This window comes from Nocardia sp. NPDC049737, assembly GCF_040674755.1.
GTDB lineage: Bacteria > Actinomycetota > Actinomycetes > Mycobacteriales > Mycobacteriaceae > Nocardia.
Genome location: NZ_JBFANH010000019.1, coordinates 57,513 through 114,779, shown reverse-complemented (window position 1 = coordinate 114,779; position 57,267 = coordinate 57,513). Strand labels below are relative to the sequence as shown.

Annotated in this window: 53 protein-coding genes (2 of these 53 running past the window's edge); 24 read left to right on the top strand and 29 right to left on the bottom strand. The window is 65.6% G+C overall.

Going from position 1 to position 57,267, the window contains the following annotated elements; genetic code table 11:
* The 3 genes in view from AB0J47_RS24945 to AB0J47_RS24935 are tightly spaced (at most 7 nt apart) and all read right to left on the bottom strand, a layout consistent with a single transcriptional unit that may run on beyond the window.
* Positions 1-1,618 carry the 5' portion of a glycoside hydrolase family 15 protein gene (locus AB0J47_RS24945; RefSeq protein WP_364350456.1) on the bottom strand. Its footprint begins 143 nt before the window's first position, so the window shows 1,618 of its 1,761 coding nt (coding positions 1-1,618); the start codon lies at positions 1,616-1,618; the stop codon falls past the left edge of the window.
* Positions 1,615-2,241 (bottom strand): UdgX family uracil-DNA binding protein, encoded by a 627-nt coding sequence (locus AB0J47_RS24940; protein ID WP_364350453.1) that lies wholly within the window; start codon positions 2,239-2,241, stop codon positions 1,615-1,617. Before AB0J47_RS24940 ends, AB0J47_RS24945 begins: the two co-directional genes overlap by 4 nt.
* A gap of 7 nt (positions 2,242-2,248) precedes the next feature.
* Positions 2,249-2,578, bottom strand: a complete 330-nt coding sequence (locus tag AB0J47_RS24935; protein ID WP_364350450.1) for a plasmid stabilization protein — start codon at positions 2,576-2,578, stop codon at positions 2,249-2,251.
* 101 nt (positions 2,579-2,679) lie between these two features.
* Between AB0J47_RS24935 and AB0J47_RS24930 the strand changes: the two genes are divergently transcribed.
* Positions 2,680-3,936: a serine hydrolase domain-containing protein gene (locus AB0J47_RS24930; protein WP_364350447.1), complete on the top strand. Its 1,257-nt coding sequence runs from the start codon at positions 2,680-2,682 to the stop codon at positions 3,934-3,936.
* 1 nt (position 3,937) lies between these two features.
* Here AB0J47_RS24930 and AB0J47_RS24925 read toward each other — a convergent pair whose 3' ends face one another.
* On the bottom strand, positions 3,938-6,787 hold the full coding sequence (locus tag AB0J47_RS24925) for an FAD-binding and (Fe-S)-binding domain-containing protein (protein ID WP_364350444.1): 2,850 nt from the start codon (positions 6,785-6,787) through the stop codon (positions 3,938-3,940).
* Positions 6,788-6,910: 123 nt separating this feature from the next.
* On the opposite strand from AB0J47_RS24925, the gene AB0J47_RS24920 reads away from it, so the two are divergent.
* Genes AB0J47_RS24920 through AB0J47_RS24880 form a run of 9 tightly spaced genes read left to right on the top strand, consistent with a single transcriptional unit; the run spans position 6,911 to position 13,438 of the window.
* Positions 6,911-8,710 carry a thiamine pyrophosphate-requiring protein gene (locus tag AB0J47_RS24920; protein WP_364350441.1) on the top strand — a complete coding sequence of 600 codons (1,800 nt, stop codon included), beginning with the start codon at positions 6,911-6,913 and terminating at the stop codon, positions 8,708-8,710.
* Complete coding sequence (locus AB0J47_RS24915; protein ID WP_364350438.1) at positions 8,707-9,273, top strand: hemerythrin domain-containing protein; 567 nt, start codon at positions 8,707-8,709, stop codon at positions 9,271-9,273. The genes AB0J47_RS24920 and AB0J47_RS24915 overlap by 4 nt, the downstream gene beginning before the upstream one ends.
* A complete protein-coding gene (locus AB0J47_RS24910; protein ID WP_364350435.1) occupies positions 9,270-9,734 on the top strand; it encodes a Na+/H+ antiporter subunit E in 465 nt (154 codons plus the stop codon). Before AB0J47_RS24915 ends, AB0J47_RS24910 begins: the two co-directional genes overlap by 4 nt.
* A 5-nt stretch (positions 9,735-9,739) precedes the next feature.
* Positions 9,740-10,003 (top strand): monovalent cation/H+ antiporter complex subunit F, encoded by a 264-nt coding sequence (locus tag AB0J47_RS24905; RefSeq protein ID WP_364350432.1) that lies wholly within the window; start codon positions 9,740-9,742, stop codon positions 10,001-10,003.
* Positions 9,996-10,292: a monovalent cation/H(+) antiporter subunit G gene (locus AB0J47_RS24900; RefSeq protein WP_364350429.1), complete on the top strand. Its 297-nt coding sequence runs from the start codon at positions 9,996-9,998 to the stop codon at positions 10,290-10,292. The genes AB0J47_RS24905 and AB0J47_RS24900 overlap by 8 nt, the downstream gene beginning before the upstream one ends.
* Complete coding sequence (locus AB0J47_RS24895) at positions 10,289-10,531, top strand: hydrogenase subunit MbhD domain-containing protein (RefSeq protein ID WP_364350426.1); 243 nt, start codon at positions 10,289-10,291, stop codon at positions 10,529-10,531. Before AB0J47_RS24900 ends, AB0J47_RS24895 begins: the two co-directional genes overlap by 4 nt.
* A complete protein-coding gene (locus AB0J47_RS24890; protein ID WP_364350423.1) occupies positions 10,528-11,268 on the top strand; it encodes an MnhB domain-containing protein in 741 nt (246 codons plus the stop codon). The genes AB0J47_RS24895 and AB0J47_RS24890 overlap by 4 nt, the downstream gene beginning before the upstream one ends.
* Positions 11,265-11,612 (top strand): cation:proton antiporter subunit C, encoded by a 348-nt coding sequence (locus AB0J47_RS24885; RefSeq protein WP_364350420.1) that lies wholly within the window; start codon positions 11,265-11,267, stop codon positions 11,610-11,612. Before AB0J47_RS24890 ends, AB0J47_RS24885 begins: the two co-directional genes overlap by 4 nt.
* Positions 11,612-13,438, top strand: a complete 1,827-nt coding sequence (locus AB0J47_RS24880) for a complex I subunit 5 family protein (protein ID WP_364350417.1) — start codon at positions 11,612-11,614, stop codon at positions 13,436-13,438. Before AB0J47_RS24885 ends, AB0J47_RS24880 begins: the two co-directional genes overlap by 1 nt.
* 161 nt (positions 13,439-13,599) lie before the next feature.
* On the opposite strand, the gene AB0J47_RS24875 is transcribed toward AB0J47_RS24880, so the two are convergent.
* On the bottom strand, positions 13,600-18,375 hold the full coding sequence (locus AB0J47_RS24875; RefSeq protein WP_364350414.1) for an HAD-IC family P-type ATPase: 4,776 nt from the start codon (positions 18,373-18,375) through the stop codon (positions 13,600-13,602).
* A 268-nt stretch (positions 18,376-18,643) separates the two neighbouring features.
* Between AB0J47_RS24875 and AB0J47_RS24870 the strand changes: the two genes are divergently transcribed.
* From AB0J47_RS24870 to AB0J47_RS24860, 3 genes are all read left to right on the top strand, one after another.
* Positions 18,644-20,491: a hypothetical protein gene (locus AB0J47_RS24870; protein ID WP_364350412.1), complete on the top strand. Its 1,848-nt coding sequence runs from the start codon at positions 18,644-18,646 to the stop codon at positions 20,489-20,491.
* Between the two features lie 348 nt (positions 20,492-20,839).
* Positions 20,840-22,387 (top strand): AMP-binding protein, encoded by a 1,548-nt coding sequence (locus AB0J47_RS24865; protein WP_364350409.1) that lies wholly within the window; start codon positions 20,840-20,842, stop codon positions 22,385-22,387.
* Between the two features lie 49 nt (positions 22,388-22,436).
* A complete protein-coding gene (locus tag AB0J47_RS24860) occupies positions 22,437-24,053 on the top strand; it encodes an MFS transporter (RefSeq protein WP_364350406.1) in 1,617 nt (538 codons plus the stop codon).
* Between the two features lie 87 nt (positions 24,054-24,140).
* On the opposite strand, the gene AB0J47_RS24855 is transcribed toward AB0J47_RS24860, so the two are convergent.
* The 9 genes from AB0J47_RS24855 to AB0J47_RS24815 all read right to left on the bottom strand — a co-directional run bounded on the left by AB0J47_RS24855 (position 24,141) and on the right by AB0J47_RS24815 (position 34,084).
* Complete coding sequence (locus tag AB0J47_RS24855) at positions 24,141-25,178, bottom strand: phosphotransferase (protein WP_364350403.1); 1,038 nt, start codon at positions 25,176-25,178, stop codon at positions 24,141-24,143.
* Complete coding sequence (locus tag AB0J47_RS24850) at positions 25,175-26,245, bottom strand: phosphotransferase family protein (protein ID WP_364350400.1); 1,071 nt, start codon at positions 26,243-26,245, stop codon at positions 25,175-25,177. The genes AB0J47_RS24855 and AB0J47_RS24850 overlap by 4 nt, the downstream gene beginning before the upstream one ends.
* Positions 26,246-26,255: 10 nt before the next feature.
* Positions 26,256-26,867, bottom strand: coding sequence for a TetR/AcrR family transcriptional regulator (locus AB0J47_RS24845; RefSeq protein WP_364350397.1), 612 nt, complete (start codon positions 26,865-26,867; stop codon positions 26,256-26,258).
* A 255-nt stretch (positions 26,868-27,122) separates the two neighbouring features.
* The gene (locus AB0J47_RS24840; protein WP_364350394.1) at positions 27,123-28,361 is read right to left on the bottom strand and encodes an amidohydrolase family protein; all 1,239 of its coding nucleotides are present in this window, start codon (positions 28,359-28,361) and stop codon (positions 27,123-27,125) included.
* Complete coding sequence (locus tag AB0J47_RS24835) at positions 28,358-29,827, bottom strand: aldehyde dehydrogenase family protein (RefSeq protein ID WP_364350391.1); 1,470 nt, start codon at positions 29,825-29,827, stop codon at positions 28,358-28,360. Before AB0J47_RS24835 ends, AB0J47_RS24840 begins: the two co-directional genes overlap by 4 nt.
* A 31-nt stretch (positions 29,828-29,858) precedes the next feature.
* On the bottom strand, positions 29,859-31,058 hold the full coding sequence (locus AB0J47_RS24830) for a thiolase family protein (protein WP_364350388.1): 1,200 nt from the start codon (positions 31,056-31,058) through the stop codon (positions 29,859-29,861).
* A complete protein-coding gene (locus AB0J47_RS24825; RefSeq protein ID WP_364350385.1) occupies positions 31,055-31,501 on the bottom strand; it encodes an OB-fold domain-containing protein in 447 nt (148 codons plus the stop codon). The genes AB0J47_RS24830 and AB0J47_RS24825 overlap by 4 nt, the downstream gene beginning before the upstream one ends.
* Positions 31,498-32,709, bottom strand: a complete 1,212-nt coding sequence (locus AB0J47_RS24820; RefSeq protein ID WP_364350382.1) for a CoA transferase — start codon at positions 32,707-32,709, stop codon at positions 31,498-31,500. Before AB0J47_RS24820 ends, AB0J47_RS24825 begins: the two co-directional genes overlap by 4 nt.
* 100 nt (positions 32,710-32,809) lie before the next feature.
* Complete coding sequence (locus AB0J47_RS24815; protein WP_364350379.1) at positions 32,810-34,084, bottom strand: cytochrome P450; 1,275 nt, start codon at positions 34,082-34,084, stop codon at positions 32,810-32,812.
* A gap of 180 nt (positions 34,085-34,264) precedes the next feature.
* Between AB0J47_RS24815 and AB0J47_RS24810 the strand changes: the two genes are divergently transcribed.
* The 5 genes from AB0J47_RS24810 (at position 34,265) to AB0J47_RS24790 (ending at position 38,330) form a co-directional block, all read left to right on the top strand.
* Entirely contained in the window at positions 34,265-35,104 is an 840-nt protein-coding gene (locus AB0J47_RS24810; RefSeq protein WP_364350376.1) for a mycofactocin-coupled SDR family oxidoreductase, read from the top strand.
* Positions 35,105-35,116: 12 nt separating this feature from the next.
* Positions 35,117-36,712 carry an SMP-30/gluconolactonase/LRE family protein gene (locus tag AB0J47_RS24805; protein WP_364350373.1) on the top strand — a complete coding sequence of 532 codons (1,596 nt, stop codon included), beginning with the start codon at positions 35,117-35,119 and terminating at the stop codon, positions 36,710-36,712.
* 74 nt (positions 36,713-36,786) lie between these two features.
* Complete coding sequence (locus AB0J47_RS24800) at positions 36,787-37,062, top strand: DUF2277 domain-containing protein (RefSeq protein WP_364350370.1); 276 nt, start codon at positions 36,787-36,789, stop codon at positions 37,060-37,062.
* Positions 37,063-37,134: 72 nt separating this feature from the next.
* Positions 37,135-37,740, top strand: a complete 606-nt coding sequence (locus AB0J47_RS24795) for an ATP-dependent Clp protease proteolytic subunit (protein ID WP_364350367.1) — start codon at positions 37,135-37,137, stop codon at positions 37,738-37,740.
* Positions 37,737-38,330 carry an ATP-dependent Clp protease proteolytic subunit gene (locus AB0J47_RS24790; RefSeq protein WP_364350364.1) on the top strand — a complete coding sequence of 198 codons (594 nt, stop codon included), beginning with the start codon at positions 37,737-37,739 and terminating at the stop codon, positions 38,328-38,330. Before AB0J47_RS24795 ends, AB0J47_RS24790 begins: the two co-directional genes overlap by 4 nt.
* A gap of 189 nt (positions 38,331-38,519) precedes the next feature.
* Here the strand turns inward: AB0J47_RS24790 and AB0J47_RS24785 are convergent, their stop codons facing one another.
* Together AB0J47_RS24785 and AB0J47_RS24780 are read right to left on the bottom strand one after the other, a co-directional pair.
* Entirely contained in the window at positions 38,520-38,882 is a 363-nt protein-coding gene (locus AB0J47_RS24785) for a helix-turn-helix transcriptional regulator (RefSeq protein WP_364350361.1), read from the bottom strand.
* A 118-nt stretch (positions 38,883-39,000) separates the two neighbouring features.
* Entirely contained in the window at positions 39,001-39,240 is a 240-nt protein-coding gene (locus AB0J47_RS24780; protein WP_364350358.1) for a hypothetical protein, read from the bottom strand.
* A gap of 284 nt (positions 39,241-39,524) precedes the next feature.
* Here AB0J47_RS24780 and AB0J47_RS24775 point away from each other — a divergent pair, with 284 nt between their 5' ends.
* On the top strand, positions 39,525-40,373 hold the full coding sequence (locus AB0J47_RS24775) for a 3-hydroxyacyl-CoA dehydrogenase (protein ID WP_364350355.1): 849 nt from the start codon (positions 39,525-39,527) through the stop codon (positions 40,371-40,373).
* A gap of 5 nt (positions 40,374-40,378) precedes the next feature.
* On the opposite strand, the gene AB0J47_RS24770 is transcribed toward AB0J47_RS24775, so the two are convergent.
* From AB0J47_RS24770 to AB0J47_RS24735, 8 genes are all read right to left on the bottom strand, one after another.
* Entirely contained in the window at positions 40,379-41,167 is a 789-nt protein-coding gene (locus AB0J47_RS24770) for an Asp/Glu racemase (protein ID WP_364350352.1), read from the bottom strand.
* 150 nt (positions 41,168-41,317) lie between these two features.
* Positions 41,318-42,460, bottom strand: coding sequence for an AI-2E family transporter (locus tag AB0J47_RS24765; protein ID WP_364350349.1), 1,143 nt, complete (start codon positions 42,458-42,460; stop codon positions 41,318-41,320).
* 151 nt (positions 42,461-42,611) lie between these two features.
* Positions 42,612-43,952, bottom strand: coding sequence for a DUF5933 domain-containing protein (locus AB0J47_RS24760; protein WP_364350346.1), 1,341 nt, complete (start codon positions 43,950-43,952; stop codon positions 42,612-42,614).
* 129 nt (positions 43,953-44,081) lie between these two features.
* Positions 44,082-44,996, bottom strand: coding sequence for a universal stress protein (locus AB0J47_RS24755; protein WP_364350343.1), 915 nt, complete (start codon positions 44,994-44,996; stop codon positions 44,082-44,084).
* A gap of 139 nt (positions 44,997-45,135) precedes the next feature.
* Positions 45,136-46,872 carry a GAF domain-containing sensor histidine kinase gene (locus tag AB0J47_RS24750; RefSeq protein WP_364350340.1) on the bottom strand — a complete coding sequence of 579 codons (1,737 nt, stop codon included), beginning with the start codon at positions 46,870-46,872 and terminating at the stop codon, positions 45,136-45,138.
* Positions 46,873-46,940: 68 nt separating this feature from the next.
* Entirely contained in the window at positions 46,941-47,159 is a 219-nt protein-coding gene (locus AB0J47_RS24745; protein ID WP_364350337.1) for a hypothetical protein, read from the bottom strand.
* Positions 47,156-48,157 (bottom strand): hypothetical protein, encoded by a 1,002-nt coding sequence (locus AB0J47_RS24740; protein WP_364350334.1) that lies wholly within the window; start codon positions 48,155-48,157, stop codon positions 47,156-47,158. Before AB0J47_RS24740 ends, AB0J47_RS24745 begins: the two co-directional genes overlap by 4 nt.
* 131 nt (positions 48,158-48,288) lie before the next feature.
* The gene (locus AB0J47_RS24735) at positions 48,289-49,089 is read right to left on the bottom strand and encodes a DUF1460 domain-containing protein (RefSeq protein WP_364350331.1); all 801 of its coding nucleotides are present in this window, start codon (positions 49,087-49,089) and stop codon (positions 48,289-48,291) included.
* A 712-nt stretch (positions 49,090-49,801) separates the two neighbouring features.
* On the opposite strand from AB0J47_RS24735, the gene AB0J47_RS24730 reads away from it, so the two are divergent.
* Positions 49,802-50,431, top strand: a complete 630-nt coding sequence (locus AB0J47_RS24730; protein ID WP_364350328.1) for a hypothetical protein — start codon at positions 49,802-49,804, stop codon at positions 50,429-50,431.
* 6 nt (positions 50,432-50,437) lie between these two features.
* Entirely contained in the window at positions 50,438-50,674 is a 237-nt protein-coding gene (locus AB0J47_RS24725) for a hypothetical protein (RefSeq protein ID WP_364350325.1), read from the top strand.
* On the opposite strand, the gene AB0J47_RS24720 is transcribed toward AB0J47_RS24725, so the two are convergent.
* From AB0J47_RS24720 to AB0J47_RS24705, 4 genes are read right to left on the bottom strand one after another with little or no spacing between them, the layout of a single operon-like run.
* Complete coding sequence (locus AB0J47_RS24720; RefSeq protein ID WP_364350322.1) at positions 50,666-51,757, bottom strand: ABC transporter ATP-binding protein; 1,092 nt, start codon at positions 51,755-51,757, stop codon at positions 50,666-50,668. The two genes, AB0J47_RS24725 and AB0J47_RS24720, sit on opposite strands and share 9 nt — an antisense overlap.
* Before the next feature lie 46 nt (positions 51,758-51,803).
* On the bottom strand, positions 51,804-52,658 hold the full coding sequence (locus tag AB0J47_RS24715) for a carbohydrate ABC transporter permease (protein WP_364350319.1): 855 nt from the start codon (positions 52,656-52,658) through the stop codon (positions 51,804-51,806).
* Complete coding sequence (locus tag AB0J47_RS24710; RefSeq protein ID WP_364350316.1) at positions 52,655-53,500, bottom strand: sugar ABC transporter permease; 846 nt, start codon at positions 53,498-53,500, stop codon at positions 52,655-52,657. Before AB0J47_RS24710 ends, AB0J47_RS24715 begins: the two co-directional genes overlap by 4 nt.
* 2 nt (positions 53,501-53,502) lie before the next feature.
* The gene (locus AB0J47_RS24705) at positions 53,503-54,810 is read right to left on the bottom strand and encodes an ABC transporter substrate-binding protein (protein ID WP_364350313.1); all 1,308 of its coding nucleotides are present in this window, start codon (positions 54,808-54,810) and stop codon (positions 53,503-53,505) included.
* Positions 54,811-55,099: 289 nt separating this feature from the next.
* Between AB0J47_RS24705 and AB0J47_RS24700 the strand changes: the two genes are divergently transcribed.
* On the top strand, positions 55,100-55,321 hold the full coding sequence (locus AB0J47_RS24700) for a hypothetical protein (protein ID WP_364350310.1): 222 nt from the start codon (positions 55,100-55,102) through the stop codon (positions 55,319-55,321).
* Positions 55,321-56,607 carry a hypothetical protein gene (locus tag AB0J47_RS24695; protein ID WP_364350307.1) on the top strand — a complete coding sequence of 429 codons (1,287 nt, stop codon included), beginning with the start codon at positions 55,321-55,323 and terminating at the stop codon, positions 56,605-56,607. Before AB0J47_RS24700 ends, AB0J47_RS24695 begins: the two co-directional genes overlap by 1 nt.
* A gap of 4 nt (positions 56,608-56,611) precedes the next feature.
* On the opposite strand, the gene AB0J47_RS24690 is transcribed toward AB0J47_RS24695, so the two are convergent.
* Positions 56,612-56,974, bottom strand: coding sequence for a cupin domain-containing protein (locus tag AB0J47_RS24690; protein WP_364350304.1), 363 nt, complete (start codon positions 56,972-56,974; stop codon positions 56,612-56,614).
* A 258-nt stretch (positions 56,975-57,232) separates the two neighbouring features.
* Between AB0J47_RS24690 and AB0J47_RS24685 the strand changes: the two genes are divergently transcribed.
* Positions 57,233-57,267, top strand: partial view of an alpha/beta hydrolase gene (locus tag AB0J47_RS24685; RefSeq protein WP_364350301.1) — the start only. It continues 844 nt past the right edge of the window; the window shows 35 of its 879 coding nt (coding positions 1-35); it begins with the start codon at positions 57,233-57,235; its stop codon lies off the right edge, out of view.

Sequence of the window (57,267 nt, the reverse complement as noted above, 5' to 3'; positions counted from 1 at the left end):
CCGCGCGATTGCGTTCGAAGTAGCGTGCCGCCGAAACATGGTGTCCCAGTTGGGCGGCCGCGATCGCCATGATGAATCCGCAGAACAGGAACGCGCCCTCGTTCGTCTCCAGCGGCTGCTCGTCGTGGCGGTAGCGATAAACGTAGTAATCCGTGCACAATTCGCGCTCCACGGCCCGATAGGTGGCGAGGCTGCGCGGATCGTCGAGAGGTACGCCGCCGCGGATGGCAGGCAGTAGCAGGGCAGCGTCAACACCGGCCGCATCCGGGGCCTGCTGCCACGCGCCGCCGCGATGCACACTGGTGCGGGCGGTTTCGGCCATGATTGTGTCGGCCAGTGCCGTACAGAACACGGGGTCGGCACCGGTATCGGCAATGGCGGCGACCGCGCGCAGACCGCTGACGCAGGCCAGCCGGGAATGCGTCCAGTGCCGGTCCTCGGTTTCCCAGATGCCCGCATCCGGTCGACGCCAGCGTTCGGCGATCGCGGCGACGGCCACCGAAATCGCCTTGCGGCTGTCCTCGGTGAGCCGGTCGTGCCGCGCGCCCGCGGCGAACAGGAGCAGAGCCTCGCCGAATACATCGAGTTGGGATTGATCGCGCACCCGGTTGCCGACGACGGTACGACCGCCCGGATACCCGGGTAGGTCCAGGTTGCTCGGCTCCGGGATCGGTTGGCCGGTGACCGTATACGCCGGCAGTATCGTGGGCCCATCGACGAGCAGTCGTTCGCCCACGAACTGTAACGCATTGTCCAACAATGGATGTGGGCCGTCGGCGGCCACCGCCTGACCGGCGAAACATTGGTCGCGGATCCACACATAGCGGTAGTCGTAGTTCTCGCCTAGGTCCGCGCGTTCAGGCAGGCCGGTGGTGGCCGCGGCGACCATCCCATTGGTGGAACTGGTCATACCGCGCATGACCGCGTAGGCCTGTGCGGTATCGCGGGACGCGGCACACGGGCCCAGCTTCGGCACCCCACGCTGCCAAGCGGATTCGGTCTGTGCCCATGCGGTGTGCGGATCCGGCGGTTCGTCGGGCAGTGCGATATCGGACAATTCGAGGACGAGATCATGAATCTCGCCTTGTCGCAGCGTTATCCGATCGGTCCAGCCGCGGTCGTCGCGGACCGACGCGGCCGCCCCACCCGTCCAACGCAATGCGAGGTCACCGACGCGCGCGAGCCACAACCCGTCGTCGGTACGGTGCAGGTCACTTGCCTTCGCCTTGCCGAACTGCCCGGCGGGCCGCAGCACCACATCGACCTCGGCATCGCCGTGCACCGCGACAATCCGGCGCAGCACCACGACCCGATGCGGATCACCAGGAAAGGCCAGCGCCTCCCGGCATTCGATCACCGAGGAGCCGACCAGCCAGTGCGAATTCCAGATCAGGGTGCCCGTCTGGTAATACCCGCCCCACACGTACCGCCCGCACGGTGTCACCGAATACGCGCCGTCCCCGCCGACCAGCGCGGCGAAAACCGCGTCGCTGTGCCAACGTGGTGCACACATCCAGGCGAAGTCACCACGTGGACCGACCAGCACACCGCGCTCGCCGTCCGCGAGGAATGCGTATTCGCGCAGTACATGCGGCCGGGTGATATTTTCGGCCGTCACATCGGCCGTATACCACCGCAGACCGTTCGCAACCTTTTCAAGTCTGCGACGAATCCGGTGTAGGCCTCGTCGCGATCGGGCGCGCGCAGCACCGACGACGGGTGCACGGTCGCTAGCACCGCGTAATCCGGCGTCGAGATGAGCTCTCCCCGCCGCTCGGAGACCTTGAACGAGGGACCGAGCACGGCCTTTGCGGCAATCGCGCCGAGACAGACCACCAGTTGTGGCCCGATGACCCGCAACTCGGCGTCGAGCCAGGCCGAGCAGGCGACGATTTCGGTGCGTCCGGGTTGTTTGTGGATACGGCGCTTACCGCGTTCCTCGAATTTGAAGTGCTTCACCGCATTGGTCACATAGATCCGGTCGCGGTCGATCCCGACCTCGGCGATCGCACGGTCGAGCAGCCGCCCGGCGGGGCCGACGAACGGATGTCCGCGCACGTCCTCCTGGTCGCCGGGCTGCTCACCGATCATGACCACGTCTGCGTTTTCCGGGCCTTCTCCGAAAACCGTCTGGGTGGCGTGCCGGTAGAGATCGCAGCCGTGGCAGCCGCACGAGGCCTGCCGCAATTCGGCGAGGCTCGCGTGCGGCGGCACGAACTCCGCGGCGCCCGGCACGGCCATCTCGGTCTCAGTCCTTGCCGAGCGCCCGCGCGAGCTGACGCTTGTTCATCTTCGAGCGGCCCTTGATATTGCGGTTTTTGGCCTCGTTGTACAGCTGGTCGCGGGTCGGGCCCTTCGGACCGCTGCGGCCCGAGCGCTGCCCACCGCGCTGCTGTGGCGACTTATCCTTTACCGAGGAACGGCTGGCGGTCTTCGACTGCCCGGATTGGGCGCGATTCTTATTGACCGTCCGCGCGGCGATTTCCTTCGCCCGCTTCTGGCTCTCGCCCCGGTCCTCTGCCGAGTCCTTGATGTGCTCGTACTGCCGTTCCTGCTTATTGCTCCATTCCTTTGGCATGTCACACCTCCTGCCAGCCGAGTACCCCGGCTCGCCGCGCGAAACCAGCACTGCGGCGTGGGCTCGATCGGCGGCGAGATCAGCGTCGATATGCTGGCCGAATGAAGGTGGTCCCTGGCACGTTGGTGACCGTCGCCGATGATCTGGACGCGGTGACGACAGTCGGGCACGAGGACGATCCGGCCGATGCTGGGTTGACGAACGCGGATGTCGCGGCGCTGTGGACATCGGTGCGGGCGTGGTACCGGATGGGGACGACGCCCGCTATTCAGACCTGTCTGCGGCGCAACGGGAAGGTCGTGCTGAACCGAGCGATCGGGCACGGCTGGGGGAATGCGCCGAAAGACGGTCCGGATGCGGAGCAGATACTCGCGACGCCGGAGACGCTGTTCTGCGGGTTCTCCACCGCCAAGGGCGTATCGGCGACGCTGATGTTCATGCTGGTCGAACAGGGTGCGTTCGCGCTGAATGATCCGGTGTGCAAATACATTCCGGAATTCGCGGCACACGGCAAGGATGCGATCACCATCGGCGATGTGATGTCGCATTCGGCGGGTGTGCCGTTCATTACGCCGCCGTACAAGGGCGTCGAGTTGGTGCTCGACGAGGAGTTGGCCGTACAGGGGCTGGCCGATCTGGTGCCGAGTTGGCGGCCCGGTCGATTCCGTGTCTATCACGCGTTGACCGGCGGTTTGATCCAACGGCTGCTGGTGCAGCGGGCCACCGGGAAGCGGATGCGCGAACATCTCGCCGAACAGGTACTCGAACCATTGGGCTTCCGCTGGAACAACTTCGGGGTCTGTCCCGAGGATGTCGACAAGGTCGTGCCCAGTGTGAAGACCGGCCCGCCGCCGTCACGAATGTCGATACTTTTGGCGCGCAAGGCACTCGGCGGGCGGATGGACGGTGCGACCGCCAAGTCCGCGAATCGGGATTTCCTGACCGCCGAACTGCCGTCGGGCAATATCGTCACGACCGCCTACGAACTGTCTCGCTTCTACGAAATCCTCACCCGCGGCGGCGAACTCGACGGTGTGCGGATCATCGAGCCCGAAACCCTCCGCGAAGCGATCCGCCCCGCACCACGCTTACCAGGCCTGGCCGGACGCGTAAGCCGCGCTGGTTTCGAGCTGGGTGCTCGTCGCTCGAAGTTCGGGAGAAATACCCAGTCGCACTTCGGCCGCAGTGGCCTGACAACCCAATACGGCTGGGCCGACCCCACCCGCGGACTCGCCGGTGCGATCCTGACCAGCGGCAAGGCCACCACCGACACCCAGCGCCCTTGGGCCCTGGTCGCCCAGATCTCCAACACCATCGGCCGGCTTCCGCGCGCCGATCGGCTGTTCGACACCGACTGATTCACTCGCGGCGCAGCGCCTCGGCGAGGACTTGTGCCGCGTGCTGCGGTCGGGCTTGCGGTTGCAGGTGTTCGATTTGGGTACGGCAGCTGAAACCGTCTGCCAGGACCAGGGTTTCGGGGTCGCGGTTGCGGATGGTCGGCATCAGTTTGTCTTCCGCGCAGGCTACCGAGACGTCGTAGTGGCCGCGTTCGAAGCCGAAGTTTCCGGCCAGGCCGCAGCATCCGGCATCGAGTACTTCGACGTCGAGTCCGGTTGCGGTCAAAAGCCTCTGGTCGGCGTCATAGTGCAGGATCGCGTGCTGGTGGCAGTGTGGTTGGACCATGGCGTGGGCGTCGATGCGCGGGGGTTCCCAGTCGTCGGCCTGTTCGGTGAGGATTTCGCCGAGGGTGCGGACCTGATTCGCCAAGCGGTGGGCGTCTTCGTCACCGGCGAGTAGTTCGGTGAGATCGGAGCGGAAGACGGCGGCACAGCTGGGTTCGAGCACGACGATGGGGGTGCTAGAGCGCAATTGGGGTTCGAGCTGACGCAGGGTTCGGCGCAGTACTCGTTTCGCGGTGGGGAGTTGGCCGGTGGAAATCCAGGTCAGACCGCAACACACGGTGCGCCTTGGTATTTCGATTTCGAACCCGGCCGCATCCAGTACCGTCACCGCGGCTTCGGCTATTTCGGGGGCGAAGTTGTTGGTGAAGGTGTCGGGCCACAGCAGCACTCGGCCACGGTGGCCGCGCTCGTCCGGTGTGCGACGGGCGAACTTCTCGGTGAAGCGCTCGCGGGCGAAGCGCGGTAGGTCCCGGCGCGGGTCGACGCCGCCGAGACGTTTGAGCAGCCCACCCGGGCCCCGGCTCTGAGCCAGCGCGTTGGCCGGTGCGGACACGGCGGTGGCGAGCCGGGCCCACATCGGAATCCAGCCCATCGAGTAGTGCGCCATCGGCCGGACGCGGTGTTCATAGTGGTGGGAGAGGAATTCGGCCTTGTAGGTGGCCATATCGACATCGACCGGGCAGTCGCTGCGGCAGCCTTTGCAGGCCAGGCACAGGTCGAGGGCATCGCGCACCTCGGTGGAGCGCCAGCCATCGGTGATCACCTCGCCCTGGAGCATTTCGAACAGGAGTCGGGCGCGGCCGCGGGTGGAGTGTTCCTCCTCCCTGGTCGCCCGGTAACTCGGGCACATCACACCGCCCTCGTGACCGCGGCACTTGCCGACGCCGACACAGCGCGCGGCAGCCACGCTGAAGCGATGGTCATCCTCCGGGAAAGTGAAGTGGGTCACCGGATTCCACGGCCGATAGTCCGCGCCTTGGCGCAGGTCCTGATCCAGTGGTCGCGGGTGTACGACCTTGCCGGGATTCATCCGGTTGCGTGGATCGAAGAGATGTTTGACCGCGCCGAATGCCTCGACGACCCGATCGCCGAACATGATCGGCAGCAGTTCGCCGCGCGACTGACCGTCGCCGTGTTCACCGGACAGCGATCCGCCGTACCGCGTCACCAACTGGGCGCTCTGCTCGGCGAAGCTGCGGTACCTCGAAATGCCTTCCGCGCTACGGAGATCGAACGGTATGCGGGTGTGCACGCAGCCGTGGCCGAAGTGGCCGTACAGCGAGGACGACTGGTAATCGAAATCGTCGAGCAAACTTTCGAAGTCGCGCAGATAGTCACCGAGCCGGTTGGGCGGTACCGCGGCATCCTCCCAACCCTCATGGGTTTCCGGACTGTTGGGCGGATAGGCCGTGGCGCCCAGGCCTGCCTCCCTGGCCATCCAGATTTCCGCCTCTCGTGCGGGATCATCGATCATCGTCGAGGTCGCACCGGTTTTCATGGTCACTTTCTCGACCATCGCCTGGGCCCGTCGGTCGGCTTCGTCCTGGTCGGCACCCTCGAATTGCGCCATCAGCCAACCTTTTCCGTCCGGCAACTGTGCGATGGCACCTGCGGCCAGATGTTCGATATGTTCCAGATCGACCAGTCGGTGGTCGACACCTTCCAGCGCTGTCGGGTTGTGCTGCAATACGATCGGCACCGCATCGGCGGCATCGTAGATATCGGGGTAGCCGAGTACGGTCAGTGCCACCGCTTTCGGGCGTTGCACGAGTTGGATTTCGGCACGCAGCACCGTTACCAGCGTGGACTCGCTGCCGACGAGTAGTTTCGCGAGATCGAAGCCGTGCTCCGGCAGCAGGGAATCGAGGTTGTAGCCCGACACCCGGCGCGGAATATCGGGGTAGTGCGCGCGGATATCCGCCGCGTATTCATCGCGGATCCGCCGCAGGCCGTCGAGTAGTTCGGGAAACTCATCCGGGGAATCCGCGCCGACCCAACCCCGTAACCCGTCGTAGGTCAGGATTTCCAGCCGCCGCACCGAATCGACCATCTTCCCGTACGCCTGCGCGGTAGATCCGCAGGAGTTGTTGCCGATCATCCCGCCGATCGTGCAGCTGACATGCGTCGAAGGTTTCGGGCCGACCATCAGGTCGTACCGCGCCAACAGCGCATTCAGCGGGTCCAGTGCGATCCCTGGTTCCACGATCGCGGTGCGGGCCGCCGTGTCGACCGAGATCAGCCGATCGCAGTACTTGCTCCAATCCAGCACCACGGCCGCATTGCAGCATTGACCGGCCAGGCTGGTGCCGCCGCCGCGCGAGAGCACCGGCATATCGTGCTCGCGGCACACCGCGATCGCCGCGGCCGCATCGTCCGGTGTGTGCGGTAGCACCACGCCGAGCGGTACCGCGCGATAGTTCGAGGCATCGGTGGAGTACGTGGCTCTGGATCCGGGATCGAAACGTACTTCCCCGGAGACCTGCTCAGTGAGTTCGGCCGCGAGTCGCGTCAGCGGGAGATCAATCATTCGGCACCCCTCCTCTCGGCACAGTGCGGCTACCCACTTCGGCGCGCGGCACACCCTCTGATTGCCTGCCCATTCGCTGGGTATCACCCGTCTGACCAACCCGGATACCTACAGGAGATCCTCATGAAACAACAGGTTGGTGACTACGTCCTGCAACGACTACGGGAGTGGGGCGTTAACCAAGTCTTCGGATACCCCGGCGACGGCATCAACGGTCTGGTCGCCGCTTTCGGTCGCGCGGATAACAAACCGCAATTCGTGCAGGCCAGACACGAGGAAATGGCGGCGTTCCAAGCCACCGGTTACGCCAAGTTCAGTGGGAAGGTCGGCGTCTGCACGGCCACCTCGGGACCCGGCGCGATCCATTTGCTCAATGGCCTCTACGACGCCAAACTCGACCATGTCCCGGTCGTCGCGATCGTCGGTCAGACCGCGCGCAGCGCCATGGGCGGCAGCTATCAGCAGGAAGTCGATCTGCAGAGCCTGTTCAAGGATGTCGCCAGTGATTATCTGGTCGAGGTCAATGTCTCGAGCCAGTTGCCCAACGCGCTGGACCGGGCGTTTCGCACGGCGATGACCCGGCATTCGCCGACCGCCGTGATCATTCCCGCCGATCTGCAGGAAGAACCCTACGAACCGCCCGAACACGAGTTCAAGCAGGTGCCCTCCAGCCCACCACATGCGTTGACCGCGACGGTGGTCGCACCGTATCCCGAGATCGAACGCGCGGCCGAGATCATCGACGCCGGATCGAAGGTCGCGGTGCTCGTCGGTCAGGGCGCGCGCTCGGCCGCGCGCGAGGTGGTCGAACTCGCCGAAATCACCGGTGCGGGTGTGGCGAAGGCATTGCTCGGCAAGGATGTGCTGCCCGACGACCTGCCCTTTGTCACCGGGTCGATCGGGTTGCTCGGTACCAGGCCGAGCTATGAAATGATGCGCGACTGCGACACGCTGATCATCGTTGGGTCGAATTTCCCCTACACCCAGTTCATGCCGGAGTTCGGTCAGGCGCGCGCCGTGCAGATCGATATCGACGGCACCATGATCGGCATGCGCTATCCGACCGAAGTGAATCTGGTCGGTGATGCGAAAGCCACACTGGCCGAACTCGTTCCGCTGCTGCGCCGCAAGGAGGAGCGTTCCTGGCGGGAGAAGATCGAGCAGAATGTGTCCCGCTGGTGGGAGACAGTCGAGCGGCAGGCGATGTTGCAGGCCAAGCCGGTCAACCCGATGCGCGTGGTTTGGGAACTGTCGCAACAGCTTCCGGATAATGCGATCGTCACCGCGGACTCCGGCTCATCCACCAACTGGTACGCCCGCTGCCTGCGATTCCGCATCGGTACGCGCGGCTCGCTGTCGGGCACCCTGGCGACCATGGGACCCGGCGTGCCCTATGCCATCGGCGCCAAATTCGCGCATCCGGAACGGCCGGCGATCGCGTTGGTCGGTGACGGCGCCATGCAGATGAACGGAATGGCCGAACTGCTCACCATCGCACGCTATTACCGGCAGTGGAGTGATCCGCGGCTGATCATCTGTGTCTTCCACAATAACGATCTGAACCAGGTCACCTGGGAGCTGCGCGCCATGGGTGGCGCTCCGAAATTCGAAGAGTCACAGATACTTCCGGAGACTTCCTACGCGGATCTGGCGCGCTGTATGGGGCTGCCGTCGATCGCGATCGACGATCCGGAGAATCTCGCCGACGCGTGGCGGCAGGCGCTGAGCGCGGATCGTCCGGTACTGCTCGATGTGCGCTGCGATCCCGAGGTGCCGCCGATTCCACCGCATGCGACCTATGAGCAGATGAAGGACACCGCCGAGGCGGTGATGCGCGGCGATCCGGATGGCTGGCATCTGATGTGGCAGGGCACCAAGACCAAGTTGCAGGAATTCGTGCCGCATCGGAATTCGTCATCATGACTTTGCCATCGACCGAGGACGTCGTCGATCTGCTGATGGCACAACATAGGCAGATCAAAGGCTTACTCGCCCAACTGAAGTCCGGGCAGGGCGATAAGTCGGAGCTGTTCAAGGAACTGGTCCGGTTGCTCGCGGTGCACGAGAGCGCCGAAGCGGAGGCCGTGCACCCGGTCGCCGCCCGCGCCCGTTTCGGGGCGGACCAGATGGTCGGACAGCGCCGGCATGAGGAGAACCACGCCAAGCGCGCGCTGGCCAACCTTTACGACCTCGGTGTCGACCATCCGGATTTCGATGCCGAGCTGGCCGAATTCGCCGAGGCGGTGATCGACCATGCCAGCCGCGAGGAGCACGAGGAATTCGCCCTATTGCGCCAACAGTTTTCGGCGCATCAATTGGAGCGGATGGCGGGTTCGGTGCGGGCCGCCGAAGCGGTCGCGCCGACCCGTCCGCATCCGAAGACCGGGGAATCCGCGCTGGCGAATCTGCTGGCCGGTCCGCCGTTGGCGATATTCGACCGGGCGCGTGATGCGGTGCGGGACTGGCATCGAGAAGACGACAAATGAGCGGGCGCATCGCAGCGGCGGCGGAAGTCCTCGGCTGGTGGGCGGTGCTGGTGTTGCTGTGGCTGGCGACGCTGACCACGTTCAGTCTCCAAGAGTTGCTCGCGGCCGTCGTGCTCGCATTACCCGCTGCTTGGGCGGGTCGTCTGGGACGTATCGCGGTGCAGGGCAATTGGCGACCGCCGGACAAGATTCCGCAGCTGTTGGCCGCGCTCCCCAGCGCGATCGTGCGCGATAGCTGGGCCGCCCTGTCGATCGCCGCGCATGGCAGGCCGGTCGGGAGGTTCGAGGAGAACGAACTCGACGCGGAAGCCGATGCGCGGCGGCGAGCGGGGCGGGCGGCACTGATCACCGGTGTGCTCTCGGCGACGCCCGGCTCGCTGGTCATCGATGCTGACGATGAGCTGCTGCTGCACGTATTCGCGACACCCGAGACTCGACTGCGACGGATGTTCGGGGGCTGATCGAAATGTCCACCGCGCCTTGGCTGGTCGCGTCGGGTGTGCTGCTGGTCGGTGGGATCGGGCCTGCGCTGTTGCTGTCCAGCAGGGGCACGGCGGCGCATCGGCTCGTCGGGCTGCAATTGGTCAGCTCGCTATTGATCGTGGTCTTGATATTGCTGAGTCTGGGACTCGGGAGACCGGACTATCTGATCGTGCCGTTGGTGGTGGTCTTGCTCTCCTTCGCGGGCACCCTGGTTTTCACGCGCCTGTTGGGGGTGCGTGATGACTAGTTTCTTCGTCGACGCACTGCTCGCAATCGGCACGCTGGTCGCGGTGGCCGCTTCGATGGCGGCGCTGCGGCCGCGTTCGGTCTATGCGCGACTGCACTATTCGTCGATTATCAGCGCGGTCGCCGGACCGTTCATCGCACTCGCGGTGCTTATCGCGGAGGGGCCGGGGCTGACCACGGCGATCGTCGTGGTGACCCTCCTGCTGCTGGCGCTCACCGCCCCGGTGCTGAGTGCCGCCATCGGCAGGCTCAATGCCCGCACCGACGGCCGGATCGAGGCCCCGCAATGAACGCCCTGATTGTGATCACGCTCGGACTGGTCGCGGTGGCGGGCACGGTCGTCGTATTCACCGACCAGCCGCAGCGCCAGGCAGTATCGCTGGCGGTGTTCGGTGCGCTGTTAACACCGGCATTTCTCGTGCTCGGTGCGCCGGATGTGGCGTTGTCACAGGTCGCGGTGGGTACCGCGGTGGTGCCGCTGATGGTGTTGCTCGCTGTGCGGGCCGTGGAGCGGAGACGACGGTCGTGAAGTACGGTGCGCGACTGGTGATCTTCCTCGTCGGTGGGGTCGGACTTGTCGTATTGCTCGGACTCGCGCTGTTCGGTATGCCCGGGTTCGGCGGTACCGATCATCCGTATCGCGACGCCGCGGTCCAGGCGTCGCTGCAGCAGCACAGCCCCAATGCGGTTTCCTCGGTCAATTTCGATCAGCGTGGCCTCGACACCTTCGGCGAGGAGGCCATCCTGGTGGCGGCGGTGCTCGGTGCGGCGACTCTACTGCGTCCGGAAGGGCCACGGCCGCAACGACAATCGGAGGACCTCGGTCGCATTATGCAGGCGACGCGATTTCTGGGCTATGCCTTGCTGCCGGTGACACTGATGATCGGTGCTGATGTGGTCGTGCACGGACATCTCACGCCGGGTGGCGGCTTCCAAGGCGGTGTGGTGCTGGCCACCGGCCTGCACTTGCTGTACGTGGCGGGCAATTACCGCGCGCTGCGGCGGCTGCGTCCGTTGGTTTGGTACGAGTTCGGCGAGGCTGTGGGCAGGGGCACAGTGGTCGCCCTCGGGCTGGCCGGAATCCTCAGTGGCGCTGGATATCTGGCGAATATTCTGCCGCTCGGGCAATTCGGCCGCCTGCTGTCGGCCGGTACGCTGCCGCTGTTCAGCGTGGCGGTCGGGCTCGCGGTCGGCAGTGGTGTCGTCGTACTGCTCGCGCAGTTCCTCGACGAGTATCTGACTACGGAGAGGCAGGCGTCGCGATGACCGTATTTCCCTATGTGATCGCCGTTTGGCTCTTACTGATCGGCATTTACGGCGTGGTACGCAGCAGACATCTGGTGCATACCGTGGTGTGCGTATCCATCGGACAATCGGGAACCTATGTCCTGCTATTGGCCATCGGCTACCAAAAGGGCGCTTCGGCACCGATTTTCGGGTCCGCGAATCCGCCGGGCTCGCCGGTGGTCGACCCGGTGGTGCAGGCGATGGCGCTGACCGACATCGTCGTCTCCGCGACGGTTACCGCATTGCTGCTGGCGCTGGTCGTGCAGATCGCCAAGCGACACGGCACCGTCCAGCCCGACGAACTGCACGCGCTGCGTGGCTGATGGTCCCCCTCGATCAGGCGCTCCCGGCACTCGTGATCGCGCTGCCGGTCGCCGGTTCCTGCCTGCTGCTCGCTCTCGGGCGGGTATTGCCCAGGCTGCTGATCGATGTGATCGGCACCGGGACCGCGCTTGCCGGGACGATCCTGGCTGGATTGCTGCTGTATGAGACCGGCACCGGCACGGTGTCGTCCTGGTCCGGTGGGTGGAAGCCGCGACCTGGGCTGACCGTCGGCATCGTGTTGGTCGCCGATCGGCTCGGTGCCGCAATGGCTTTGCTGATCGCATTGCTCACCACGACCGCATTGCTGTTCGGCTGGCGCTACTTCGACAATCTGCATGCGCACTATCCGGCCCTGGTTCTGCTCTTTGCCACCGGTATGACCGGATTCGCGCTGACCGGTGATCTTTTCGACATGTTCGTATTCTTCGAGTTGATGGGCGTGGCGGCGTATGCGTTGACCGGACTGAAGATCGAGGAACCCGAATCTGTGCAGGCAGGGCTGAATTTCGGGGTGGTCAATTCGCTCGGCGCGTACCTGTGCCTGTTCGGAATCGGACTTTTGTATGCGCGGACCGGGCAACTCGGCCTGGCACAGTTGGGAATTGCGGTCGAGGCGCGGGCGGGTGATGCTCTTGTTTTGGCGGCATTCGTGCTGATTGCCACCGGATGGTTGGTCAAGGCGGCGGCGGTGCCATTCCATTTCTGGCTGGCCGATGCGCATGCTGTGGCACCGTCGCCGGTCTGTGTGCTGTTCTCCGGTGTGATGGCACCGTTGGGTGTTTATGGGCTGGCACGGGTGTATTGGACGGTGTTCGATACTGTGCTGCCCGCTCCTGGCGTGCGCCGAATGTTGTTGGTGCTGGGCATTTCTACCGCTGTGCTCGGTGCGGTGATGTGTGTGCTGCAACGGCATATCAAACGGCTGCTCGCGTATTCGACGATCGCGCATATCGGATTGTTCATTCTCGGACTCGCCGCACTGTCACCGCTTGGTGTCGCCGCATCGGCGCTGTACCTCGGGGGTCATGCTGCGGTCAAGGGTTCGCTGTTTCTGCTGACCGGTGTGTTGCTGTCGCGGTATCGCAGTGTGGACGAGTTCAGTTTGCATGGGCGGGCGCGTGGTCAGCGGACTATCGGTGTGCTGTTTGTGCTTTCGGCGTTGGTATTGGCAGGGTTGCCGCCGTTCGGTGCGGGGCTGGGCAAGGCGTTGCTCGAGGAATCCGATGGGTCGAATTTCCTGGTAGGGCTGGTGATCGTCGTTTCGGCGATAACCGGCGGGGCGGCGTTGCGTGCGGGGCTGCGGGTGTGTTTCGGTGTGGGTGAGGTGCCCGAGCACAAACTCGATCCCGAGGAGACCACCGGGGAACACGAGGTGCCCGATGTCGCCGCGCCGCGCAACCGGACGCCGATCACGATGCTGGGTGCGGTGCTGGTTTTGTTGCTCGTCGCGCTAATACTGGGTCTGCCAACGGGATTCACAACCGCTATCGGTCCCGCCGCCGCGACGTTCGTTGATCCCGAGGCTTACCGGGCGGCGGCGCTGCTCGGTAATACGACCGCCCATCCCGGCGGAGTTCCGCAGATCGAATGGAGCGGAGCAGGCTTGGCGCTCGGTCTGTTGTCGACTGTCCTGGCCGTGCTGATAGCACTTGTCGCGCTGCATTTCGGCACGTTGCGCGCTCGCGGAAAGCCGCCGATTCGTCCGGTCACCGTGGCCGCGACCGCATTACACCGACTGCACAGCGGGCATGTGGGGGACTACGCCGCCTGGCTTGTCTTCGGCGCGGCAGTGGTCGCCGGACTGGTTGCCACCGGCTGGCTGTAATGGGCCTGGTAGCCAGCAGCTGTCCGGGAGACCGGCGCGCTCGGTGGAAACGAACGGCGGCCCGCGGGAACCAGCGGCGCTCCGTGAAAACCAGTCGACTCGGTGGAACCAGCGGCTGTCCGTGAAAGCGGGAAACCTAAGGCGAGGTGGCACCGGCGCGGTCAGCTTTCGCCAGCGTCGGGCAGTAGACGCGGAAGGACCGTCGAGCCCGCGGTTGCCGCGGCGGCGGAGGTGGTGGCGATGGTCCAGCCGACGGGACCCAGTGGCGTGCAACCGAAATAGGCCGACACCCCCGGAACCATGACCACCGCGCCGAGAACCAGGCCGCTGGCGGCGGTCGTGACCCAGACCAGGGGACTGCGGTGGCCGGAGAGCAGTGTCTGCCCGAGTTGGGTACCGATGAGCGCCACCAGTCCGATGGTGGCCGCGCGGCGCTGGGTTCCGGTGTAGCGGCCGACGGTCCACGCTGTGCAGGCACCCGCCGCAGTGGCTATGCCGCGCACCGCGATCGTGCGGGCGAGATCGGGACCCAGACTGGCAGGCGGGATTTCGGCCAATTGCCGCGCCCGTTGCTCGGCACCGTGCTCCGCATCGCGCGGGTCCGGGCTGTCGCGATCCGGTGAAAGGGCAAGGGCCAGTGCGGGAAACATATCGGTGAGCATGTTCACCAGCAGGAATTGCCTAGTACCCAGCGGTGCCCGCCCGCCGACCACGGTGCCGTAGATGGTGAATGCGATCTCCCCGGCATTGCCGCCGACCAACACGCCCACCGCGTCGGTAATGCGTTGCCACATGCCGCGTCCCTCTACCAGCGCGTGCAGCAGGGCGAGTGGATTCGGATCGGTGAGCACCAGATCCGCGGCATTACGGGCGGCCGCGGAGCCCCTTGCGGCCAAACCAATTCCGATGTCCGCGCTGCGGATGGCGGCGGCATCATTGCTGCCGTCGCCGGTCATGCCGACCACATGACCATTGCGGCGCAAGGCGGCCACGATGCGGACCTTCTGCTCCGGACCGACCCTGGCGAAGACGGTGCTGCGTTCGATGAGTTCGGCCTGCTCGGTATCGTCGAGCCGATCCAGATCGGCACCGGTGGTGACGGTATCCACGGCAATGCCGAGTTGGCGGGCCACCGCCGCCGCCGTGACCGGATGGTCGCCGGTGATCATGCGCACGCCGATTTCATTGTCCTGCAAGGCCGTTACCAGCGGCAACGTCTGCGGGCGCGGGGTGTCCGCGATGCCGAGGAAGCCGAGGAGGGTGAGTTCGTCGACGGCGCGTTCGACATCATCGGGTTGGTCGGCGAGGTCGCGGCGGGCGACGACGAGGACGCGCAGGCCTTGTTCGGCGAGGTCATCGATGACTTCCCGCGCGCGCTTGCGCACGTTGTCCGAGAATGGTTCCGCGGTAGGAGCTTTGGTGCAGCGGGGGAGTACCACCTCCGGTGCACCCTTGACGATCAGGCGCAATTTTCGTGTCGTCTGGCCGAGTACCGCGGCGTAGCCACGATTGGATTCGAACGGGATCTCCTCGATCGGATCCCACCGGTGCGCGTCGTCGCCGAGCCTTTCGGCGGCATCCAGGACCGCGCGGTCGGTGGCGTGCAGCACCGGACCGTCATCCGGATCCGGGCAGGCACGGGCGGCGGCGCGTAGCAGTCGGCGCGCATCATCGGATTCGTCATCGGGTGACCACTGGTTGTCCAGGTCGGCCAGCATGGTGAGCCGCAGCCGTCCTTCGGTGAGGGTGCCGGTCTTATCGAAGCACAGGGTGTCGACGCGGCCGAGAGCCTCGACGGTGCGGCTGGCGCGGACCAGCACGCCGTAGCGCGACAGTCGACGCGCGGCTGCCAGCTGCGCCACTGTGGCGACCAGGGGCAATCCCTCCGGCACCGCGGCTACCGCGACCGCGACGCCGTCGGAGATCGCATTGCGCAGCATCCGGCCGCGCAGTCCGCCCAGCGCGGTGACCAGCGCCCCACCCGAAAGGGTGAGTGGTAGTGCGCGATTGGTGAGCTGCCGCAGCTGGGCCTGCACGCCGCCCTTATCCGGCGGCACCGCGCCCGCGGTCGCGCGTCCGGCCTGGGTATCGGCGCCCACGGCAACTACGACGGCCAGTCCCCTTCCGTTCACGACGGTGCTGCCCGCGAAGATCATGCAGGCGCGTTCGCCGAGGGCCGCGCTGGGTGTGGCGGCGAGATTCTTCTCGACCGTCACCGATTCGCCGGTCAGACCGGATTCGTCCATTTCCAGTTCGTCCACGCGCAGCAGTCGCGCATCGGCGGGAACCACATCGCCCGCGTGGACGACCAAGACATCGCCGATGGCGAGAGCGTCTGCGGGCACGGATTCTTCGTTCTGTTCGGCCTCGTCGATCGCCGCGCGGTCGATCAGGCGGCCGGTGAGTTGTTCGCCTTCGAGCAGGTCTTGCAATTCGCTTTCAGCGCGCTGGCGCTGAGCGGCCGATATCACCGCATTCACCGTCAGCACGGAGGCGAGAAGTATGGCGTCGGACGGCTCGCCGAGTATGGCGGTGGCGACGGCTCCGACGCTGAGGATCGGCGTCAGCGGGTCATCCAGCTCGTGGCGCAGATGGCGGGCGAAGGACGTCATCGGTGCGAGAGTTTTGGTGATCAGGCTCTGTTCGGCTCGGGCCGGGATCGCCCGCTCGTCGAGGGCCGGGGGCTGCGGTAGGCGTGCGAGCACTTCATTGGGTTCCAGTGCGTGCCAAGGCAATAGGGGTGCAATAGTGGTGGGTGGTGCGGATGTGGCCGCTCGAATGCCGTTGCGCGCCCCGGTCATCAGCGCAGTCAGCTGTGCGGCGACCATCGGTGTTGTTCGAGCCTTCCTGGTCGGGGTGACAGCGAGCAGCAGGCCGCCGAGCGCGCACGCCGACAGAGCCAGGGTGCGCCCGCGTTCACTGACCTGCCGCGCGGGCGCGACTGCCGCGAGCACGCGCTGCACCTGGTCGAGATCCCGGCAGATGGCATCGGCGGCCCACGGTGGTTCGCAGTGATGGGCCCTGAACAATCCGAGTGCCAGGTCGGCTCGGGCCAACGCTTTGTGGGCGCAGGGGCTCAGCATCGCCACCACCTGGCCGTCCTGCTGCAGCCGCTCGACCTGCTTGCTCATCGACGTCGTCGCGGAAACGAATTCATCAGCGAGCGAACGTAATTCGTTCGCATCCTCATGTGCGACGAGCACCACCCGCAACCCAGCCCGCCGCGCAGCGGTCAACACATCGTGCGCACTCGGATCGAGCTCCCGACCGAGCAGCACACGTCCCACCGTGCGGTCACCGGCACGCAATTCGCGCCAGACCGGCCGGATGGTGGCCCCGCGATCACGAGCCCCGCTCTTCGGATGCACCAGTCGCAGTGCCGCGTGCTCTGACGCGGTCGCCTCGTCGCCGTCGGTTGCGGCTGCCTTGTAGTCCACGATGGCGGCTTGCTTGCTGCCATTCGTCGCGGCTTTCTTGTTGCCCGCGGTTGCGGCGTGCTTATCGCCCTGGAGTGCGCTCTCCTCGCTATCCCCCGATGCGGCCTGTCCGTTGCCTTCGTTGGTAGCCCCCTCCTCACCCTTCGTAGTGGCGCCCCAGCTCTCTGTCGGGGTCTGCTCATCTGAGGACCACAGCAATCGCTGCGCTGCGCTCCAGACCTTCCCCATCGACCATTCGTCATCGGCCGACTCGACATCGAGCACCAGTCGACGTGACGTGAGCAGCGCTTCGCCGTCGATCACCAGCGTGGTGAGCCGGTCCAAGCGCCGCCACGCACCCCGGTGCAATGTCAGTACTCCCGCACGCGCGAGGGCCATGTTCACGCTGGCGGCGTAGGCCTCGCGGCAGGCTCGTGCGGCCTTCGGTGCGCCGAGTCCGAGGGCGTCGGCGGCATCGCCGAGGCGGCCGAGGCCGACGAATGCGGCGGTGCCGACGAGCGATCCGGCTGCGGTTTCGTCGGCGACGCGCTCGATCGGGCCGCCCGGTATGTCGGTGGGGCGGGTGTAGGGCGGTAGGGGCTCGGTTACGTCGGGTTGTTCGCGGCACACCATTTCGGACTCCCAGTTGCGCCACTCCAAACGCTGGGCGATGGCCTCGCCGAGTAGAAAGGTGCGCTGGGCAGTGTCGGCAAGCAGACTCGAAATTCCGTCGGCGGCGTCTTCGCCGAATGCGGTTCCGATCGCGGTGACAATCGTCAGGGCCATATCGGCGCGGGAACGGCCGAATCGCGATTCGAGCATTCCCCGCAGTCGAGGTTGGGTGTCGACGAAGGTGGCCGCCGCTCGCACCGCGCGCGCCGGACCACCGAACGGTAGCCGTGCGCCGACCGTGGACACCGCAATGGCGAATACCTCGCTCGCCACTTGAATTCCCGCCGCCAGCAACGGTTCCCGGTCCTCCGGATATTCGACGCTGCGACTCCAGTCCACTTCGGCGACATTATTATCGGCCTCGATCCCCTCGATGGCCTCGAGCAGTTCTGGCAGCGCGGTCGCGCCGTCGCGCAGCGTGGCGACCACCCGACCGGTCACCGCATTCACCTGTGACCACCGCACACCGCGTAACTTGCCGAGCCGCTCGTCCAATATCCGTGCCAGCGCCGCGCCACGCTCGGAGCTGAGCCCACGCACTTCGATCGTCGCCTTGTTGTCACGCAGGGCCACCCGACGGTTGGCCCGACGCTCATGCGGATCGACCAGATCCAGCAGGTCCTCGCCCAGCGGGCTCTCCGGTGTGGAAGCCAATTCGTCGACTCCGGCGGCGGTCGTGTCGATGACCGATGTCGCGGCATCGGCCACAGCTTCGGCCGCATGCAACGGTGCCTCGACGAGTTGTACGCCCAGTCCGACGGCTGTCGAAACCCCGGTGCGCACCGCACCGGTTATCGCCGCCGTCGGCGCCTCGATCCACCACGGGGCCAAACCATCACGCCTACCCATACTCGGCAACTACCCGGCGTCACTGGATGCAAACGGGCATCGAAAGTGCCTGTCGGCTGGGAGTTCAGCCAATCCGCCAGGGCGCTCACCGGCACCGGATTGACCCTCTCGCCAGCGGGTATGCGACATACATGCCGACCTTCGGAAACTGAAGGTCCAAGTGATATGCGGGGCTGCCCGGCACCGTCGATGAGGACGAGGCCCGCAACGGCGCGGACTGCGCACGGTTAGCCACGCGAGGATCGCCAACACCGGAAAGTGTCAGGTGATGAGGCAGGTAACAGCGCTATTTGCGCGGGGGTCCGAGGGGGGTGGAGCCGCACTCGACCAGGTCGCGGTGCTAACCGGCACGGCGATCGCCATCGCGGCCGTGCTGGTCGTCGTCGGGTATCTGCACCGCACCCGCCGCATCACCTGGCTACAAACTGCCGCCGATCGGCTCGGGCGGCTGAGTAACCGGCCGGGTTGGGTCGCGCTGCCGCTCGCGCTGTTCATCGCCACCATTCTCACCGCGCTATTCGGCTTCATCTGGGATGTGAGCCTGCATATCGGTAAGGGCCGCGACGAGGGCCCGCTAGCGAATCCGGCGCACTACTTCATCATGATCGGCCTGTTCTTCCTGTTCATGGCCGGAATGCTGGCCATCATCCTGCCGCTGGACCAGAAACCGGGTCCGGCCGCCATTCGGATCACCCGTGACTGGTACGCGCCGGTCGGCGGCGTACTGATGGCGGGGGCCGGCCTGTACGCCCTTATCGGCTTCCCACTCGATGACATCTGGCACCGACTGTTCGGCCAGGACGTCACCCTGTGGGGTCCGACGCATCTGATGCTGATCGGCGGTGCCGGATTGTCGCTGGTCGCCGTGCTGCTGCTGGAATTCGAAGGCCGCCTGGACCGCCCCGATCCGGATCGCACCGACGGACCACTGCTGTGGCTGATCCGCACCTTCGCCTTCGGCGGTCTGCTGATCGGCCTGTCGGTGTATCAGGTCGAATTCGATTTCGGTGTCGAACAATTCCGTCTGGTTTTCCAGCCGATGCTGATCGCGGCCGCGAGTACGATCGCACTGATTTCGGCGCGCTACACGCTCGGGCGCGGCGGTGCATTGGCGGCGGTGGTATTCGCGATCTTCGTCCGCACCGTTTTGGCGGTCTTGGTCGGTCCGCTGCTCGCTGCGCCGCACAACGTATTTCCGCTGTATCTCGGTATCGCGCTGATCGTGGAACTGATGGCGCTGCTGCCCATGTCCAGACCCGTATGGTGGGGTGCGCTGACCGGACTGGTCGCGGCCACTATTGGGCTCTGGCTCGAATCGCTATGGGTGGCGGGGGTGTTCGTGGATTCCTGGCCGAGCGGTATGTGGCCGGAGCTATTGCTCATGGCGCTGCCCGTGGGTGTCGCGGGCGGTGCGGTCGGCGTCCTGCTCGGCATGGTCCTGCGGGGTGAAGAGCTTCCGCGCATCGTGATTCGCCGTGGCATCGTGATAGCCGCGGTGCTGATCACTGCGGCTGCCACGGCGAATGGCCTATGCGTCGATGTTCCTGAAAATGCCTCCGCGACAGTCCAATTGCGTGATGCCGCAGCGGCATACGCCGGTCGGATGGTCAACGCCGATATCACGTTGGCACCGAAGGACCTGGTCGGTGCTGATCCCGAGTGGGTGCAGATTCTGGCCTGGCAGGGTGGCATCGGGTCCTCGAGCCCTGGTCGCGGACTGGTGATCGATCAGCTGCGCAGGGTCGGCCAGGGACATTATGTCAGTACGAAACCGGTTCCGGCATACGGTAATTGGAAGACAATCCTGCGGCTGCACGACGGCCGAATGCTCACCGCACTGCCGATCTACATGCCTCATGACCGCGGCATCGATGCCGCCGAAGTCCCGGCACTGGACCAGTTCACGCGCTCCTTCGTCCCCGAAATCACTGTGCTCCAACGTGAGCGCTCATTCGATCGCCCCTCCTGGCTGATCGACGCGGCATCGACAGTCGTACTCATCTGCTCGCTGATCCTCATCTGGGCGCTGTCCTGGGGTGCGGCTCGGATCAACCTCGCCTACCGACGCGAGGTGCGCGCCGAGTCGGCGACCGCCGTCGCGCCAGGACGGCGATGACCATCCGCTGAACGTGTCCGAACGAGCGGTATGAATCGGGGCCGCCGTCTCCTCTGGGCTGCAGCGGTCGGATTTCTGATGCTGGGGTACCAGGATCGCCCGGCGTGCTTCGGTCCGGGCGGATTCGCCGCGAGCGGACGCGGCCTCCGAATCCCGCATCCGCATGACCGTGACGCGAATGGAACTCTGACAATCTGCCAATTTGACATTCAGAAACGAGAATTACGTTCTACTCTGAAGTAGAGTCGGACTCTCGCCGTCGGGTCGGGCCCGGCGATCCTGCATCTCCCGACGGTGCGGCGGAGTGAATCCGCCGGTTCCACGTCACGGGCAATTGGAGCTTCAACTATGCGCACAGTCCCTCCCGATCTGGTCGAACGATACGAACGTGCGGGATGGTGGACCCGCCACAGCATCGGGGAACTTCTGGCCGGCGGACTCACCGCCGCACCGGACGCCCGATTCGAGGTGTATTCGGAGGTTCGGCCGTGGTCGGGAACCTTCGGCGAGGTCGAATCGGTCGCCCGGCGGTTGGCGGCCGGGCTGCGCGCCCGGGGGGTCGGGTCCGGCGATGTGGTGGTTTTCCAGCTGCCCAACTGGATGGAGGCCGCCGCCGCATTCTGGGCGGCGGAGTTTCTCGGGGCGGTGGTGGTTCCCATCGTGCACATCTACGGTCGTAAGGAGGTCGGATACATCCTCGACCAGGTGCGGCCGCGGGTGTTCATCACGGCCCAGCGGTTCGGCAAGCTCGACTACGACCCCGCGGTGGCCGCGGACGTTCCCATTGTCGGTGTGGTGGACGGCGATTGTCCCGGCACCGATTTCGGCACTCTGCTCGCCGACGCGCCGTTCGTGGGGGTCGCGGAGGTGGACCCGGCAGGTCCGGCGTTGATCGCGTTCACCTCCGGCACCACCAGCGCGCCCAAGGGTGTCGTGCACAGCCACCGCACCCTCGGGTGCGAAGCCCGCCAGCTCGCTGCGCGTCGCCCGGACGACTTCTACCCGCAGGTGACCGCCGCTCCGGTCGGTCACTTCATCGGCATGCTCAATGCGTTTCTCGTTCCGGTTCTGGACGGTAAGCCGGTCGATCTTGTCGACGTGTGGAATCCCGATCTGATCCTCGACCTGATGACGACCCGCGGCATCAGCGTCACCGGCGGCGTCCCCTACTACTTGACCAGCCTGCTCGACCACGAGAAGTTCACCCCCGCGCACCTGCGGCTGCTGAAGTACGCCGGTCTGGGTGGGGCGCCCGTGCCGGCCGCCGTCGCCGAGCGGCTCTCCGCGCTCGATATCAAGGTCGCGCGGTCCTACGGCAGTACCGAGCACCCGTCCATCACCGCGTCCGAGTACTTCGTCCCGCAGAGCAAGCGGCTGTACACCGATGGTGACCCTGAGCCGGGCGTGGAGATACGTCTCGCCGACGACGGTGAAATCCTCAGTCGCGGACCGGATCTGTGCTTGGGCTACACCGACGACGCCCTTACCTCGGCCAAGTTCGACGCCGACGGCTGGTTCCACACCGGCGATGTCGGCACGCTCGACGCCGACGGCTACCTCACCATTACCGACCGCACCACCGACCTGATCATTCGCGGTGGCGAGAACATCAGCGCCCTCGAGGTCGAGGACATCCTCATCACCATGCCCGGCGTCGCCGAGGCCGCCGCCGTGGCCGCCCCCGACGATCGCCTGGGCGAACACGTCGCCGCCGTGCTCCGGCTGCATTCCGGCGCGGTCGCGCCGACTCTCGAGGACCTGCGCGCTCACTTCGCCGATGCGGGACTCGCCAAACAGAAATGGCCGGAGCAGATCCTCATCGTCGCCGACTTTCCCCGCACCGCCAGCGGCAAGGTGCGCAAGTACCTCGTTCGCCAGCGCCTGCGGGACCTGTGAATTCGCCGATTCAGCCCGTGTCCTCAGTCACTCATCTCCTGGAGTTCTCATGTCCACCATCGAATCCACTCCCGCGTCGGGCGAGACCGGCAGACCGGAAACCGGCCGGATGGACGGCGCGTCCCGGCTGCGCATCGGTGTCGTCCTGGCCGTCGTCGTCCTGTACACCGAGGTCGGTCCATTGCAGTACACGATGGTGGTCGCGGCATTGCAGCCGATGACCACGACCTTCGACACCGTCGGCGGCAATATCACCTGGGCGCTCATTATTCTCGGGCTGGTCGGCGTCGCCGCGAACCCGTTGCTGGGCAAGGCCAGTGATATCTGGGGCAAGAAGAAGATCATGCTGCTGTGCGGGACCCTGTTCCTCCTCGGCAGTGTGATCTGTGCGCTCACCAGCAACTGGACCGTCTTCCTGGTCGGGCGGGGGCTCTCGGCGTTCGCGCTGGCCACCCAGGTCATTGCCTTCGGGCTGGTCCGAGACCTCTTGCCGCGCAAGTATGTTCCGATCGGTCTCGCCCTGATCGGTACCGGTGTCGGGTTCACCGGCGTCGTGGGTCCATTGGTGGGCGGCGTACTCGTCGACAGCTTCGGCTGGCGGGCACTGTTCTGGTTCATGGCGGCGTTCGTTCTCGTGCTGACGCCGCTGCTGCTGACCGTGGTTCCGGAATCCCCGGTTCGAGTGCCGGACCGGGTCGACCCCTACGGCGTGGTGCTGTTGTCCGGCGGCGCGGTGCTCACCCTGCTCTACCTGGACAACGGCCAGGATTGGGGCTGGGGCACGCCGAGCGGGCTGGCCTGGCTGATCGCCGGCCTGGCTTTGCTGATGCTGTTCTTCATTGTCGAATCACGCGTCCGGCGGCCGATTATCGATATGAAGCTGCTTCTCGATCCGAAGCTCGGCCTCGTATTGCTGGTGGCGATCTTCAGCATCGGCATCACCGCCGTGCAGCCGATGGCCCTCGGGTACATGACTCAATCCCCGAATCAGGATGGACTGCGCCAGAACGTGGTTGACGGTGTAGTCGACCAGGCACAGGCGAAGGGCGCGAATCTGCCCGCCGCGGCGGTCGAGGTCACCTTCGATCCGGGCTACAGCTACGGGAACGGCTTCAGCCTGTTGGAGTACGCGCTGCACATCGGCATCTGGGCCAGCCTGATCGGTATGATCGTCGGTCCGTTCGCCGGGTTGCTGACCCGGCGGGTGGGTGCCCGTATCCCCGCGATCATCGCCTTAGGCCTGCTGGCCGTGTCCGGCCTGGGATTCGTTGTCGCGGACTACAACTGGGTGACCTACCTGGCGCTGTATTCGGTGGCGGGGGTCGCCTTCGGGTTTCTCTGGGCAGCCTTGCCCAATCTCATCGTGGAGGCCGTCCCGCCGGAGCAGCAGGGCATCAGCGCCGGCATGCTCGGGGTCACCTTGGCGCTGGGCAGCGGAGTCGCCATGGCGATCGCCACCGCGCTGCTGAACAACAGTCCGGTCGTCGCGCATATCGATGTCGCGGGTGAGTCGTCGACGCGGGCGATACCGCACGTGTTCGCCGACAGCGGCTATACCCAGAGCTTCTGGGTTGTCCTCGTGACCACCGTGATCGCCCTGGTCATCGCGGTACTCATGCGGCACGGCCGCAAGCCCGCCACCGGTGGCGCGGACTCTGCGGTGTAGTCGATATGCGTCTAGTGGGTGCCGCCGGATGGCGGCACCCACCAGAATGAGGTCGGATAATGTTGCAGGAGTGGGGTCTCGACGGGCTTATACGGCGAGCAGGTCGAGGCTGCGGTGCCGTTCGACCGCCTGGCCCAGCCGTACGGTGAGATGTTCGATAACCGGCCGGTCGACCGCACGGGTGATCGCCCACATGAACAAGCCGTACGGCAGATACGCTCGATACAGCGACCAGGCCCGGTTCCGATCCGGCGGCGTGACGCCGTGGTTGGCCAGCCGGTCGAGATAGTGGTCGAGCAGCGCACGCTCATGGCGGGCGAGCTCGTCCGGGTCCAGCACCGTCGCCAGGTGATAGGCGACGTCGAGGGCCCACACCCCGTGCTGGACCACCTGCCAGTCGATGAGACCCGGTCGGCCGTCGGGCAGCTCGTAAATATTGCCGGTATGCAGGTCGCCGTGCACCAGACACACCGGCTCCGCCGCGCGCAGCCGGTCCATGGCCGCCATCGCCGCAATGAGGCGGTCGGCGCGGCGGACGTCCTGCGAAATCCCTTGCGCCCGCCCGTCATCGAGCAGTCCCTGGAGCTGCTCGGCGCTCAGATGACCCGACAATCGAACGAGGCGAGGGGGAAAGAGCACAGACAGCTCAGGGCGTTTCCCGTCCCAGCTGGCCGCGTGCAGCGCGGCGAGCTGCTCGAGTGTCGCGGCGGCTCGCTCGGCGCTGTAGGTCGTGGTCGGATCAAGGAACCGGGCCCCGGCGGCGACCAGATCGTGCATGAGAATCAGGGCATGTCCGGTGTCGTCGTCGACCGCGGCATGCACGCACGGCGGCGTGCGGACCGGAAGATCCTGTGCGACAAGGCGATAGAAATCGCCCTCGGCGCGAGTTGTACGTCGGCGCGCCGGGTTGAAATAGCCCTTGGCGCACAAGGCGGCGGGGGCGTCGGTCTGCTGTGCGTAGTCGACGCGGAACCGCAGTTTGGTAGCCACGGTCTCGAGTCGCTCGACGATATGGGTGCCCGTCGCGACGGCATTCGGATAGCGTCGGCCCAGCGTTGGGGTGAGCCAGTCGGGCGACAGCACCACCGCTTCGTCGGCCGGTGCCGAATTATTCGCCGTACTCATCGAACGTCCTGCGCCACAGTGATTCCCGCGAGGTCGCACGCCTGGTGCAGATAGCCGAAGTGGCGGGCGCCCGCATCGGTCGGTAGTCGCATGGTGCGCCGGCTGCGCAGGCTGAGCAGTCCGGCCTTGACTCGAGCGAATACCTCGTGCCAGTGCAACTGGTCGATCGAATGGCCGGTCTGCTCCTGCCACAGCGCGATGGTCTCCGCGCGGGTGCCGAGTCCGTCGAGCCGCGGTACCCCCTGACCGACCGACAGCGACTCGTCGAACAGCAGCCACCAAGCCAGGTCGGCCACCGGGCCGGCCAGCGACGCCTGCTCCCAATCCATTACCCCGACGACGTGGAAGTCGTTGTCGAACATCATATTCCCAATGCGTGCGTCGCCCCACGACACTCCGGGCCGGGTCAGCGGCGGCCGGTGCTCGCCCAGCCAATCCAGCAGCGCCTGCACGACATCGGGAATGTCCTCGCCGAACGCCCAGTGCGCATAGCTGCGCCAATACGACAGGTGCTGTGTGTCACCGGCCGCGCCGTGCTCGGGCCGGTCGAAGAACGATACGGTCGTCACGGGCAGCCGGTGAATCGCGGTCAGCTGGCGCATCGCGCTGTCCCACAACGTTCTTCGCTGCGTGGGAGTCGCCTCGGCGAGCCAGCCGGAGGAGTTGTACGGCGGCATGCTGACCGGCACGCGACCGTGCATGCGCCGCATGACATAGAAAGGGCGTCCGAGAACCGCGGGGTCGTTCTCGAACCAGAGGGCCCGCGGCACCCGCACTTCGGGGTGCCCGTCCAGAGCTGTAAGTATGTCGTACTGGATATGGAATTTCGGTTCGAAGAACACCTGATGTTCCGGAGCCGGTGCGATGCGCACGACAAGCTCTTCGACGCACTGCCCGGTGCGAGCCGTGACCAGGATGGTCTCATTCGAAAAGCCCGCGCCGCGAGGGTAATCGGGCCGATCGATCTCGACCGTGGCGACGCCGAGTCGATCGGCCAGCCAGGGGCGCAGCGCGGCGACCGTAGCGTCGAGATCGCGGCCTTTGGAAAACAGGGGCCCATGCTCCATTGCGGTCCGGTTACCTTTCGATGGGGGGACCGCCGAAGGCGGTCAGGCAGAATGCCCACACCTGTTCTGCGACGTCGTCGACGCTGGTGGGTGCGGGTGCGAACGCGTAGTGGTGGAAGACGGCCGTGACCAGTTGCAGCGCCAGCCAGGCATCGGTGGATGGATCGGCGGGGCGGAGCAAACCGGCGGCCGCGGCGGCTCGCAGTTCCTGCTCCACGAGATCGACGAAGGGCCGGTTGGCCTCGGCAATCTCTACCGGAAAAAGCTGGTACAGCCGCCAATGCTCGGCGGTGATGAAGCGCGCCCCGGTTATGCCGCCGCCGTCGCCGCGCAGCGAGCGCAGTATCTCGAAGAGATAAAAGCGCAGACGTGCCACGGGGTCCGGCAGCTCCCGCGCGGCGGCTTCCACCTCGCCGGCCCGCTCGCTGACGACGTCCTCGAACACAGCCAGGAGCAGCTGATCCTTACCTGCGAAGTGCCGATAGAAGGTTTGCAGGGCGATGCCGGCTTCCTTGGACAGTTCCTGCGTGGTCAGCGTGGCGCCCTCGGTCTGCAACAGTCGGCGTGCGGCCGCGACGATCGACTGCGTCTGCTCCCGGCTGCGGGCCTTGGACCGCTGCACCGAGCGGGAGCGTTCCGCCGCCCGGTCGGCCCAGAGTGGCGCCTCCGCGGGGGAATCGGGGGCAGGGGGTTTCTGTGTAGGCACAGCAGTTGTCCTCTCGCGTCGGGGCGAATACGACGACCGTAAACCGCGGTTGGTTCCTGCCCGACATCCGTGGTCGGCCCTCGGTGGTGTCGGCCCGACCGGCACCGTTCGGCCACGGTGCCGGTCGGGCCGGTGCCGATCGCCGACCGGCCGGGATGGGCAACAGTCGGATCAGACTGCCGCCAGCACCGGTGGTGCGGCCGGAGTGAAGCGGTACAGCCGTTCGGCATTGCCGCGCAGAATCTTGTACTGGGTTTCCGGTGGCAGGTGGCCGATGAGGTGTCTCACGCTCTGGATGCAGTTGGGCCAGGTGGAATCCGAATGCGGGTAATCGGTTTCGCACATGATGTTGTCCTCGCCGAGGACGTCGATGCTGGCGATGCCGTGGCTGTCCTCGATGAAGCAGCCGAAGATGTGGTCGCGGAAGGTGGCGCGGATATCGAGGGTATCCAGATCGATGTTGCCGCTCGCCGCGTGTTCGCCGAACCGCACGCCCTTCTTCACCCAGTGACGTTGCTTGTCGAGCACTTGCTCGGCGCGTTCCAGGAAATACGGCATCCAGCCGATCTCGCCTTCCGACAGCGCTATCTTGAGTTTCGGGTAACGCTGGAACATTCCGCTGAACAGCCAGGACAGCATGGCTCCCGAGGTGCGGGTCGCGCCCCAGGCGAGATTCGCGAGAAACGGTGCGTCGGGAGCGATCTGGGGCACGGTCGACGACGATCCGACATGCATCGACACCACCATCTCCAAATCGTTGGCCGCGGCCATCACCGGATCCCAGTACCCGCCGGCGTCGTGAATCGTCGGAAGGCCCAGTGGCGCGGGGTTTTCCGAGAAGGCGAAAGTGGTCGCCCCCTTGGCGGCGCAGCGTTCCAGTTCGCGGGCGGCCAGTTTCGGATCCCAGAGTGGAATGAGCACCAGCGGGATGTAGCGGCCCGGTGCGGCGGCGCACCAGTCCTCGACCATCCAGTCGTTGTACGCCTGTAGGCAGACAAAGCCGAACTCACGATCGCTGGCCTCGGAGAAGAGCTGGCCGCAGAACCGGGTCACCGTCGGAAAGCACAGGGAAGCAAGGATTCCCGCGCGGTCCATATCCTCGATACGGGCCTTGGCGTCGTAGCAGCCGGGTCGCATCTCGCTGTACGGCAACGGTTTCGGGCTGAACTCCTCTTTCGACTTCCCGGCGACGGCGCTCAGGCCGGAGCTGGGGAAGCGTTTGCCGTCGTATACCCAGCAGTCCATACCGTCGGCGTCGACCTCGATATGGGGTGCGCGCTCGCGATCCGCGCGCGGCACCCGGTCCAGCCACAGGTTGGGGGGTTCGAGAATGTGGTCGTCGACCGAGATCAACCAATCGAGATTCAGGTCGGAGGGCACGATTACTCCTTCGGGTCGGGCTTCGGTCATCGGAGTTCTCCGATGACAAGGTGTTTGAGTTCCTGAAATGCCCGGATTCCGTCCGGGCCGCGTTCGCGGCCGAGGCCGCTGTGCTTGTAGCCGCCACTGGGTGCGTAGGCGCTGAACAGTGCCGTGTTGACGTTGACCGCTCCCGTGCGCAGTCGCCGGGCGATCGCGGTCGCGGCGGCGGCATCGGTGCTGTAGACCTGTCCGGACAGGCCGTAGTCGCTATCGTTGGCGATTTCGACGGCGTGGTCGAGATCGCGGTATCCCAGCACCGCCAGGACCGGGCCGAAGATCTCTTCCCGCGCGGCGGGATTCGAGTTGTCCGGCACATCGAGCACGGTCGGTTCGATGTAGTAGCCGCGGTCGAGTCCTTTGGGCCGTCCGCCGCCGTACCCGACGATGGCGCCCGCGCCGACGGCCTGTTCGATCAGCCGCTCACAGCGTTCCCGATGCGCGGCGCTGATGAGCGGGCCCATCGCGGTGGCCGGGTCGGTCGGCGCGCCCACCGTCAGATTCGCGTACGCGCGCGAGACGGCCTCGAGCACCTCGTCTTTGTGTTCTCGCGGTACCAGCATCCGGGTCGCGGCGACGCAAGCCTGGCCGGCCATCCGGGCGACCACCGCGGTAGCGCCCGCAGCAGCCTTCGTGACCGCGTCGGCGAGATAGATCTGTGCCGATTTGCCGCCGAGCTCCAGCGCCACCCGCTTGATGGTCGGTGCGGCCTGTGCCCCGATTCGGGCACCGACAGCGGTCGACCCGGTGAACGAGACCATGTCGACCGCCGGATGGCTGGTCAACAGCTGAGCACCGGCCGATCCGGACTCCACCACGACACTGAAGACGCCGGGCGGCAGGCCCGCCGCCTCGGCCGCGGAGCCGAAGATGAGCGAGGAGATCGGTGTCAGTGGACTCGGCCGCAGGATGACCGAATTGCCGGCCATCAGGGCGGGCATAATCTTCTGCAACGCCAGGACGAACGCCGCGTTATAGGGCGTAATCACGGTGACCACACCGACCGGCTCGTGGCGGCGGACGCTCAACGCCACCCGGCCTCGCGTGAGTTCGTCGACCGGGACTTGGCCGGCCTGCTCGTGCCGCATCGAGAGGTACAACTCTATTGTGTTGCGGGCCAGCATCATTCCGGACAGGAACTGAGACTGCTCCGCGAACGCGAGCGGCTGGCCGGCCTCGGCAACCATGGTCGCCACTAGTTGCTCTCGAGCCTTTTCGACATGATCGAGAAAGGCATGTAGCGTCTGGGCGCGTTCGGTCGCCGGTGCATCGGCCCAGACTCCGCTGTCGAAACTTCGGCGCCCCTGAGTGATCGCGCGACCGATCTCGGTCAGCGGAGCGGCGGCGAGTTCGGTGACGAGTGATTCGTCGGCGGGATTCTCCACGGCGACAACGTCATCACCGGTCACCCAGGAGCCGGCGACATATGATCGCCGTTCGGCGAGGATCATCGCCATGTTCTGGTCTCCATTTCCCTTGCAGTGCAGGTCATAACGGCTCGCTGGTGTAGACCACGGCGCCGCCGTAGTGCGGTGAGGAATGGCAGGCGAGGGCGACCGTGGCGGCGCGCTGCCGGGCGCCCGCCCGCCCGGCCAGTTGCAGATAGCACTCGAGCATCTGTGGAATGCCATGCATGCGGCCGTTGCCGAGGGCGCCGCCGCCGGAGAGAATCGGAAGCCCGGTAGGGGAGTCGCTGTCGATGCCGCCGTCGCGGACGAAGCGGTGCGCCTCGCCGACGGGACACAGGCCCAGTGCCTCCAGCCAGAAGTAGACGAAGGGTGAGAACCCGTCGTACAGCTGCGGCAGGTCCACCTCGCGGGGGCCCACCCCGGCGGTCGCCCATAGTCGCCGCGCGGTTTCGGCGCCACCGGCCATGATGTCGTCGAGCGGCCAGTGCGACGGCAACCGCGGCGGTGTCGGGCCGCTGCTCGCGTACCCGGCGATGTACACCGGTCGGTGCGGCAGGTCGCGGGCGCGCTCGGCGGAGGTGAGCACGAAGGCCGCCACGCCGTCTACCGGAATATCGCAGTCCGGGCGCCGCACCGGGTCGCTGACCATAGGCGCCGCAAGATAGTCGTCGGTGCTCAGCGGCCGTCCATGCCAGTACGACCACGGGATGATTGCCCCGTTCTTGCGCGCCTCGACCACCACGGCCGCCATCGCGTCCGGATCGGCGCCGTACCTTTGCAGGTATTCGTTGTAGGGCAACGCGATCATCGGCAATGGGCCGCCGTAGCCCTGCGGCACGGTCCACTGCTGCGGCCCGGCGACGGCAGTCAGCGGATTGTCGTGATAGCCACCGGCCGGATTGTGCAGAGCCCGATGCAGCACAACGTAATCCGCGGCACCGGCGGCAATGGCGTTGACCGCCAACGCCACCGAACCCGGTATCTGGCCGACACCCTGGAAGCTCGCCACGTACCGCGGGCCGGTGCCGATCCGGTCGGCCAGCCAGTTGGCGGTTACGGTGCTGGTTCCGTCACTCACGGCGTGTGCGCCCGCGGTCGGAAACATGGCGGAGGTTACGAATCCGTCGATCGCATCGGGTGTGAGTCCGGCGTCGGCGATCGCCGTGCGTGCGACGTCGACGGCTACCGCGCCGAGTGGGCGATCGAATCGGCGTCGCACGGCGCTGTGTGCGTATCCGACCACGGCGACCCGGCCGCCCGCGGGGAATCGCCCGGTCACGAGGTCACCGCTGTGCTGCCCGCGTTCGTCGCGAGCTCGAAGGCCGCAACAGCGAGGTCATCGGTGAGGTCCTCGAAGGTGACCCGTACCGGATCACCCACGCGCACAACGGTTTCCGGACCGCTCAGCAGCCGTCCGATCATGCGGATTCCGCACGCCTCTACGAGTTCGACATCGACGAGTAGGTACGGCACCTGATCGGCGAAGCCGAGCAGCGACGCTTTTCGGATCACCGTCCACGACCGCACCGTGCCGCGCCCGCTCACCGGCTCGTACCGGAAATCGGGTGTGGAGGTGCCGCACCGACGGCAGGTTTCCCCGGGCGGCAGCGCGAACCGGTCACACCGGCCGCATCGAGCCAGAGTGAGGACGTGCCGCCCGGCTGCCGACCAGTAGTCGGCGGTGAGGGCGTCGGGGATCGGTAGTGGACGCGCGACCGTCACGGGATCACCCCCGCGTCCTTGAGCCCGATGATCCCATCCCACGAGTAGCCCAACTCGAGTAGGAACTGCTCGGTGTGCTCGCCGTGTTCGGGTGCGCGCCGCAGGGTGGGCGGTCGTTCGTCGAACTGCACCGGTCCGGTGGGCAGGGGGTAGGACTGGCCGTTGTCCATATCGACCTCGCCGAGGTATCCATTGGCCAGCACCTGCGGGTCGTCGAGCAGTTCCGCCACGGCCTGCACGGGCGCCCATGGCGCGTCCAGTCCCGACAGCAGTTGCTTCCATTCGTCGAAGGTGCGATTGGCGAATTCCGTCTCGAGTTCGGCCACACAGGCGTCGCGGTGCGTGGCGCGGGCGGCCAGATCCACGAAGCGGGAATCGTCGACGAGGTCGTCGCGCCCGATCAGGCGGCAGAATTCCGCCCAATACCGGTCCGACTCCAGGAAGACCAGTTGAATGTGCCGCCCGTCCTTGGTTCGGTAGGCACCGACGAGCGGATTGACCGAACCGCCGCGGCCGGATACCGCTTGTGGCGGGTTTCCGGCCAGCGCGGAGAGCACATCGGAGGACAGCATCCACATGGCAGTGGCCAGCAGTGAGACGTCGACGACCGTGCCCGAGCCGGTGCGCTGCTGCCGCAAAAGTGCCGCTGCGACGCCGAAAGCCAAGGCCATCGCGCCGTTTCGGTCGCCCATCGCGCCGCGCTGGCTGATCGGGTAGTCCCGCTCCGGTGGGGTCAGCATGTGGGCCACGCCGCCGTGGGCCCAGAACGCCGAGGAGTCGTAGCCGGCCTTATCCGCGCCGGGGCCTCGGCTGCCGAAGCCGTGGCCCCGGGCGTAGACGAGCCGGGGGTGGCGCCGCGTCAGCCTGTCGGAGTCCAGTCCGAGCCGGCGCAGCGCGCCCGGCCGGAAGTTGGTGAGGAAGACGTCCGCCGTGGCCAGTATCTCGTCGAGCAGTTCGCGGCCGCGCTCGGAGTGCAGGTCGATGGAGATCGATCGCTTACCCCGATTGGCCAGGGCCACAGAGAGATTCACACCGGCGCTGTCGCTGCCTATGCCCTGCGTGGCCAACTGGCGATACGGATCGCCGTCGGGACGTTCGACCCGGATGACCTCCGCGCCCCAGTCGGCCAGCAGCGCACCCGCCACGGGCACGAACACCCACTGCGCCAGCTCGACAACCCGCACGCCGGTGAACGCGTCGGAGTCCACTGATCACCTCCCGCATAACGTATAGAACGCGACTATCGCAATTAGTAGAACGATACTCTCGCATAGAGTAGAACGTGACTCTCATTTTGGGAAGTCTGCATTAGGCGGAGAAGGTGATGTGGAGCTCCCGCAGTCCGCGTAGCAGAAAGGTCGGCTCGTACTGGTAGCTGCGGTCGCCCGCGGGACCGTGGAAGGTCTCGTCGATGGTGATGTCGATGACTCGATCAAGTAGCCGGTTCAACGTGACCTGCCCTTCCACCCGAGCCAGCGGTGCACCCGCGCAGGTGTGGATGCCGCGGCCGAACGCGATGTGCTCGCGGGCATTACGGCGGTAGAGCTGGAACTCGTCGGGGTCCTCGAACTTGCGGGGATCGCGATTGGCCGCGCCGATGCACAGCATCACCACCGTCCCGGCGGGGACGTCCACACCGCCAACGGTGGTGTGTGTGCGGGCGAGCCGGAAGTCGACCTTGGTGGGGCTCTCGATGCGCAGTGATTCCTCCATGAACCCGGCGATCAGGCTGCGGTCCTCGCGCAGCATCCGCTGGTACTCGGGCTTCTCGGCGAGGACCCGCACCGCTGCGCTGAGCAGTTTGGTAACCGTCTCCTGTCCAGCCGCGAACAGGAACGTCGCCGGTCGCACGAGTTCGATCACCGACGGTTCGGACCCATCGGGATACAGCGTCGACGCCAGGGTGCCGAGAATGTCGTTGCGCGGCTTCTTTCGTCGCTCGCTGATATACGCGCTGAAGGTGTCGTCCAACCACTCCAACGGATTGGTGCCCGGTGCGTCCTGGTACATCGATCCTTCGATACTGCCCGGAGTCGTTTGACCGGCCAGCCGGGCCCGGAACTCGTCGCGGTCGCCGTCGGGTACGCCGAGGAGGTCGGCGATGACCAGCGTGGCGAACGGTTTGGCGTACTGACCGAGGAATTCGCAGCGACCGTTGGCGAGGAACTCGTCGAACTGCCGATCGGCCTGATCCCACATGAACTCCTCGTTCTCCTTCAGCCGCTTGGGCGTCAGAAGCCGGGCCAGCAGCGCACGCGTGCGCGTGTGATCTGGGGGATCCATGGTGACCATGTGTTCGGAGATCCGGAACTGCGGCCGATGTGCCTCGATCTGGGCACTGATGTCCTCGCCTTCCGGCTGGAACGGCAGCGGCGGGAACGGCCCGCTCACCGAGAGGCAGGCCGAGAAGTCATCCGAATTGCGGAAGACCTCGATGGCCTCTCGGTATCCGGTGACGACCACGACCCCGTGGTGAGGCTCCCGGAATACGGGGTTCCGACTGCGCAGGTAGTCCAGGTATTCGTACGGGTCTTGAGCGATGGCCGGATCGGAGAAGTAGTCGACGGACGCCAGGTCGGTCATGTTTCGTCAGCCTTTCGTGGCGAAGAAGGGCGGCGGTGATAACTCGAGAATGCCACTCTCGATTAGAGTAGAATGATACTCTCGCATTCGGGAGTGAAACTCTTGAGAATTGGTCAGTGAACGACTGACAGATGGGTATCGAGCATCGACGTGCTCGATCTGCGACGAATGAGGTTATTCATGAGCGGGCGGGTCGACGGCAAGGTCGCCTTCATCACCGGTGCGGCACGCGGTCAGGGCCGTAGTCACGCGGTGCGGTTGGCGCAGGAGGGCGCCGACATCATTGCGATCGACGTGTGCAAACCGGTCGGTGGAAGCAGCGGCATTCCGGCGTCCACACCGGACGATCTCGCCGAGACCGCGGATCTGGTGAAGGGCCTGGGCCGCCGCATCATCACGGCCGAGGTCGATGTCCGGGATTTCGACTCGCTGCGGGCCGTAGTGGACAGTGGTGTGGAGCAGCTGGGCCGGCTGGACATCATCGTGGCCAATGCGGGTATCGGCATCGGTGGCGCGACACTGGACCAGACCGATGCGAAGGACTGGGACGCCGTGATCGACATCAACCTGTCCGGCGTCTGGAAGACGGTGAAAGCCGGTGTGCCCCACCTATTGTCGGGCGGGCGCGGCGGGTCGATCATCCTGACCAGCTCGGTGGCGGGACTCAAGGCTCACCAGAACATCGGTCACTATGTCTCCGCCAAACACGGGGTTGTCGGCATGATGCGGAGCTTCGCCGTCGAATTGGGACGGCACCGCATCCGGGTCAACACCGTGCACCCGACCAATGTCAACACGCCGATGTTCATGAACGACAGCACACTGCGGCTGTTCCGTCCGGATCTGGAGAACCCCGGCCCTGACGATCTCGCCCCGGTCGCGCAGCAAATGCACGTGCTCCCGGTCGGCTGGGTCGAACCGGTGGATATCAGCAATGCGGTGCTGTTCCTGGCGTCGGACGAAGCCCGATATGTGACCGGTCTACCTATGACAGTCGATGCCGGGAGCATGTTGAAGTAGTTGGGGCCCATCGTGTTTCACGAAACGCGCTACACCGGCACCGCTACACCGAGCCTGGCCGACGGCTGGCGGCTGGAACGGCTGACTCCACCGAGCCGATTGTTCGGTGCGAACGGCCTGCGCACCGGTCCGGACGGCCGCATCTATGTGGCGCAGGTCACCGGCAGTCAGATCAGCGCCCTCGATGTCGAGACCGGCCTACTGGAGACCATCAGCGCCAAGGGCGGCGATGTCATCGGTCCCGATGATGTGGCCTTCGGCCCGCAGGGCGACCTCTTCGCCACCGAGCCCATGGAAGGCCGCGTGAGCATGCGCGGCACCGATGGCCGCACCCGGATATTGCGCGACGACCTGCCCGCCGCGAACGGCATCACCGTGCACCGGGGGCGTCTGTTCGTGAACGAGTGTCGTGTCGGCGGCCGCCTGATGGAGCTCGATCTGTCCGGCGGCGCGCCGCGCGTACTGCTCGACAACCTCGCCATGCCCAATGCCATGGAGGTCGGACCCGACGGCCTGCTGTATTACCCGGTCATGGGAAGCAACGACATCTGGCGGATCGATCCCGAGGGCGGCGAGCCGGAGCGGGTCGCGGGTGACCTCGGCGTCCCCGATTCCGTGAAGTTCGATTCCGAGGGCTTCATCGTGTCCACCCAGGTGTATTCCGGCGAGGTATTGCGCATAGATCCCCGCACCGGTGCGCGCAGTGTCCTGGCCGCCCTCCCGCCCGGACTCGACAACTGTACTTTCGTGGGCGACCGGCTGTTCGTCTCGAGTTTCACCGGGGAGATCACCGAGATCCTCGGCGGTGGTGAGACTCGAGCGATATTGCCCGGCGGATTGAATTGGCCGCTGGATCTGACCGTCGATGAGGACGGCAACCTCTATATCGCCGACTGGACCTATTTCTATGTCCTGCGCCCGGGAGGTGAGCCGCGAATACTGGGAATGCTCTCTTTGCCGGGCTTTCCGGGACACCTGCGCGGTGTGAGTGCCGTCGGTGGCGGCGAATTCATCGTCACCACCGCCAATGGCGCGGTCGCCCGTTACCGCCCCGCGAGTGGCGACAGCGAAATCCTTGCGCAGGGCTTCGATCAACTCTACGGCGTGGCCGTCGCACCGGGCGGGCTCGTCGCGACCGCCGAGTTCGGCACGGGCAGAGTGCTTTCGGTCCGGTCCGGCCAGGTCGAGGTGCTGGCCTCGGGCCTGCGGGAGCCGGTCGGCGTGGCGTTCGGTCCGGACGGCACCTGCTACGTCGCCGAATCGGGTGCCGGACGGATTGTCTCGATCATCGGCTCCGGCGTCGACACGGTGGTGGACGATCTGAACCAGCCCCAGGGCATCCTGGTACGCGGCGGGCGGCTCTATCTCGTCGATGCGGGGGCCAAGACTCTGCTCAGCGTCGATCTCGACAGCAACGCCCGGGAAACCATAGCCCGTGGTCTGCCCGTCGGGGCTCCGCCCGGTATCACCCCGAAACCACTGCGAGGGATACCGCCGTTCTTCGGGCCGGAGGGTCCCTTCGCCGGGATCGCGGCCGGGCCGGACGGCACCCTCTACCTGTCCGCCGACGCCGAGGGCAGTGTGCTGGCAATCCGAAAGGTGGAGTAGCGGTGTCGTTCGCCGCCGAACTCATCGCCGGTCGGCCCCTTAAATCCCAGACCAACCCGAGCTAGCCTCAGGTTATGTGCCGAAATATCACTGCCCTGCGTGGGCTCGAGCCCGCCGCCACGCCGGAAGAAGTGCATGCTGCCGCATTGCAGTACGTCCGTAAGGTCGGCGGATTGTCGAGCATCTCCGCAGCTACGCGCCCTGCGGTCGACGCCGCAGTCGAGGAGATCGCCGCCGCGACCATGCGGTTGCTCGAACAATTGCCTGAGCGGAAGGTGCCGCCGAAGAACGTGCCGCCGCTGCGGCGGCCCGAGGTGCAGGCGCGCATTCATGCGCATTCGCACGACTGACGCTGCTGTGAGCAGATCTGCTGAGGGCAGCGTGGCGAGATTTTTCCGGTAGGCGCGCGGCACGGTGGAGTCATGGCTCACGATGACAAGACACCGTTGTTCAGTTGGCGCGCCAGGGAGCAGCTGCTCAGCAGGCGGATTCTGGTGCTGGACGGTCCGCTCGACGACGATAACGGCACGCTGCTGATGACACAGCTGCTCACCTTGGCGGCCGAGGATGCCGATGCGGGGATCTCATTGTGGATCCACTCCCCGGGCGGTTCGGTTCCGGCAATGCTGGCCATTCGCGATGTGATGCGGCTGGTGCCGTGCGAAGTCTCCACCTTGGCGCTCGGATTGGCTTGCAGTGCAGGGCAATTCCTGTTGTCCGCAGGTACACCTGGGCGGCGGTTCGCGCTTCCGCACGCCAGGGTGTTGATGCATCAGGGCTCGGCCGGAATCGGCGGTAGTGCGGTCGACGTCGAGGTGCAGGCCGATGACCTGCGCTACACCGTGGAGACGGTGCTCGGCATTATCGCGGGCGACACCGGCCAGCCGTACGACCGAATTTATGAGGATTCGCTGCACGACCGCTGGTTCAGCGCGGTGCAGGCCAAGGAGTACGGCTTCATCGACCACATTGTCGGCTCGTTCGGGCAGATCGTGCCGCAGCGCCAGCGGATCGGAATTTCGGCATGACTTACACCATTCCCAATGTGATCGCCCAGCATCCGCGCGGCGGCGAGCGGATCACCGATATCTACTCGCACCTGCTCGCCGAGCGGATTGTCTACCTCGGCACTCCGATCGATTCCGGTGTGGCAAACGCACTCATCGCGCAACTCTTGCACCTGGAGTCGGAGAGTCCGGAGCAGGAGATCAGCCTGTACATCAATTGCGAGGGCGGCGATCTGTCCGCAATGCTCGCGGTCTACGACACCATGCAATTCATCAAGGCTCCGGTGGCGACCACCTGCGTGGGCCAAGCCATCGCTGTCGGTGCGGTACTGCTGGCCGGAGGCGAACCCGGTCGCCGCTCCCTGCTGCCGCACGCCCGGGTGGTCCTGCACCAGCCAGCCGCCCGCGGTCAGGGCGCGATTCCCGATCTGATCCTCCAAGCCGACGAACTGGTGCGGATGCGCGCCGAAATCGAGTCGATTCTGTCGCGGCACACCGGGCAACCCGCCGAGCGGCTACGTCACGACACCGACCGCGACCGCGTCTTCACCGCACACGCGGCCGTCGACTACGGCCTGGTCGACAACGTGCTGGGTGCCCGCGCCATCTGATCAGCGTCTGCCGCGCGCGGGCTTGCGCCGCGCGCAGGTCGAATGGTGGTTGGACTTCGAGCCGCCATCCGACTCACCTCGGCGGCCGCGGGGCCAGCGTCCGGTTGGCCGCTGCTTGGGCGGCGAGTTCGGCCCACGGCCCGTGGCGAGTGGCCGGTGCGGCGGAGTGTGGCGACGGGCAACCCTGACTCAGGCGGCGAGTGCCATGAGCGTGGGCCGGGCCTTGGTGCGCGGCATAGACTGGCGGGCGAAGGTGAGCCGACGATGAGCCCGTAATTCGTCGGCCACCTGCTCGGTCAGACCGAACAGGGTGGTGCCGAGCGCACCGGCCAGCGCCGCGATCATCTCGCTCGACGGTTCCTTGCGGCCGCGCTCCACCTCGGATAGGTACTGCGGCGAAATACCCGCGCGACCGGCGGTCTCGACCAAGGTCTCGCGCTGCTCCTGCCGCAACGTGCGCAGCCGTTCCCCGAGCACCTCGCGCCACAGTGGTTCCTCGGTGTGCCGAGGTCGGTCTTCGCGTCCACCTTGGATCGAGTGCAGCTCGGTCATAGGCAGAGCCTACGACCGCGGCCGCCGATCCGGCCGGGGATTACGCTGTGGGCGGACAAACCGGCGAAGGCCCCATGTTCAACGGACACAGGGCCTTTCGCATCGCATCGGGTCGGGATCAGGGCAGCGGAATCCACTGGCCGAAGAACCAGAAGCCGTGGCTCTGTGGCTGCTGATCATGCCGCTGCTGGTCCTGGCGCTGGTCCGACCGCTGATCGTGGCCCTGCTGTTGCTGCTCGATACCTGGACGCTGATCCTGTCCCGGATCGGCGCTCGCCACACCCGCACCAACGCCCAGCAGCCCGACCAGCACACCGCCCGCGATCGCACCCTTCGCCAGCTTCGACTTGATCTTCATCCACGTTCCTCCTGTTGTCGGGTCTCCGTCCGAGACCGTCGACCCGTCCGATCCGGACCGACAAGACAATCTTGGAATCGCGATATTTGCGCACCCTAGCCCGTGGCTGTGAGTTAGCTGGGACCGATCCGCGCGCACCGCGCGAGCTGTTCGCAGACGCGATAGGTAGTCATGATGTTGCGGCGATGCATCGCCGCGGTGGTGCCCGAACAGCGATGATCTCCCTCGACGACACCGATGACATCCCGGGGCGGACTTCTGCCCCGCGGAGGAAGGAGATAGCAATGACCATTCGCAAGGTGACCGTTCTCGGAACCGGGGTGCTGGGATCGCAGATCGCATTCCAGACCGCATTCCACGGATTCGATGTCACCGCCTACGACATCAGCGAGGAGGCCATCGCCGGTGCCCGCGACCGCTTCGCCAAGCTTGCGGCGACCTATCGCATCGAAGTGCCCGGCGGTGATAGCAAGGCCGAGAAGACGGAGGCGGGCATCGTCTCGACGACGGATCTCGCTGCGGCCGTGCAGGATGCCGACCTTGTGATCGAGGCGGTGCCGGAGGTGCTGACCATCAAGGAGCAGACCTACCGGCAACTGGGCGAACTCGCGCCGGCGAAGACGATCTTCGCCACCAATTCGTCCACCCTGCTGCCCAGCGATATGAAGGACTACACCGGACGTCCCGACAAATTCCTCGCGCTGCACTTCGCGAATCTGGTGTGGCGGTACAACACCGCCGAGGTAATGGGCACAGCCGAGACCGATCCGCAGGTCTTTCGGGCGGTCGTAGAGTTCGCCACCGCGATCGGTATGGAACCGGTCGAACTGCACAAGGAAAAGGCGGGCTACGTCCTCAATTCGCTGCTGGTACCGCTGCTCAATGCGGCCATGGCCCTCGGTGCGGGCGGATTCGCCGAACCGGAGGCGGTCGACAAGACCTGGCGGATCGGTACGGGCGCACCGGTCGGGCCATTCCAGATGCTCGACATCATCGGCCTGACCACCCCCTACAACATCCTGGTCAACAGCGAGGACGGACAGGAACTCGCGGCCTGGCTCAAGACCAACTACATCGATAAGGGCAAGCTCGGCATCGCCACCGGAGAGGGTTTCTACAAGTACTCCGCATAGCTCGTTTACGGCACGACCACCGGATGCATTTCGAGGCCGATGCCGAGGCGGGTGAGCATTTCGCGGAATTCGCTCGCCGGGTAGTGCTCGTTCTCGGTCACCAGGCCGAGAACAGCGCCGCTCCCGGGTGTGGACAGCGGGCGGATCCGCTCGACCACGTCCTCGATCGGATCGAATAGCCGCAGCTCAGGGTTGGCCCGCTCGAAATAGTCACGCAGCCAAGGGAGATGGGTGCTCGACAGTGTCGCCGCGTTGATGCCGGGATGCGCGGCGAGTAGGTCGTCCAAGAATGCGCCGACTTGCCGCGCCGTGTGTTCGCGGTTGAACAGGAACTCGCCGCTCTCCACCAGTTCGACCAGCGGCGAGGCATTCACGGCATGGACACGGTCGGCGGCGGAACCCGCTTGCACACTGAGGAATTCGCGCATTTCCGGACTCTGTACCAGCGAGCGCACACCTAGCACCGCCACCTCATCGGCAACCGCGAGCGCCTCCCGAACCGGCGGCCGCACACCGAAAATCGGCACTGGACTGCGCAGCTCGTCCAGGATGGTCACCGAGGGCGCATTGGAGGCCAACAGAATTGCGCTCGGCTCGTATCCGGCAAGAAATTCCACCGCCCGCGAAACCACCGACAGCAGCTGCGCCCGCTCCTTCGCCCCATACGGAAAACTGGCTCGATCGGCCAGATAGACAATGTCGCGATCGGGCAGCCTGCGATGCAACAACTCCACCGCCGAATAACTCCCGAGCCCCGCATCGAACACCGCGATCGGCCGCCGCAACACGATCACGCCCGCCCACTCAGATCGCTGCCGCAGAGCCAGTGACTATCCCGCATAGGCCAAGACCCTATTCGGGACAACCCATTGGCGCTGCGGCAGCCGTTTCGCAGATGGGCGAGGGCGTCGGGGTGCGGCTGCCCGTCGCACTGACCGATTTCGCTACTCCGGGGCGGGCTCGGGCTCGGGGGATTCGTCAGGTGGTGCGGTGACGACGTCGATCTGTTCGCCGAGGTAGCGGGCTATCACGGCGATCACGGCCGCTACCGGCACCGCGAGGAAGGCGCCGATGATGCCGTAGAGGGAGCCGCCCGCGGTGATCGAGACCAGGACCACCACGGCATGCAATTTCATGCTGCGGCCCTGCAGAACCGGTTGCAGCACATTGCCTTCCAATTGCTGGACGGCGATGATTATGCCGAGCACGATCAGCGCTGTGGTCACGCTATTGCCGACCAGTGCCACTAGCACCGCCAGCGCCCCGGCGACGAATGCGCCGACCATCGGCACGAAACCGCCCATGAAGGTGATTACCGCGAGCACGAATGCCAGGGGGACGTGCATGATCACCAGCCCGGCGCCGATGAATACCGCGTCGATCAGACTCACCAGCGCCTGGACGCGGATGAATCCGCCGAGGGTGGACCAGATCCGGTTCAGCACCTCCTCGAGGTGCCTGCCGCCGCGGCTACCGAGTACGGCGTGCAGCCACGGCAGCAGCCGTGGACCGTCTTTGATGAAGAAGAACGCCAGTACCAGCACCAGGAACAGCGTCACCAGCGTGGAGGTCGCGGTGGTCACGCCGGTGAAGACGCCGGAGGCGATCTGTTCCGAACTGGACTTCAGCCGCTGCGTGATCGCCTCCACCGCGGCTTGCAACTGCTCGTCGCGGATGCGCAGCGGCGGACCGTGCAGCCAGTCACGCACCTTATTGACGCCCTCGGTGGATTTATCGGCCAGTTCCGGGGCTTGGTCCACGACCGACGGGACGATCAGCGCGATGACACCGGCGAGGACTCCGATGAATCCGAGCAGGGTGACCGATGCCGCGGCGCCAGGCCGAAAGCCGTGCGCTGTGAGCCAGCGGGTCGGCGGCCACAGTATTGTCGCGACGATCAGTGCCAGCGCGAGCGGCAGCAGTACCACCCAGAGGGCGGCGACGACGGTCCCGAGCACCCACGCGCCCGCCGCGATCGCGACAATGCACAGCGACCATTTCGCCAGCCAGATGAGTCCGGCGCCGATCGCGTCGCCGCGATCGCGGGTCGGTGGGCGGGTCTTCTCGGTGCCGTCCTGCTCACTCACGCCGTCAGTCTGGCACGGGAGACGGCACAGAGCGGGGATTGCGCGAAAAGGCGATTTCATCAGTGCTGGCGCGCAATGGGTTTCGGGTCCGCAGCGGGCGGCGGCACCGTCGCCTACCGGACGGCGCGATGACCGGCACGCTGCGCACAAATCAGCGGTTCAGTACCTTTTCGGCCTTTTCCGAGGCGTCCGAGAGCTCCTGCGCGAACCAGGTCCGGTAGAAGGTGAACGCCAGCGCGGCGAATACGCCGAGGATCGCGACCCCGAACGGGAACGGGTAACTCGCCATCGGTAGCGCGAGGAAACGTACACACAGCAGCACCCCTGCGAACATCGCGATACCGAAGGCGACGACCTGCACTCGACCGCGGTCCCAACCCCGGTCCGGATCACGCAGGACGGATTCGACGGTCAGGCAAAGCGCCGCGCCCGCTACGAGGTCGACGCCATAGTGAGCACCGAGGCCGAGCGTCGCGACGAGGGTGCAGACCAGCCAGAACGCACCACCCCAGCGTAACCAGAGCGGCCCGCGCCGAGAATGGATGAACAGCGACAGCGCCCACGCCGTATGCAGTGACGGCATGCAGTTACGCGGTGTGATGCCGTCGAATTGCATCGAATCGACCGAGGACGGCAGTGCCGGAACGATATTCGGCCAGACATCGGCGAGCTCGAAACCCTGCCCCTGCGGGCCGAATGCGAGCACCGGCCCAACCACGGGGAAGACCACATAGAACAGCGGGCCGACCACGCCGAGCGTCAGGAATGTGCGCACCAGATAGTGCCGCGGCCACACACCCGCGGTCACGCCCCGCAGCTGCCACGCGGCGACCACGATGGCCGCGACCGGCAGTTCGAAATACACCCAGCGCACCACACCCAGCGGCACCGGTCCCGCCGCGTCGAGCGCCTGTCCGATGAGCCACGACGGATTGCCGAGCGCGTGATCGGCAAGTTCGGCATAGGGATCGAGCACAGTCGGGCAGGCCCATGCGGTGATGTCCAGCCAGATCTCGCCGACCTTGGTCGCCAGGATCAGCAGTGCACCGAGAGCGATTGTGCGCAGCGCGGTTTCGCGCCGAGCACCGGTCCAGCGCACGGCCGCGATCACCGCAAGCGCGGTGAGCACAATGGTCGGACCGTTGCCGACCGTGAACAGCCGCCCCTCGATTGCCCGAATGATCACGAAGACCACATCGATGCCGACCGCCGCGGCCAGCGCACGCACCCGCACATTCCAGGAGACGCCGATCAGCGCCAACAGAAACCCGGCCCACGGCGTCGTCGCCGACTTGGGTCGTCCGACATAGTCCCAAGAAAGACTGGTCAACGGGCCGAGCGCATTGATATGCACGGCCATCAACTGCCCCGCGACCAGCACCACAACCGCGCCGACGAAACTGCCCCAGATCAACCGAGATCGCCACGGACGCGCCGTCCCCACTTCCCCCGCAGGTGCGACCGATCTCTCCTGCGCGTCCTGAATCAGCATCCCGACATCGTAAACAGGATGTGAACATCACCGTGCGCCCCGATTAACGCACCCTGGGAACTCGCCGCGCGCGCTTGCGGCGGACGGGGTCAGCGCCGAGCTTGCTTCGGACCAGGTGAGTACCGCGCTCTACTGCGGGCGGACGACCATGACCGGGCAGTGCGCGGTCTGCACCAGCTCATCGGTGGTGGAGCCGAGCAACAGTCCGCGGAATCCACCGCGCCCTCGGCTGCCGACGACGAGCAGCTGCGCCGAACGCGACCATTCGCGCAGTGCCTGCCGCGGCCCCGACAGGTACACCTTGCGGATGACCTGCACGTCCGGGTACTTCTCCTGCCAGCCGGTGAGCTGTTCGGTCAGGATCGCCTGTCCGGCGGTCTCGGCGTCGTGATGGCAGACGGCGTAGGGGAGTCCGGTGAAGCGGCCGAAATCCAGGTCGCTCCAAGCGTGGACGGCGACGAGTCGGGTTCTGCGTTCGCTGGCTTCGGCGAAAGCGGCCCCGACGGCACCCGCGTTGACCGGTCCGCCGTCGGCGCCGAGCACGACCGGGCCGACGCGTCGGGTCCGCTGTTCGGCGCCGGTGTCACGCACGACCACGATCGCACCGCGGCCATGGCTTACGACCGCGAGCAGCGTCGATCCGAGATAGCTCAGGGTGCCACCGGAACCCGCCGTGCCGATCGCGACCAGATGCGCCGCCTCGGAGAGCTCGATCAACAGATGTGCCGGATTGGCTTCGGAAAGTTCGGTTTCCACGATCAGATCCGGATCGACCTGATGGGCCATTCGGCAAGCCCTACGCAGCATCTCCGCGCCTTCGCGTCGGATCGCATCGATAACCGGCGGCATGATCACGTCGTAGATCCCGTAGACCGACCCCGCTGCCGCGAGGTCTAGACCGTGCACAATGCGCAGACGTCGACCCCGCTGGGAGGCGGTTTCGGCGGCCCATCGGACGGCGAGATCGGCCGCTTCGGAGCTGTCGGTTCCGACCACTACTTCGGCCGACGCCAGCCGATGTGGATCGTGGTGCTGGGTGGTCATGGTCGGTTTCCCTTCGGGTTTCCGATAGATCGGCTACTCGTAGGTTAGGAATCCGAGGCCCTCGCGCACGCCTGGCGTTGGTCACAAACCACAGGGTCCAAAGACCGCTCATGCGAAGGGTTGAGCCCGGCAAGCCAGCTCAGGGCAGCGGCGCCGACCAGTGCAACACCGTGCCTGCGTCCTCGCCGTTGGTAATGCTGAAGCTGCCGCCCGCCTGCTCTGCGCGGGCCGCCAGATTCGCCAATCCGCTCATGCGCTCGAAGTCGTCGGGTATGCCGACACCGTCGTCGATGATCTCGATGGTGACATCGTCGCGCACCCGCAGCTGGACCGATACCGTCGTCGCCGACGCGTGCCGCACCGCATTGCTCACCGCCTCGCGCAGCACCGCCTCGACGTCCTCGGACAGCGGCGGCTCCAACACCGAGACCGGTCCGGCCAGCCGAACCGTGGTGCGCAACCCGCTTTCTCCGATCATTTCGGCGATGATGCTGTGCAACCGCTTGCGCAGCGTCGGGGCATCCGCGGCGGTGCTGCTGTGCAGATCGAAGATCGAATGCCGGATTTCCTGCACGATCGACTGGATGTCCTGAATGGTCTCGGTGAGCCGAGATTTGACCTCGGGTACCCGGGCCCGCTGGGCGGTGCTCTGCAGCGAGAGACCGACCGCGAAGAGGCGCTGGATCACGTGGTCGTGCAGATCGCGCGCGATCCGGTCGCGGTCGGAGAGCACATCGAGTTCGCGGTTGCGGCGCTGGCTCTGGGCCAGTTGAAGTGCCAGTGCGGCTTGGGCGGAGAAGGCAGCCATCATTGCCTGCCCGGCGGTGTCGAGCGGCCCGGACCCCGGTGGGCGCAGGATCGTGAGCACACCGATGACCGTCTGTTCGGCCCGCAGCGGCAGTACCAGCGCCGGACCGAATTCGGTCGGCTTGCCGAACCGCAGGCTGTATTTCAGCCGGTCGACCGCGAGGACCCGGTTGTCCCGAAATGCGATGCCCGAGTCCGACTCGTTTATCGGAATGCGTTGTCCGGTCAGCTTGTGCGCATCGACACCGGCCGCGGCGACGACGACCAGGTCGGTCACCTCGTCGGGTGGAATATCCGGATCTTCGGGGAGTGCGAGGAAGCTGCACGCCGATTGGGTCAGTTGCAGCGCCCGGTCGGCGACCAGCTCCAGCACCTCATTCGGTTCACCGCCGGCGAGCAGTTCGGTAGCGACATCGCGATTGGCCTCCAGCCATTGCTGGCGGGTCCGGGATTGTTCGTAGAGGCGGGCGTTGGCGATGGCGATACCCGCGGCGGCGGCCAGCGCCTGCACCACGACTTCGTCGTCCTCGGTGAATTCCTGACCACCGGCCTTCTCGGTCAGGTACAGGTTGCCGAAGATCTCGTCGCGCACCTTCACCGGTACGCCGAGGAAGGAATGCATCGGCGGGTGGTGAGCGGGAAAGCCGACCGATGATGGATGCTTCGAAAGATCCAGCAGCCGAATGGGTTTCGGTTGTTCGAAGAGCAGGCCGAGGACACCGTGACCGCGCGGCAGATCGCCGATCATGACCCGAGTCCGGTCGTCGATACCCTCGTAGACGAATTCGGCGAGCTCGTTGCTGGTCTCGTCGGTTTCGCGGACGCCGAGCGCGCCGTATTCGGAGTCGACCAGCTCGATGGCGGTGTGCACGATCGAGCGCAGCGTGTTGTCCAGGTCCAATCCGGCGGTTACCACCAGCATCGCCTCGATCAGACGGTCCATCTGATCGCGGACACCGACAATCTGGGCGATGCGTTCTTGGACCTCGCCGAGCAGTTCACGCAGCCGCAGCTGAGACAAAGTTTCCGTCACCGGCGGCTGGCCGGACACGGTCGATTTGTCTTCCATAATGCGTATTCTGCTCCGGTGGTGTATCCCATGTCACACCGGGCGAAACAGCAGGTCGCGGCAGAGCATCATGCGGCCACCGACGTCGGTCCGGGCACCTGTGTGTCGACCGAACCGCTCGAGATCTCGAGCTGCCGGACAGATCGTCGACGGGGGCCGGCCGGGGCGAGTCCGGCGCGGGCGGCCAGCTTGTAGAGCGCCGGCATGCCCGCGCCGATATCGTCGCCCGCCTGCCCGGCGCGCACCGTCCGGCCGCGGCTCCAGCACGCTGGTGGTATTCGATTCAAGGCTGCATCGTCAGGATGTCGGTGAGCGGGCGGCGCGGTGCCGGTGGGGTTTCGGGTTCGTCGTCGGGTGCGGTGCCGACTCGGATCATTACCTGCGGGATGCCGGGGTGGGCGAGCATGCCGGCGATAATCTTTCGGGCCGAGGGCATTTCGGTGATGTGGGTCATCGAGCAACTTGCCAGTCCGGCGGTCGTGCATTCCAGCAGGAGAGCGGAAAGTGCTTCGCCGGTGTGCAGCCACGCGGTGACCGACTCGCCGGGTGAGCTGAGCACCAACAGTCGCGCCTGGTCCTCGAGATCGCCGCGGCGGGCCGAATGCGGCGCCGCCGGGAAGGCGCGTCCCACACTGACGCGGGCGAATTCGGCATCGGAGACCAAGGATTCGCGCGGGACACCTTCCAGGTCGCCGGAATGTCCAGCCCACCAATGCAATTCGGTTTGGTATTCCGTGTCGTAGCGGCGGACCGCGGTGGCGTGGTCGGAGGCACCTGCCAGTTTCGCGCGGGCACTCTCGTCCAGGACATCGAGTGCGAGGTCGTGCGGTGTCACCAGCATTCTTCCGGTGTGCAGGAGCTGTGACAGGCCGGTCGGCGCGAGCAGCGGCAGTCGGTCGGTACGTCGCCGATCGATGGCGCCGGCACGGGCCAGCACGCCGTCCGGCGGATCGGGCCAGGGCCGGAACTCGATAACCGCGAGGTAGTCGGAGCGCCCGGCATCGGGCAGCCGCGTGGTATCGGTGTGCCACCGCTTGGCGGCAAAGGCGGTACGCACGTGATGCAGCATCGCGCCACAGCTGATCACCAGCTGTCGACCAAGTGGATCTGCTGAGGTCAGCAGGCGGTCGTCGTCGCGATACAGCTGCAGTCGGACCCCGTCGAAGACCCAACGCCACGGCTGGGTGTTGTGCAGCGACGGTGCTCGGCTGGCCAAGCGCATCGCCGCCAGCACTGTCTGGTGGTCCGGCACCGAACGTACGGGAGAAGCGCTGGTATGGGTCATACCATCGAGTGTCTTCGCGTCCTGTGCCGCTCGATATGGGCCTTACGCCCGTTCTCGAAGGTCCATGGTCACCGCTGTATCGCCGCCACGATGCCGACCTCGGACTGATCACACCCCGGACGGATGTGCGGCTACTGCGCGCGCAGCACCATGATGCCCGGGGTCGTGCGCACGTATTCGGCGAAGGGGGAGTCGACCACCTTGTTGTTTGCGGCGAGTGAGGATGCGTTGCGGAAGACCGGGCCGCTCGGTGTCATGACGAAGATTCCGACGTGGGTGACATCGAGTCCCGGCTGGTCGGCGTAGGCGCCGATGTAGTCACCGGTGCGGAGCCCACCGATGACGCCCTCGTCTACTGCGGCACTGGGGATGTAGGTGATATCGCGATCGACCACCGGCACGCCTGGAAGATACATTCCGCCATCGGCTTTCGCGTTGAGGTGTTTGGTGACGGTCACCGCGGTCGGGCTCAGCGTGCCGGTGATATCGGTGGCCGCGATGCGCGCGATATGCGACCAATCGCTGAAGAAGTGCTTACGCTGCTGGAACTCGACGCGGCTGTCGGTGTAGCGGGTCGCGATCAGATTCGCGACGAACTGGTCGCGATCGTTGGACCTGCTGAGCGCCTGGACGTAGTCGAGATAGGTGAAGCAGTCCACCCGCCGCAGGTCGATGACCAACTGTTCGGGCTGGTCCGCCGAGCCGATGAGCATATCCGCGCCATACGGCGTCCCGAGCAGGCGAGCCGACAAGCGTTCGATCAGCTCACCCTTGCTCGAGCCCGGCGAGGCAGTCCGCACTGCCAGCAACTCGTCAATCTTTCCGGCAGTGAAGTCATCGGTGACCGGTGCGCCGAACGCGGCGGGCAAAGTCGGCATGGCGATGCCGAGGAGCGCTGAGATGAGGAGCAATATGCGGGCGATGCTGCGCAAAAAGGCCTCCAGCAGGGTGAGCGGTCATTGCTGCCACGGTAGTCCGAGCCCGGCGCTCTTCGGTTGCCGAACTCGAAAACGGCACTGCGGCTGCATGATCCATCGGGATCCTGTCATGAGCCCTACATTCCGAGTCGAACAGTTCGGACACGGGATGATCACGAAGTTGCCGTTTCGTTATCTTAACAAAGCTTCGGTCGATGGATATTGCCTGGTCGGGAGCGACTCAACCGGACTTGCAGATGCACGCGCGCTGCGACGTCCCGCAGGCGTCACGCTCGGCGCGACGATTCCCGGCAAGTGTGGCAGGCTCACTACCGAGGCCGGGGTGCAGAGGTTTCGACTCGCACAACGGTCGGCGTAACCACGGGAGACCCCAGCTACGGCTGGGGTCTTCGTGTGTCTGCCCTCGAAACCGCGCTTGTTGATGTCGATTCCGCATCGATGTGAGCTCAGTAACCAATCCTGTTAAGCGTCAGTTACCGACGTAAAAGTTCGTTACGGCCGACCTGTCGCGTTTGTCGCGCCGGAACCTCCGTGTAACGATAGTTTCAATCGCGAACGAACAAATCATCCCGAAGTGTTCATCCACGGCAGATACGGTCCCCATCGTCGCACCGGATTTGTCTCCTTCGGTGTGTTCGCATGCGGGTTGAATTGCCGGTTGTGGCTGTCTTGCGCATGTCTGCGCGAAAAACGAGGAATGGTGCACGTGAGTGAGTTCTGGAGTCCGAGTACGTCGGCAGCTTTGGTGAGCGTCGGCATCTCACTGTATGGAGTGGTCGCATATCTGGTCGGAATTATGGACGGCGTCACGCGACCGCGGATGGCGTCTTGGGTGGCCTGGTGTACTGCCAATATCGTATTCGCGGTGGTCGCATATCTGGCGGGCGCATATCTTGCGGCCGGCATCAATGCTGCGTCGGCGAGTATGAATGTCGCCGTTATCGCCCTCGGTCTGCGCCGTGGCGTGAGTCTGCGACCCGGGGACAATATCGATTGGGCTTGTTTGCTCTCTTCCATCGCATGTGTACTGGTCACGGTGGAAATATCGGAGAAGACGTTCGGTGCGGTGGTGGCTATCTGCGCCAATCTCATCGCCACCATTCCGACGCTGCGGCACGCCTGGTCGAAGCCTCAGGAAGAAACCTGGCAAATGTTCGCCGCGAATGCCTTCGCTGGTGCGCTCGGTGTACTGGGAGTGCTGCTGGCGAGTGGATATCAATTCGCTACGGTCGCGGGTCCACTGATTACTGCTATCGGCAATATCGCCTTGGTGTCGCTCACCGCCGGCCGTGGTCGGATCGTGCAAGTATCAGCCGTGCCCGTGAGAGTTGGTTAGCCGATAATGCGATCGATAATCTCCAATATCGGCGACTGTTTCACCGATCCGGGTGAATTGACGCCGGGGCAGGCGCGGCGCGCGATGGCCATCCACAATATTTGTTCACCGAGCTGCCGCATCTTGCAGCAGGCAAAACTGACTCTCGATGGCGCACCGGTACGCATGGAAGGATTGACTCCACAATATTCGGGCGTCGAATTGATCGGATACGGCGAAGTTTCCACCGGATATCTACACTGAGCTCTCCAGCAATAATCCGGTTTCCGGGTCGTACCAGCGACAGGCCTGCGCCGGCAGGTGCAGGTTCAGCGCATCGCCCTGGTCGGCCCGGAAGCCGGGCTGCGTCTGAATCTTGACGGTCTGGCCGCTGACATCGGTGGTCAGCAGGGTGGACGAGCCGAGCGGCTCCAGCACCTGGAGTTCGGCGCGCACCGAATCGGTGCCCGCTTCGGCGCCGACGACAATGGCCTCGGGCCGGATGCCGAGGTTGAGCTTCTTACCGTTGAACGATGCGAGCGCGGCGGGCACCGATAGTGCCTGCCCGCCGAGATCGATATGCGGTCCGGCCTCGCCGATGTCGACGATCCCGGTGAGGAAGTTCATCGGGGGGCTGCCGAGGAATCCGCCGACGAATTCGGTCGCCGGTCCGTCGTAAACCGCTGTCGGCGAACCGCATTGGACGATCAGCCCGTCGCGCATGACCGCGACGCGATCGCCGAGCGACAGCGCTTCGACCTGATCATGGGTGACATAGATCGTGGTGGTGCCGAGCTCGCCGACCAACTTCTTCAGCTCGGCCCGAAACGAAAGTCGCAGCAGCGCATCCAGATTGGATAGCGGCTCGTCCATGAGCAGCACATCGGCATCCATGACGATCGCGCGTGCCACCGCGACGCGCTGGCGTTGGCCGCCGGACAACTTCGCCGGGTACCGATCCAGGTACGGCGTGAGCTGCAGCAGATCCGCGGCCCATGCGACCTTGCGTCGGATCTCCTCGGTTGGCACGCCGTGCACCCGCAGACCGAAGCCGATATTGTCGGCGACCTTCTTATTCGGGAAGACGGCGTAGGACTGGAACACCATCGACAGATTGCGCCGCCGCGGTTCGAGGTAGGTGACATCCTTGCCGCCGATCACGATCTGCCCCGAGTCGGGCAGTTCCAGCCCGGCGATCATGCGCAGCAGCGTCGTCTTACCGCAGCCGGAGGGCCCGAGCAGCACCATGAATTCGCCGTCGGCGGTCTCGAGCGAGACCTGGTCGGTGGCGCGCGTCGTGCTGCCGGGGTAGGTCTTCACCAGATCCCGCAGAATCACCTCGGCCATATGCCGTACACCCCTGTCATTCCAACCTCTGTCATCCCAACCTCTGTCATCTCAGCGTCGTCCCCCACATGTTCACCAGGTAGCGCCGCATCACGAAGATGAAGACCAGCGCCGGAATGATCAGCGCGAACCCGCCCGCGAACCGGTACGGCGTCGACGCCTCACCGAGCGTGGTGAGCACCTGCGCGGGCAGCGTGCGATGTCCGAGCGTCACGATGGTCGCGCCGAGGATCTCGTTCCACGACAGCACGAAGGTGAAGATCGACGATGCCGCGAGCCCGGGAAGCGCCAGCGGCACAACGACTTTGCGCGCCGCCTGCCAGCGTGTGCAACCGAATACGCGCGCCGCCTCCTCGAGATCGGCCGGTACCGCGACGAAAATGCTCGCGGTAATGAGCACGGTGGTCGGCAGCGCTAGCGTGGTGTGCACGAGCGTGACCGCGAAGACGGTGTCGTAAACGTCCAGCCGCAGGAACATCGTGGCCAGCGGCACCGAGAGCACTACGATCGGCAGCGCCCGCACGAACAGGATGAATATCTGATAGGTGTCCTTGCCGCGGAAAACATTGCGGGCCAACGCATATCCGGCGGGCGCGCCGATGACCAGCGACCAGAAGACCGTGTAGAGCCCGACGAGCACCGAGTTGCCCAGTGCTGGAACGGTTCCGGTGGCGCGGAAAAATGACTGCAGCGTCTCGGTGGAGAATTCGCTGGGCAGCAATGGTTTCGGGAACTCGTTCAGCGCCTCGCGCGAGGACACCGCGGCGAGTCCGATCAGCACGATCGGCAGCGCCATGAACAGCGTCACCGCGATGCACGCCACCTGCACTCCGATGGCCCGCCACCGGCGTCGGCGCAGCGGTGCGCGATCGATCGGCGGTAGCACCCTGGTCTCGCTCATCGCGACCCCTCCGGCGCCCTGACCGTCCGCAGATAGAACACCGCGGTCCCGAGCGAGATGACCAGCACCACAAGCGAAACCGCGCTCGCCACCGCCGGATTCTGCAGATTCGAGTACCACTCGTAGGTTTCGCCGACCAGCAGCGGAAAGTCGCGCCCGGTGAGAGCCTGCGCCACGGCGAAGGCCTGCAACGCGAGAATGGTGCGCAGGATCAGCGCGACCTGCAGACTCGGTCCGAGCTGGGGCAGCGTCACATGCCGGAGCCGCTGCCAGAAGTTCGCGCCGAACACCTGGGCGGCCTCGTCGTAATCTCGCGGAATCAGCTGCACGCCCGCCACCACGATGACGAAGACCAGCGAGGTCGCCCGCCAGATCTCGGCGATCACCACCGCGAGCAGCATGGTGCCGGTGTGCTGATAGTTCAACCACTGCACGCCGTCCTCGGACAGCCCGAGCCAGACCAGCAGTGAGTTGAGGTATCCGCGACTGCCGAAGATCGACAACCACACCAGTCCGGCGGCCAGTTCGGAGATCGCCAGCGGCACGCACCACAGGTAGAAGTGACCGCTCGCGAACCGCGGCCGCGCCTGCATCAGCAGCGCCATACCAACCGCGAGCACCAACTGGATCGGCACCACGATCACGATCAACAGCAGCGTATTGCGCAGCGAGGTAAGGAAATACGGATCGTCGAACAAGCGCCGCCAGTGCGCGATCGTGAAGCCGTGATCGTCGCTGAACGCGTCGAAGACCGCCCGAACCAATGGCCAACCGAACAACGCCGCAAGCAGCACGATCGAGGGCAGCAGCAGAATCCACGGGGAACCGAGACGCGCTCGCATACCTACCCCACCCCGCAGACGTCGGCGACGGGATCCGGTGCCCAGCACGGCACCTTCAGCTCGTCGAGAATGCCCTGCAGCACCCGCGCCTGTTGATCGAGTGTGGCTCGAATATCGGCGCCGTCCAACACAATCGAGCGGAAGCTGTCCTTGAACACCTTGCTCACCTCACCCTCGCGCTGACCGAGACCGACCGGCGGCAGCGACAGGATCGCGCCCGGTGCCTGCTGCTGCCGGTGCACGGCATCGGCCTCGAGTTCGACCGCCGGGGGCAGATCGTCCGGGATGATGGTGTCGACCGACGGGAAGAAGCCATTGGAGCGCAGCAGTTCGATCTGGGCTTCCGGTTTGGTCAGCGCGCTGATGGTGCGCTGCGCGAGTTCGGCATCGGTGCTGCGCTTGGGAATCGCGAGCCCGGCGACCACGGCCATATAGCCGAGACCGTGTTTGCCCCACGGTGCGGGCAGCATGCGCCAATCCTGCGGGTCGTGTTCGGGCGCGTGCACCAGGCGCACGACGTGGTCCCAGGCCATGCGTACCTCGCCACTGGCCAGCGGCTCCTGCATGAAGTCGTAATTCGTACTCGACTGTGCGCAATTGGCCCACAGTTCGCGGAAGTACTGCCAGGCCGTCACGGCCTCCGCCGAGCGGAAGGTGGTGATCTGACCGGCCGTGAACGACGGCAGCAGATAACCCTGGGTGAAGCGGTGCAGCAGTCCTTTCGGCCCGGCGGGCAGTCCGAGCATCGGTCGGTTGCCATTGGCGCGGCGCGCGGCGATCGCCCAGTCGAGGAACTGGTCGTAGGTCAGGGCCGTGGCATCCACGCCCGACGGCAGGTGTTGCAGTGCGTCGGCGTGCGCGGCAAGTACGTAACTGGCTGTGGCCCAAGGGATGTACCACGTCCGGTCGGTACCGGCGCGCGCCAGTTGCAGGTAGGCGGCGGGCCAGCCGCGGTTGCCGAGATCGGAGAGCAGGCCGGTGAGATCCTCGAGATAGCCGTCGGCCAGCGGTGCGATATCGCCGTGCAACCCGCCGAGCAGACCGACCTGCGTCGAGCCCGCCCCGACCTGGCTGCGCACCTGACTCGCGAACGGACTCTCCTCGATGGTCACATAGCTGACGCCCGGTGCCGTCTTGCCGAGCAGGTTGCGAAACCGCTCGGCCTCGTCGGCGGGGCGGAATTGCGTGGAGAGAAAGAGCATGCCGCCACTTCCCGTGGTGGCGATGCCGGTGCACGCGGCGGTGAGCGCGAGGGTGCCGATACCCGTCGCGCCGAGAAACGACCGGCGCGTCAGGCCGGACGTGGGCATGTGTGGCTCCCGAGGCAGGAATGGACCTTGGCGAGCCGACACCGATCCATCATGCCCAGATACAAACAGATGTGCGCACACAGCCGAACGCGCAACTTCCCGTGACTGAGAACAAAACCCGAGTTGTCTTGCGGCACAAATAAAAAGGAAGCCATCCCTTTCAAAAAAGTTATGAAGATCTTTGGATAACGAATTCTTTACGCACTGCCCCGCCCGGTCGCCGAGACCCCTATGCTCGGGGCTTTCACGAGTGATCGACGTTGCGATAGAAGAAGAAACGGGTAGCCCTATGACCGCCAGGACCGACCTAGAACACGAACTACGCGGGCCGCTGGCGGCAACCGGGCTGATCACCGAACAGGAGGCCGCCGAACTGCTCGAGATGTTCCGCGCGGCTAAGCAACTCGAGACGGCGGCGCTCATCGAGGCCGTCGATGAGATGGTCGGCGCGCTGCCCCGACCGTTCCGTGCGGTGACGAAGAAGATCATGTTCGGGAGCCGGCTCGGCTGATGAGTGATCTGGTAACCGGTGCCCAGATCGTCCTGCTGTCACGGACTTTGCATGCGCCAGTGGAGCGACTCGCGCATCTGGAGCGGTTGGGCAGTGAGAATCTGCACGAACTCCAGGAACGGCTGGCGGGACTGATCTTCGACCAGCACAACGAGACGTTCGAGCGGATCAGCAAACTGGTGCCGATCATTCCGCTGCGCATCTCGATGCCGCTGGTGCAGCGCCTCGTGCCGCCGATGATGACGGGTCGGGCCGCGGGTGCGGTCGGTGTCGATCATCCGAAGAAGGCAGCCGAGACGGTTGCCATGCTGGCGCCCGCGTATGTGGCCGACTGTGCGCCGTATATGGATCCGCGCACTGTCGGCCAGCTCGCCGAGGTGGCACCGCCGGAACCCATCGTGCGGATTCTCAACGAAATGTTGGCCCGCAAGGACTACATCACAGCGGGACCGTTCCTCGACGCCTTCGCCACACCGACCCTGTGTGTGGCCTTCGAACAGGGCGTGCTCGATGACGAGGGCCTGATCTTCTCCGCCGCATACGCCTATTCCGTCACAGGTGTGAGCGCCATCTTTCGTCAACTGCTGGCCGGGCCGCGGCAGCGGGTTCCGCGGATGGTGCACACCGTGCTCACCGGGTCGACGGGACTGCAGTTGGCCGCGCTGTCCACGTTCGCGCGCTGCGAGGCCGATCTGTCCGCGTCGATCGGCGATGTTCTGCTCAGCGTCGGGTCCACCGAAATGATCGGCAATCTCATCGCGACCTATCTCCGGGCCGGTGCGGCACCGGAGCTGCTGACCTTCATCGGACGGCTGAGCAAGTGGGCCCTGGGGGCCCTTGCGGCGAATCCGATCATCGCGAACGACGCGGCGCTGGCCGGACTGGTCGGCAGCCTGGAGGGCCGCATCGAATCCGACCTCTGGCGTGGACTTTTCAGCCTGATGGCACACGCCGACGCCGGCATCCAGCGCCGGATGATAGCGCTGCTCGCGCAGATGAACGATGCGATGGTGTCCGCATTGCCCGGCATCGCCACCGAGGCCCACTACTGGCCGCTGCTGCTGGACCTGATCGCCGCCGCCGACACTCCGGTTCGTGGCCGCTTCGAGACGATGTGGTCCAACCTGCCGCCGGAGCGCCGCATCGATCTGGAGCATCGCATCAGGGAACTCGGCCTGAACATCCGCTTGGCGCCGGTCACCACCACGACGCTCTCGGTGGACGAGGTGTTCTACCGTCGCCGTCAGATGCGCCGCCGCTACGACGCCGCGCCGAGTTGGGACTGAGTGCTCACCGCTTGGCGTAGTCGGCGACACCCTGCCAGTCGAGCATGACGCACGGTTCATCGCCCACGACCCAGGCATCGTGTCCGGGTGCGACGATCATGAAGTCGCCGGGGCCGTATTCCTGTTGTTCGCCGTCGTTCATGGCCACCATCAGTCGGCCCGAGAGGCAGTAGCCCATATGGGCTGCTTCGCAACTGTCGGTCTGGGCGATCGGCTTGACGTGCTGCGACCACCGCCAACCGGGTTCGAAAACCGCTCGGCCGACCGGGCCGCCGTCGAGATTGACCAGATCGAGTTTGCCCTTGCCTTCCTCGAACAAGCGGGTCTCTTCGGGCTTGTCGAAACTCTTTTGCACCAGTCCGGACATGATTGTCCTCCTCGGTATCGTTGCCCCGACCTATAAAATGTGACGCCAATCACATCTTAGCCGCTGTGCTAGCTGCAAGGTAGCTCGCGCTGAGGTGCGCTAACAGCCGGTCGGGGCCGGTTGGATCAGGGACTGACGAAATCCGCTGTCTATCTGACCGATCCGGTCGGGGCTACCGACAAAGGGGCGATTCCGGCGTTCAATTCGAGCACATCGCGCGTCACGCGACCTTTCGAAAACGCCTGGAAGGTAAGACAAATGACCGAGTTCGTGACATTCGAGGAGGGCCGGAT

Coding starts and splice junctions, on each gene's coding strand:
- AB0J47_RS24940 (WP_364350453.1), bottom strand. CDS start 2,241: ATGGCCGTGCCGGGCGCCGCGGAGTTCGTGCCGCCGCACGCGAGCCTC.
- AB0J47_RS24935 (WP_364350450.1), bottom strand. CDS start 2,578: ATGCCAAAGGAATGGAGCAATAAGCAGGAACGGCAGTACGAGCACATC.
- AB0J47_RS24930 (WP_364350447.1), top strand. CDS start 2,680: ATGAAGGTGGTCCCTGGCACGTTGGTGACCGTCGCCGATGATCTGGAC.
- AB0J47_RS24925 (WP_364350444.1), bottom strand. CDS start 6,787: ATGATTGATCTCCCGCTGACGCGACTCGCGGCCGAACTCACTGAGCAG.
- AB0J47_RS24920 (WP_364350441.1), top strand. CDS start 6,911: ATGAAACAACAGGTTGGTGACTACGTCCTGCAACGACTACGGGAGTGG.
- AB0J47_RS24915 (WP_364350438.1), top strand. CDS start 8,707: ATGACTTTGCCATCGACCGAGGACGTCGTCGATCTGCTGATGGCACAA.
- AB0J47_RS24910 (WP_364350435.1), top strand. CDS start 9,270: ATGAGCGGGCGCATCGCAGCGGCGGCGGAAGTCCTCGGCTGGTGGGCG.
- AB0J47_RS24905 (WP_364350432.1), top strand. CDS start 9,740: ATGTCCACCGCGCCTTGGCTGGTCGCGTCGGGTGTGCTGCTGGTCGGT.
- AB0J47_RS24900 (WP_364350429.1), top strand. CDS start 9,996: ATGACTAGTTTCTTCGTCGACGCACTGCTCGCAATCGGCACGCTGGTC.
- AB0J47_RS24895 (WP_364350426.1), top strand. CDS start 10,289: ATGAACGCCCTGATTGTGATCACGCTCGGACTGGTCGCGGTGGCGGGC.
- AB0J47_RS24885 (WP_364350420.1), top strand. CDS start 11,265: ATGACCGTATTTCCCTATGTGATCGCCGTTTGGCTCTTACTGATCGGC.
- AB0J47_RS24880 (WP_364350417.1), top strand. CDS start 11,612: ATGGTCCCCCTCGATCAGGCGCTCCCGGCACTCGTGATCGCGCTGCCG.
- AB0J47_RS24875 (WP_364350414.1), bottom strand. CDS start 18,375: ATGGGTAGGCGTGATGGTTTGGCCCCGTGGTGGATCGAGGCGCCGACG.
- AB0J47_RS24870 (WP_364350412.1), top strand. CDS start 18,644: ATGAGGCAGGTAACAGCGCTATTTGCGCGGGGGTCCGAGGGGGGTGGA.
- AB0J47_RS24865 (WP_364350409.1), top strand. CDS start 20,840: ATGCGCACAGTCCCTCCCGATCTGGTCGAACGATACGAACGTGCGGGA.
- AB0J47_RS24860 (WP_364350406.1), top strand. CDS start 22,437: ATGTCCACCATCGAATCCACTCCCGCGTCGGGCGAGACCGGCAGACCG.
- AB0J47_RS24855 (WP_364350403.1), bottom strand. CDS start 25,178: ATGAGTACGGCGAATAATTCGGCACCGGCCGACGAAGCGGTGGTGCTG.
- AB0J47_RS24850 (WP_364350400.1), bottom strand. CDS start 26,245: ATGGAGCATGGGCCCCTGTTTTCCAAAGGCCGCGATCTCGACGCTACG.
- AB0J47_RS24840 (WP_364350394.1), bottom strand. CDS start 28,361: ATGACCGAAGCCCGACCCGAAGGAGTAATCGTGCCCTCCGACCTGAAT.
- AB0J47_RS24835 (WP_364350391.1), bottom strand. CDS start 29,827: ATGGCGATGATCCTCGCCGAACGGCGATCATATGTCGCCGGCTCCTGG.
- AB0J47_RS24815 (WP_364350379.1), bottom strand. CDS start 34,084: ATGACCGACCTGGCGTCCGTCGACTACTTCTCCGATCCGGCCATCGCT.
- AB0J47_RS24810 (WP_364350376.1), top strand. CDS start 34,265: ATGAGCGGGCGGGTCGACGGCAAGGTCGCCTTCATCACCGGTGCGGCA.
- AB0J47_RS24800 (WP_364350370.1), top strand. CDS start 36,787: ATGTGCCGAAATATCACTGCCCTGCGTGGGCTCGAGCCCGCCGCCACG.
- AB0J47_RS24795 (WP_364350367.1), top strand. CDS start 37,135: ATGGCTCACGATGACAAGACACCGTTGTTCAGTTGGCGCGCCAGGGAG.
- AB0J47_RS24790 (WP_364350364.1), top strand. CDS start 37,737: ATGACTTACACCATTCCCAATGTGATCGCCCAGCATCCGCGCGGCGGC.
- AB0J47_RS24785 (WP_364350361.1), bottom strand. CDS start 38,882: ATGACCGAGCTGCACTCGATCCAAGGTGGACGCGAAGACCGACCTCGG.
- AB0J47_RS24780 (WP_364350358.1), bottom strand. CDS start 39,240: ATGAAGATCAAGTCGAAGCTGGCGAAGGGTGCGATCGCGGGCGGTGTG.
- AB0J47_RS24775 (WP_364350355.1), top strand. CDS start 39,525: ATGACCATTCGCAAGGTGACCGTTCTCGGAACCGGGGTGCTGGGATCG.
- AB0J47_RS24760 (WP_364350346.1), bottom strand. CDS start 43,952: ATGCTGATTCAGGACGCGCAGGAGAGATCGGTCGCACCTGCGGGGGAA.
- AB0J47_RS24755 (WP_364350343.1), bottom strand. CDS start 44,996: ATGACCACCCAGCACCACGATCCACATCGGCTGGCGTCGGCCGAAGTA.
- AB0J47_RS24750 (WP_364350340.1), bottom strand. CDS start 46,872: ATGGAAGACAAATCGACCGTGTCCGGCCAGCCGCCGGTGACGGAAACT.
- AB0J47_RS24740 (WP_364350334.1), bottom strand. CDS start 48,157: ATGACCCATACCAGCGCTTCTCCCGTACGTTCGGTGCCGGACCACCAG.
- AB0J47_RS24725 (WP_364350325.1), top strand. CDS start 50,438: ATGCGATCGATAATCTCCAATATCGGCGACTGTTTCACCGATCCGGGT.
- AB0J47_RS24720 (WP_364350322.1), bottom strand. CDS start 51,757: ATGGCCGAGGTGATTCTGCGGGATCTGGTGAAGACCTACCCCGGCAGC.
- AB0J47_RS24715 (WP_364350319.1), bottom strand. CDS start 52,658: ATGAGCGAGACCAGGGTGCTACCGCCGATCGATCGCGCACCGCTGCGC.
- AB0J47_RS24710 (WP_364350316.1), bottom strand. CDS start 53,500: ATGCGAGCGCGTCTCGGTTCCCCGTGGATTCTGCTGCTGCCCTCGATC.
- AB0J47_RS24705 (WP_364350313.1), bottom strand. CDS start 54,810: ATGCCCACGTCCGGCCTGACGCGCCGGTCGTTTCTCGGCGCGACGGGT.
- AB0J47_RS24700 (WP_364350310.1), top strand. CDS start 55,100: ATGACCGCCAGGACCGACCTAGAACACGAACTACGCGGGCCGCTGGCG.
- AB0J47_RS24695 (WP_364350307.1), top strand. CDS start 55,321: ATGAGTGATCTGGTAACCGGTGCCCAGATCGTCCTGCTGTCACGGACT.
- AB0J47_RS24690 (WP_364350304.1), bottom strand. CDS start 56,974: ATGTCCGGACTGGTGCAAAAGAGTTTCGACAAGCCCGAAGAGACCCGC.